The sequence below is a fragment of the Streptomyces seoulensis genome, from assembly GCF_022846655.1.
Lineage (GTDB): Bacteria > Actinomycetota > Actinomycetes > Streptomycetales > Streptomycetaceae > Streptomyces.
In genome coordinates this window covers 1,701,303-1,757,983 of record NZ_AP025667.1, presented here as the reverse complement: position 1 = coordinate 1,757,983, position 56,681 = coordinate 1,701,303, and the positions used below count along the sequence as shown (strand labels likewise).

51 protein-coding genes (2 of these 51 cut by a window edge) are annotated in these 56,681 nt (G+C 72.4%); 25 read left to right on the top strand and 26 right to left on the bottom strand.

Annotation, left to right across the window (positions count from 1 at the left end; translation table 11 throughout):
• On the bottom strand, positions 1 to 1,112 hold the beginning of the coding sequence (gene uvrA, locus HEK131_RS08070) for an excinuclease ABC subunit UvrA (RefSeq protein ID WP_217463800.1). It extends 1,921 nt beyond the left edge of the window; 1,112 of the gene's 3,033 nt are visible here — the first part of the coding sequence; the start codon lies at positions 1,110 to 1,112; its stop codon lies off the left edge, out of view.
• Between the two features lie 225 nt (positions 1,113 to 1,337).
• On the opposite strand from uvrA, the gene HEK131_RS08065 reads away from it, so the two are divergent.
• On the top strand, positions 1,338 to 2,024 hold the full coding sequence (locus HEK131_RS08065; protein ID WP_244334218.1) for a maleylpyruvate isomerase family mycothiol-dependent enzyme: 687 nt from the start codon (positions 1,338 to 1,340) through the stop codon (positions 2,022 to 2,024).
• Positions 2,025 to 2,070: 46 nt separating this feature from the next.
• On the top strand, positions 2,071 to 2,727 hold the full coding sequence (locus HEK131_RS08060; RefSeq protein ID WP_217463798.1) for an MBL fold metallo-hydrolase: 657 nt from the start codon (positions 2,071 to 2,073) through the stop codon (positions 2,725 to 2,727).
• 25 nt (positions 2,728 to 2,752) lie between these two features.
• On the opposite strand, the gene aroQ is transcribed toward HEK131_RS08060, so the two are convergent.
• From aroQ to HEK131_RS08025, 7 genes are all read right to left on the bottom strand, one after another.
• On the bottom strand, positions 2,753 to 3,226 hold the full coding sequence (gene aroQ / locus HEK131_RS08055; RefSeq protein WP_217463797.1) for a type II 3-dehydroquinate dehydratase: 474 nt from the start codon (positions 3,224 to 3,226) through the stop codon (positions 2,753 to 2,755).
• A gap of 107 nt (positions 3,227 to 3,333) precedes the next feature.
• Positions 3,334 to 4,434 (bottom strand): calcium:proton antiporter, encoded by a 1,101-nt coding sequence (locus HEK131_RS08050; RefSeq protein ID WP_217463796.1) that lies wholly within the window; start codon positions 4,432 to 4,434, stop codon positions 3,334 to 3,336.
• A 166-nt stretch (positions 4,435 to 4,600) separates the two neighbouring features.
• Positions 4,601 to 5,596, bottom strand: a complete 996-nt coding sequence (locus tag HEK131_RS08045; protein WP_244334217.1) for a TerC family protein — start codon at positions 5,594 to 5,596, stop codon at positions 4,601 to 4,603.
• Between the two features lie 221 nt (positions 5,597 to 5,817).
• Positions 5,818 to 7,614 carry a TerD family protein gene (locus HEK131_RS08040; protein WP_244334216.1) on the bottom strand — a complete coding sequence of 599 codons (1,797 nt, stop codon included), beginning with the start codon at positions 7,612 to 7,614 and terminating at the stop codon, positions 5,818 to 5,820.
• A gap of 50 nt (positions 7,615 to 7,664) precedes the next feature.
• The gene (locus HEK131_RS08035; RefSeq protein ID WP_217463793.1) at positions 7,665 to 8,243 is read right to left on the bottom strand and encodes a TerD family protein; all 579 of its coding nucleotides are present in this window, start codon (positions 8,241 to 8,243) and stop codon (positions 7,665 to 7,667) included.
• Positions 8,244 to 8,400: 157 nt separating this feature from the next.
• A complete protein-coding gene (gene uvrB, locus HEK131_RS08030) occupies positions 8,401 to 10,548 on the bottom strand; it encodes an excinuclease ABC subunit UvrB (RefSeq protein ID WP_161150238.1) in 2,148 nt (715 codons plus the stop codon).
• A 41-nt stretch (positions 10,549 to 10,589) separates the two neighbouring features.
• Positions 10,590 to 11,465, bottom strand: coding sequence for an MHYT domain-containing protein (locus tag HEK131_RS08025; protein WP_244334215.1), 876 nt, complete (start codon positions 11,463 to 11,465; stop codon positions 10,590 to 10,592).
• A gap of 278 nt (positions 11,466 to 11,743) precedes the next feature.
• Here HEK131_RS08025 and HEK131_RS08020 point away from each other — a divergent pair, with 278 nt between their 5' ends.
• From HEK131_RS08020 to HEK131_RS08005, 4 genes are all read left to right on the top strand, one after another.
• The gene (locus tag HEK131_RS08020) at positions 11,744 to 12,619 is read left to right on the top strand and encodes a glycerophosphodiester phosphodiesterase (protein ID WP_217463791.1); all 876 of its coding nucleotides are present in this window, start codon (positions 11,744 to 11,746) and stop codon (positions 12,617 to 12,619) included.
• 48 nt (positions 12,620 to 12,667) lie between these two features.
• Positions 12,668 to 13,222: a methylated-DNA--[protein]-cysteine S-methyltransferase gene (locus HEK131_RS08015; RefSeq protein ID WP_217463790.1), complete on the top strand. Its 555-nt coding sequence runs from the start codon at positions 12,668 to 12,670 to the stop codon at positions 13,220 to 13,222.
• Between the two features lie 102 nt (positions 13,223 to 13,324).
• The gene (locus tag HEK131_RS08010; RefSeq protein WP_244334214.1) at positions 13,325 to 14,230 is read left to right on the top strand and encodes a pseudouridine-5'-phosphate glycosidase; all 906 of its coding nucleotides are present in this window, start codon (positions 13,325 to 13,327) and stop codon (positions 14,228 to 14,230) included.
• Positions 14,215 to 15,168: a carbohydrate kinase family protein gene (locus tag HEK131_RS08005; RefSeq protein ID WP_244334213.1), complete on the top strand. Its 954-nt coding sequence runs from the start codon at positions 14,215 to 14,217 to the stop codon at positions 15,166 to 15,168. The genes HEK131_RS08010 and HEK131_RS08005 overlap by 16 nt, the downstream gene beginning before the upstream one ends.
• A 12-nt stretch (positions 15,169 to 15,180) precedes the next feature.
• On the opposite strand, the gene HEK131_RS08000 is transcribed toward HEK131_RS08005, so the two are convergent.
• Positions 15,181 to 15,975 (bottom strand): methyltransferase domain-containing protein, encoded by a 795-nt coding sequence (locus tag HEK131_RS08000; protein WP_244334212.1) that lies wholly within the window; start codon positions 15,973 to 15,975, stop codon positions 15,181 to 15,183.
• A gap of 178 nt (positions 15,976 to 16,153) precedes the next feature.
• Between HEK131_RS08000 and HEK131_RS07995 the strand changes: the two genes are divergently transcribed.
• Positions 16,154 to 17,281, top strand: coding sequence for a magnesium and cobalt transport protein CorA (locus HEK131_RS07995; protein ID WP_217463786.1), 1,128 nt, complete (start codon positions 16,154 to 16,156; stop codon positions 17,279 to 17,281).
• A 33-nt stretch (positions 17,282 to 17,314) separates the two neighbouring features.
• On the opposite strand, the gene HEK131_RS07990 is transcribed toward HEK131_RS07995, so the two are convergent.
• On the bottom strand, positions 17,315 to 17,947 hold the full coding sequence (locus HEK131_RS07990; RefSeq protein WP_244334211.1) for a uridine kinase: 633 nt from the start codon (positions 17,945 to 17,947) through the stop codon (positions 17,315 to 17,317).
• 127 nt (positions 17,948 to 18,074) lie between these two features.
• Between HEK131_RS07990 and HEK131_RS07985 the strand changes: the two genes are divergently transcribed.
• Together HEK131_RS07985 and HEK131_RS07980 are read left to right on the top strand one after the other, a co-directional pair.
• Complete coding sequence (locus HEK131_RS07985) at positions 18,075 to 18,872, top strand: DUF2293 domain-containing protein (protein ID WP_244334210.1); 798 nt, start codon at positions 18,075 to 18,077, stop codon at positions 18,870 to 18,872.
• Between the two features lie 240 nt (positions 18,873 to 19,112).
• Positions 19,113 to 20,600 (top strand): glutamate synthase subunit beta, encoded by a 1,488-nt coding sequence (locus HEK131_RS07980; protein ID WP_244334209.1) that lies wholly within the window; start codon positions 19,113 to 19,115, stop codon positions 20,598 to 20,600.
• A 110-nt stretch (positions 20,601 to 20,710) separates the two neighbouring features.
• Here the strand turns inward: HEK131_RS07980 and HEK131_RS07975 are convergent, their stop codons facing one another.
• Both HEK131_RS07975 and HEK131_RS07970 read right to left on the bottom strand, forming a co-directional pair.
• Complete coding sequence (locus tag HEK131_RS07975) at positions 20,711 to 20,965, bottom strand: DUF397 domain-containing protein (RefSeq protein ID WP_217463782.1); 255 nt, start codon at positions 20,963 to 20,965, stop codon at positions 20,711 to 20,713.
• Positions 20,966 to 21,826 (bottom strand): helix-turn-helix domain-containing protein, encoded by an 861-nt coding sequence (locus tag HEK131_RS07970; RefSeq protein WP_161148632.1) that lies wholly within the window; start codon positions 21,824 to 21,826, stop codon positions 20,966 to 20,968.
• A gap of 239 nt (positions 21,827 to 22,065) precedes the next feature.
• Between HEK131_RS07970 and HEK131_RS07965 the strand changes: the two genes are divergently transcribed.
• From HEK131_RS07965 to HEK131_RS07955, 3 genes are all read left to right on the top strand, one after another.
• The gene (locus HEK131_RS07965) at positions 22,066 to 22,743 is read left to right on the top strand and encodes an ATP-binding protein (RefSeq protein WP_244334208.1); all 678 of its coding nucleotides are present in this window, start codon (positions 22,066 to 22,068) and stop codon (positions 22,741 to 22,743) included.
• A complete protein-coding gene (locus HEK131_RS07960) occupies positions 22,740 to 23,162 on the top strand; it encodes a hypothetical protein (RefSeq protein ID WP_217463779.1) in 423 nt (140 codons plus the stop codon). Before HEK131_RS07965 ends, HEK131_RS07960 begins: the two co-directional genes overlap by 4 nt.
• A 262-nt stretch (positions 23,163 to 23,424) precedes the next feature.
• Positions 23,425 to 25,287, top strand: coding sequence for an ABC transporter ATP-binding protein (locus HEK131_RS07955; protein WP_244451966.1), 1,863 nt, complete (start codon positions 23,425 to 23,427; stop codon positions 25,285 to 25,287).
• Here the strand turns inward: HEK131_RS07955 and HEK131_RS07950 are convergent.
• From HEK131_RS07950 to HEK131_RS07935, 4 genes are all read right to left on the bottom strand, one after another.
• Positions 25,253 to 25,471: a hypothetical protein gene (locus HEK131_RS07950; RefSeq protein ID WP_254641661.1), complete on the bottom strand. Its 219-nt coding sequence runs from the start codon at positions 25,469 to 25,471 to the stop codon at positions 25,253 to 25,255. The two genes, HEK131_RS07955 and HEK131_RS07950, sit on opposite strands and share 35 nt — an antisense overlap.
• Positions 25,472 to 25,657: 186 nt before the next feature.
• On the bottom strand, positions 25,658 to 26,302 hold the full coding sequence (locus HEK131_RS07945) for a DUF899 domain-containing protein (protein WP_244334207.1): 645 nt from the start codon (positions 26,300 to 26,302) through the stop codon (positions 25,658 to 25,660).
• Between the two features lie 105 nt (positions 26,303 to 26,407).
• A complete protein-coding gene (locus tag HEK131_RS07940; protein WP_244334206.1) occupies positions 26,408 to 28,258 on the bottom strand; it encodes an FUSC family protein in 1,851 nt (616 codons plus the stop codon).
• A gap of 127 nt (positions 28,259 to 28,385) precedes the next feature.
• Positions 28,386 to 29,147 (bottom strand): nucleotidyltransferase domain-containing protein, encoded by a 762-nt coding sequence (locus tag HEK131_RS07935; RefSeq protein WP_244334205.1) that lies wholly within the window; start codon positions 29,145 to 29,147, stop codon positions 28,386 to 28,388.
• A 179-nt stretch (positions 29,148 to 29,326) separates the two neighbouring features.
• On the opposite strand from HEK131_RS07935, the gene HEK131_RS07930 reads away from it, so the two are divergent.
• Both HEK131_RS07930 and HEK131_RS07925 read left to right on the top strand, forming a co-directional pair.
• Complete coding sequence (locus HEK131_RS07930; protein ID WP_217462635.1) at positions 29,327 to 29,737, top strand: RidA family protein; 411 nt, start codon at positions 29,327 to 29,329, stop codon at positions 29,735 to 29,737.
• Entirely contained in the window at positions 29,734 to 30,183 is a 450-nt protein-coding gene (locus HEK131_RS07925) for a GNAT family N-acetyltransferase (protein ID WP_244334204.1), read from the top strand. The genes HEK131_RS07930 and HEK131_RS07925 overlap by 4 nt, the downstream gene beginning before the upstream one ends.
• 1 nt (position 30,184) lies before the next feature.
• Here HEK131_RS07925 and HEK131_RS07920 read toward each other — a convergent pair whose 3' ends face one another.
• Positions 30,185 to 30,886 carry a uracil-DNA glycosylase gene (locus HEK131_RS07920; protein WP_244334203.1) on the bottom strand — a complete coding sequence of 234 codons (702 nt, stop codon included), beginning with the start codon at positions 30,884 to 30,886 and terminating at the stop codon, positions 30,185 to 30,187.
• A gap of 25 nt (positions 30,887 to 30,911) precedes the next feature.
• Complete coding sequence (locus HEK131_RS07915; protein WP_244334202.1) at positions 30,912 to 32,432, bottom strand: YfcC family protein; 1,521 nt, start codon at positions 32,430 to 32,432, stop codon at positions 30,912 to 30,914.
• A 133-nt stretch (positions 32,433 to 32,565) separates the two neighbouring features.
• On the opposite strand from HEK131_RS07915, the gene HEK131_RS07910 reads away from it, so the two are divergent.
• Positions 32,566 to 33,135, top strand: a complete 570-nt coding sequence (locus HEK131_RS07910; RefSeq protein WP_244334201.1) for an RNA-binding S4 domain-containing protein — start codon at positions 32,566 to 32,568, stop codon at positions 33,133 to 33,135.
• A 60-nt stretch (positions 33,136 to 33,195) separates the two neighbouring features.
• Here HEK131_RS07910 and HEK131_RS07905 read toward each other — a convergent pair whose 3' ends face one another.
• On the bottom strand, positions 33,196 to 33,879 hold the full coding sequence (locus HEK131_RS07905) for a class I SAM-dependent methyltransferase (protein ID WP_244334200.1): 684 nt from the start codon (positions 33,877 to 33,879) through the stop codon (positions 33,196 to 33,198).
• Positions 33,880 to 34,009: 130 nt separating this feature from the next.
• On the opposite strand from HEK131_RS07905, the gene HEK131_RS07900 reads away from it, so the two are divergent.
• Complete coding sequence (locus tag HEK131_RS07900; RefSeq protein WP_217462639.1) at positions 34,010 to 34,336, top strand: DUF6343 family protein; 327 nt, start codon at positions 34,010 to 34,012, stop codon at positions 34,334 to 34,336.
• A 9-nt stretch (positions 34,337 to 34,345) separates the two neighbouring features.
• On the opposite strand, the gene HEK131_RS07895 is transcribed toward HEK131_RS07900, so the two are convergent.
• From HEK131_RS07895 to rpsA, 4 genes are all read right to left on the bottom strand, one after another.
• The gene (locus HEK131_RS07895; RefSeq protein ID WP_244334199.1) at positions 34,346 to 34,726 is read right to left on the bottom strand and encodes a tetratricopeptide repeat protein; all 381 of its coding nucleotides are present in this window, start codon (positions 34,724 to 34,726) and stop codon (positions 34,346 to 34,348) included.
• Positions 34,727 to 34,818: 92 nt separating this feature from the next.
• A complete protein-coding gene (coaE, locus tag HEK131_RS07890; protein WP_244334198.1) occupies positions 34,819 to 35,424 on the bottom strand; it encodes a dephospho-CoA kinase in 606 nt (201 codons plus the stop codon).
• Between the two features lie 32 nt (positions 35,425 to 35,456).
• On the bottom strand, positions 35,457 to 36,395 hold the full coding sequence (locus HEK131_RS07885; RefSeq protein ID WP_244334197.1) for a PAC2 family protein: 939 nt from the start codon (positions 36,393 to 36,395) through the stop codon (positions 35,457 to 35,459).
• Between the two features lie 252 nt (positions 36,396 to 36,647).
• Positions 36,648 to 38,150, bottom strand: coding sequence for a 30S ribosomal protein S1 (gene rpsA / locus HEK131_RS07880; protein ID WP_031182863.1), 1,503 nt, complete (start codon positions 38,148 to 38,150; stop codon positions 36,648 to 36,650).
• A 375-nt stretch (positions 38,151 to 38,525) separates the two neighbouring features.
• On the opposite strand from rpsA, the gene HEK131_RS07875 reads away from it, so the two are divergent.
• Together HEK131_RS07875 and hrpB are read left to right on the top strand one after the other, a co-directional pair.
• Positions 38,526 to 39,350 (top strand): class I SAM-dependent methyltransferase, encoded by an 825-nt coding sequence (locus tag HEK131_RS07875; protein WP_217462725.1) that lies wholly within the window; start codon positions 38,526 to 38,528, stop codon positions 39,348 to 39,350.
• A gap of 35 nt (positions 39,351 to 39,385) precedes the next feature.
• A complete protein-coding gene (gene hrpB, locus HEK131_RS07870) occupies positions 39,386 to 41,914 on the top strand; it encodes an ATP-dependent helicase HrpB (RefSeq protein ID WP_244334196.1) in 2,529 nt (842 codons plus the stop codon).
• Between the two features lie 6 nt (positions 41,915 to 41,920).
• On the opposite strand, the gene HEK131_RS07865 is transcribed toward hrpB, so the two are convergent.
• A complete protein-coding gene (locus tag HEK131_RS07865; protein ID WP_244334195.1) occupies positions 41,921 to 43,678 on the bottom strand; it encodes a lytic transglycosylase domain-containing protein in 1,758 nt (585 codons plus the stop codon).
• A gap of 309 nt (positions 43,679 to 43,987) precedes the next feature.
• Here HEK131_RS07865 and HEK131_RS07860 point away from each other — a divergent pair, with 309 nt between their 5' ends.
• Positions 43,988 to 44,887, top strand: a complete 900-nt coding sequence (locus HEK131_RS07860) for a DUF4184 family protein (protein WP_244334194.1) — start codon at positions 43,988 to 43,990, stop codon at positions 44,885 to 44,887.
• Here HEK131_RS07860 and HEK131_RS07855 read toward each other — a convergent pair.
• Entirely contained in the window at positions 44,796 to 45,203 is a 408-nt protein-coding gene (locus tag HEK131_RS07855; RefSeq protein WP_217462645.1) for a hypothetical protein, read from the bottom strand. The two genes, HEK131_RS07860 and HEK131_RS07855, sit on opposite strands and share 92 nt — an antisense overlap.
• Positions 45,204 to 45,306: 103 nt before the next feature.
• Entirely contained in the window at positions 45,307 to 48,030 is a 2,724-nt protein-coding gene (gene polA / locus HEK131_RS07850; RefSeq protein ID WP_244334193.1) for a DNA polymerase I, read from the bottom strand.
• Between the two features lie 162 nt (positions 48,031 to 48,192).
• On the opposite strand from polA, the gene HEK131_RS07845 reads away from it, so the two are divergent.
• From HEK131_RS07845 to HEK131_RS07815, 6 genes are all read left to right on the top strand, one after another.
• Positions 48,193 to 50,493, top strand: coding sequence for an FdhF/YdeP family oxidoreductase (locus tag HEK131_RS07845; protein WP_244334192.1), 2,301 nt, complete (start codon positions 48,193 to 48,195; stop codon positions 50,491 to 50,493).
• 57 nt (positions 50,494 to 50,550) lie between these two features.
• A complete protein-coding gene (locus HEK131_RS07840) occupies positions 50,551 to 51,030 on the top strand; it encodes a PaaI family thioesterase (RefSeq protein ID WP_244334191.1) in 480 nt (159 codons plus the stop codon).
• Positions 51,031 to 51,993: 963 nt separating this feature from the next.
• Entirely contained in the window at positions 51,994 to 53,226 is a 1,233-nt protein-coding gene (locus HEK131_RS07830) for a branched-chain amino acid ABC transporter substrate-binding protein (protein ID WP_217462649.1), read from the top strand.
• A 115-nt stretch (positions 53,227 to 53,341) separates the two neighbouring features.
• Positions 53,342 to 54,274, top strand: a complete 933-nt coding sequence (locus HEK131_RS07825; protein WP_244334190.1) for a branched-chain amino acid ABC transporter permease — start codon at positions 53,342 to 53,344, stop codon at positions 54,272 to 54,274.
• 5 nt (positions 54,275 to 54,279) lie between these two features.
• Positions 54,280 to 56,121, top strand: a complete 1,842-nt coding sequence (locus HEK131_RS07820; protein ID WP_244334189.1) for a branched-chain amino acid ABC transporter permease — start codon at positions 54,280 to 54,282, stop codon at positions 56,119 to 56,121.
• A 5-nt stretch (positions 56,122 to 56,126) separates the two neighbouring features.
• A protein-coding gene (locus tag HEK131_RS07815; RefSeq protein WP_161147930.1) for an ABC transporter ATP-binding protein crosses the window boundary here: on the top strand, positions 56,127 to 56,681 show its 5' portion. It continues 336 nt past the right edge of the window; 555 of the gene's 891 nt are visible here — the first part of the coding sequence; its start codon is at positions 56,127 to 56,129; its stop codon lies off the right edge, out of view.

Genomic DNA, 56,681 nt, shown 5'->3' with positions numbered 1-56,681 from the left:
CGCCCGTACCGGTTGCGGTACCGGACCTCGATCTGTGTCTTGTGGCCGTACAGCAGGGCCTTCTTCGCCCGCTGGGGCAGACCGGCGAAGGGGATGTCGGTGCGGAAGCCGAGCGCGTCCGCGAGGGCGTTGATCAGACGGCCGAAGTAGTCCTTGGTGTGGCCGTGCGACCAGGGGTGGATCGCGCCCTCGTCGAGGGACTTGTCCTCGTCCGGGACGATCAGCTCGGGGTCGACCTCCATGCGCGTGCCGATGCCGGTGCACTCGGGGCAGGCGCCGAAGGGCGAGTTGAAGGAGAAGGAGCGGGGCTCCAGCTCCTCGAAGGACAGGTCGTCGTACGTGCAGTACAGGTGCTCCGAGAACATGCGCTCGCGCTCGGGGTCGTCCTCGGGGAGGTCGACGAAGTCGAGCACGACCATGCCGCCGGACAGGCCGAGGGCGGTCTCGACGGAGTCGGTGAGGCGGCGCTTGGCGGAGTCCTTCACCGTGAGGCGGTCGACGACCACCTCGATGGTGTGCTTCTCCTGCTTCTTCAGCGTCGGCGGCTCGGACAACTGGATGGTCTGGCCGTCGACCCGGGCGCGCGAGTAGCCCTTGGTCTGGAGGTCGGCGAAGAGGTCGACGAACTCACCCTTGCGCTCGCGCACGAGCGGGGAGAGGACCTGGAAGCGGCTGCCCTCGGGCAGCTCCAGAACCCTGTCCACGATGGCCTGCGGCGACTGGCGCGCGATCGGGCGGCCGCACTCGGGGCAGTGCGGCTTGCCGATGCGGGCGAAGAGCAGGCGCAGGTAGTCGTAGACCTCGGTGATGGTGCCGACCGTGGAGCGCGGGTTGCGCGAGGTCGACTTCTGGTCGATCGAGACCGCCGGGGAGAGGCCCTCGATGAAGTCGACGTCGGGCTTGTCCATCTGCCCGAGGAACTGGCGGGCGTACGAGGAGAGCGACTCCACGTAGCGGCGCTGGCCCTCGGCGAAGATGGTGTCGAAGGCCAGGGAGGACTTGCCCGACCCGGACAGGCCCGTGAAGACGATGAGCGCGTCACGCGGCAGGTCGAGCGAGACATTCTTCAGGTTGTGCTCGCGCGCGCCACGGACGATGAGACGGTCGGCCACGCCGGTCCGCACCTTTCTTCAGAGAAGTGACAGGGGCCGAGGCCCCGTGCTTCTTCGAGCCTAGGGGGAGCCACTGACAACGCCGGTCGGTTCCCGGAACGCATAACAATCCCCCGCTGTCCAGCATGCCCGACGCCGCCTTCGACGATATAGCACGTGCTTTCGAATTACGGAGGATGTTCGTCACCTTCACCCGAAGGTGTGGTCCGGCTAGGGTCTGGCCCCATGACCGATCACGCTCATGACCTGGCCCGTGTACGGCAAGCGACGGACCGGCTGCTCAGCGCTGCCGCCGCACTGGACAACGCGGCACTGGCCGAGCCGTCACGGCTTCCGGGCTGGACACGCGGACATGTCCTCGCCCACGTCGCCCGTAACGCAGACGCGCTCGTGAACGTCCTCGGCGGCCGCCCGATGTACGTGAGCGCCGAGGGCCGCGACGGCGACATCGAGCGCGACGCCCCGCGCCCGCTGGACGTCCAGCTCAGCGACGTACGCGACAGCGCGGCCCGGTTCGACGCGGCGGGTTCGACTCCGGGTGACTGGACCCGCGTCGTGGAGCTGCGCAACGGTGTCACCGACGTCGCGGCCCGGCTGCCCTTCCGGCGCTGGGCCGAGGTCGAGCTGCACCACGTCGACCTCGGCATCGGCTACGAGCTGGAGGATCTCCCGGTCGAGTTCACCGAGCGCGAGACGGAGTTCCTGGCGCGGCGCTTCCTCGGCCACCCCGACGTGCCCGCGACGCTGCTCACCGACGGCACGCGCGCGTGGAGCACGGGACAGGAGGCTCCCGACCCCGAGGTCACCGTCACCGGCACGCCGGCCGATCTGCTGGGCTGGCTCGCCGGGCGCCGCGCCGGGATCGCCCTGGAGGTGAAGGGCGGCGAGCTGCCCGCCCTCCCGCCGCTGTGACACCGCGCCGGGCCGCCAACCCCCGTACCGCTATAGGCTGATCGACATGACGTACAGCGGCGAGGTCAGGGTCGGCGGACCGGCGGACGTGCACGAGCTCAAGGACCTGATGATCACGAAGGTCGCGGTCGGCCCGATGAACAACAACGCCTATCTGCTGCGTTGCCGGGCCACCGACGAGCAGCTCCTGATCGACGCGGCCGCCGAGGCGGACACGCTCCTCACCATGATCGGCCGGGACGGCATCGCGTCCGTCGTCACCACGCACCAGCACGGCGACCACTGGCAGGCACTGGGTGAGGTCGTCGGCGCCACGGGCGCCCGTACGTACGCCGGGCGGGAGGACGCCTCCGGCATCCCGGTCGCCACCGACGTGCCGGTCGACGACGGGGACGTCATCAGGGTGGGCCAGGTCGAGCTGACCGCGCGCCACCTGGTCGGGCACACGCCCGGCTCCATCGCGCTGATCTACGACGACCCGCACGGCCACCCGCACGTCTTCACCGGCGACTGCCTCTTCCCCGGCGGCGTCGGCAACACGCACCAGGACCCCGAGGCGTTCGCCAGCCTGATCCGCGACGTGGAGACGAAGATCTTCGACGCGCTGCCGGACGAGACCTGGGTCTACCCCGGCCACGGCGACGACACCAGCCTCGGCGCCGAGCGCCCGCACCTGCCGGAGTGGCACGCGCGCGGCTGGTGAGCCGGTCTCCGGCCGCGGGCGGCGCTCAGGCGTCCGCCCGCGCCGACCCCAGCAGCGTGGCGATCCGCTCGACCGCGAAGACGTACCCCTGCACCCCGCATCCCGCGATCACCCCGTCGGCGCGCAGCGAGACGTACGAGTGGTGCCGGAAGGTCTCGCGCTGGTGGATGTTGGAGATGTGCACCTCCAGCACCGGCAGGCCGTCGCAGGCGTTGAGCGCGTCCAGGATCGCCACCGACGTGTGGGAGTAGGCGCCGGGGTTGATGACGATCCCGGCGTGGTCGAGCCGCGCCTCGTGGATCCAGTCGACCAGCCGGCCCTCGTGGTTGGACTGCCGGCAGTCCACCGTGCCGCCGTACGCGGCCGCCGCCTCGGCGCACATCGCCTCCACGTCGGCCAGCGTGTCCTTGCCGTAGATCTCGGGCTGCCGCTGGCCGAGGAGGTTCAGGTTGGGCCCGTTGAGGATCATGATCGGGGCGCTGGCCAGGGTGCGGGGCACGGTCGTTTCCTCCGGTGCGTCAAGGCGGCCGGTCGCCGGCCGCTGCTCGCACCCGGTCTATCACGGGCCGCCGGAGCGCCTCACGGAGTCGGTCGGACGTCTTCGGGTCAGGGGTTGAGGGCGAGCTCCAGGTAGGCGGCGAAGAGGACCAGGTGGACGCCGCCCTGGAGCGGGGTGGCGCGGCCGGGCACGACGGTCAGCGAGGCGACGACCACGGTGAGCGCGAGCAGCAGCATGTGCGTGGAGCCGAGGCCCAGCACGAGCGGCCCGGACAGCCAGACGGACGCCAGGGCGACGGCCGGGATGGTCAGGCCGATGCTGGCCATGGCGGAGCCCAGCGCGAGGTTGAGACTGGTCTGCACCCGGTCGCGGCGGGCGGCGCGCAGTGCGGCGATGGTCTCGGGCAGCAGGACGAGCAGCGCGATGACCACACCGACGACCGCTTGGGGCAGGCCCGCGCCCTCCACACCGGATTCGATCGTGGGCGACACGCCCTTGGCGAGGCCGACCACGCCGACGAGGGCGAGGCCGAGCAGACCGACGCTGACCCAGGCGCTCCTGCTGGACGGGGGCGCCGCGTGGTCGGCGGCGGTGATGACGTCGCCCTCTTTGGTGACCGGCAGGAAGTAGTCGCGGTGCCGCAGGGTCTGGGTGGCGACGAAGAGGCCGTAGAGGACCAGGGACGACAGGGCCGCGAACGTCAGTTGCACGGTGGAGAACTCGGGGCCGGGCTTGCTGGTCGTGAACGTGGGCAGCACCAGGCTGAGGGTGGCCAGGGTGGCGACCGTGGCCAGGGCGGCTCCGGTGCCCTCGGGGTTGAAGACGGCGGTGCCGTGGCGCAGGGAGCCGACCAGGAGGCAGATGCCGAGGATGCCGTTGCAGGTGATCATCACGGCGGCGAAGACCGTGTCGCGGGCCAGGGTGGAGCTCTTGTCCCCGCCGTCGACCATGAGGGTGACGATCAGCGCCACCTCGATGACGGTGACGGCGACGGCGAGCACCAGGGAGCCGAAGGGTTCGCCCACCCGGTGGGCGATGACCTCGGCATGGTGCACGGCGGCCAGGACGGACCCGGCGAGTACGAGGGTGACCAGGGCGACGACCGCGCCGGGCAGGTCACGGCCCCAGGTGAGGACGAGCAGGACGATCGCGAGCACCGGCACGAGGAACGTCCACCGCGTGGCGAGCGACCTGAGCCGAGTGATCATGCAGTGATGGTGGCAGAGGCGTACAGGGTTCGCATTCCGTTCGTTTCGCGGTCCGTGCCGGCCGGGTCGGCGTGACGGGGGCGGATGGCGCGGGGCCTTTGCGTGCGGAAGGCGCCGGGCTGCGGCACCTTCCGCACGGATCGGCTTCGTCCCGCGGGTTCGCGGGTCAGGCGTCGATGCTGTCCTTGGCGGCGCCGTCGCCCTTGCCCGCCTCGGCGGCCGCCTGCTTCCGGGAGGCGATGAGGCTGGTGATCGTGGTGATGACCAGGACACCGCAGATCACGGCCAAGGAGACCGGGATGCTGATCTCGGGGACATGCACCCCGAGCTCGTGCAGGGCGTGCAGCACCAGCTTGACGCCGATGAAGCCGAGGATGACCGACAGGCCGTACGACAGGTGGACCAGCCTCTTCAGCAGGCCGCCGATGAGGAAGTAGAGCTGGCGCAGACCCATCAGGGCGAACGCGTTCGCGGTGAAGACGATGTACGGGTCCTGCGTCAGGCCGAAGATCGCGGGGATGGAGTCCAGCGCGAACAGCACGTCGGTGGTGCCGATGGCGAGCATCACGACCAGCATCGGGGTCATGACCCGCTTGCCGTTCTCCTCGATCCACAGCTTGGTGCCGTGGTACCGGTCGGCGACACCGAACCGGCGCTCGGCGGCCTTCAGGAGCTTGTTCTCCTCGTACTCCTCGTCCTCGTGGTCGGCGCGGGCCTCCTGGATGAGCTTCCAGGCGGTCCAGATGAGGAAGGCGCCGAAGATGAAGAACACCCACGAGAAGCTGGCGATGATCGCCGCGCCGGCCGCGATGAAGGCGGCCCGCAGGACCAGCGCTATGAGCACGCCGAAGAGCAGGACCCGCTGCTGATACTGCGCGGGCACCGCGAACTTCGTCATGATCAGCACGAAGACGAAGAGGTTGTCGACGCTCAGGGACTTCTCGGTGATGAAACCGGCGAAGAACTCCCCGGCGGGCTGGGCACCGCCGAAAAAGAACAGTCCGAGGCCGAAGAGTCCGGCCAGGGCGATCCAGACGGCGGTCCAGACGCCCGCTTCCTTGATGGACACCTCATGCGGCTTGCGGCCGATGAAGAAGTCCACGGCGATCAGGGCGGCAAGCCCCACGATGGTCAGGACCCACAGGGTCACAGAGACGTCCACTGCACCTCCGGCATTACGTCACGGCAAACATCAGCGTTGTCGCTGCCGGAGGTCTCTTCCACCCGGAGAACGGGCCGGCGCCCCGGGATCCACATCGATCCGTATTGACGGGTGCGCCGCATCAGGGAGTACTCCCCTCCGCACGAAGACAGTACCGCAATCACCAAGGAACAGTAAAGAGAAAGGTAAAATAAAGACCAAGTCAGCAGCTCAGAGGTTCTTTACTTCCCCTTGATCCGGGCCGCGGAAACCCCGCTGAGCACCTGCTGGACGACCGCGCTCCCGTGCGGCGGGAGGGCAGGTTCGAAGGTCCAGGCGTGTCCGACCCAGGGATCGGCGAAATGGTCGTCGGGCGAGGGGGTGAGTCGCATCAGTGAACGCCACAGGGGGTCGAGCAACGGCCCGTACGCCCCGGCGTCCGCGCGGTCCGCGACCAGCAGCAGATGGACTCCGGCCGCCGGGCCCTCGTCCGCGAGGAAGCGGAGCCGGGTGAGGGCGCGGTCGTCGAATCCGTGTGGGAAGTCGTTGACGATCAGCAGCCGCCGGGCGCTGTCGAACCCGTCCGGCAGCGCCTCGGCCGCGCCGCCGCTGATCGCCATGCGCACCAGGTCGACCCTCCGGGTGAGCGATTCCAGCGTCTGCGCCACACCGGCCGCGCCGTGCGCGGGCGGTCCGGTCGGCGTGCCCGTCCGGGTCAGCGTCCCGAGCGGTCCCGCTCCCGCGCCGGCCGGGTCGACGACCTGTACGGCGAACTCACCCACCGGATGGACGGCGAGCAGCCGGGCAGCGAGGGCCACCGCCACCTCCAAGGCCCGGCGGCGCCGCTCCGCGGAGCCCCCGAAGTCGCCGGGCGTGGCGCCGCTGTCGACCCACAGGCCCCGTTCCAGCGGCAGCCTGACCAGCATCGGAATGCGCAGGGGCGCGCTCTCGGGGAGGTGGAGGTCGCCCAGCCGTACGGCCTGGGGCGGGTCGGCCGGCATCCGGTGGGCGTGCCAGACCGGGTTGTCCCAGCGGGCGTAGGCGGGAGGCAGAGCGGGCTCCACGACCTCCGACTCAGCGGTGAGCTGGGCGAGGTCGCATTCGTAGGCCGCCTGTGCCCGGCCGACCAGCTCGTCGTGTCTGGCCCGGGCCGCCTCGCGCGCCGCGTCCGCGGCCCCGCCGATCCTGGCGCGCGGGTCGGTGAGGGCCGCGTCGAGTTCCCGGTCCAGCCGGGCGGCGGCGAAGTCGGCCGCACTCCGGAGGGCGGCGGTGGCACGGGCCAGGTCCTCGAACATGCCCCAGACCTGGTTGTACAGCCGCTCCTCCATCGACCAGCCCGCCGCGTCACCCGCGACGGGGCGCGGTGGTTCCCCGGCCGGGCCGGTCGTGGCGGCCGGGGCGGCCGGGGCGGGGGATTCATGCCGCCGTGGGTGGGAGTAGTCGACCGGTCCGCCGGTCGGGCGGGTCTCGGGCGGCGGAGGCTGCGGCGCAGCAGGGTGCCCCGCCTCCCCCATGGCTTCGGCGACCTCGCGGGCCCGGGGCAGTCCCAGGTCGGCGAGGAGGGCGGCGAGGCCGTCCGCGTAGCCCTGGCCGACCGCACGGACCTTCCAGTCGTCCTGTCGGCGGTAGAGCTCCAGCGCGACGACTGCCGACTCGGCGTCCAGTCCGGTGAGGGTGAAGCGGACGATCTCGGTGCCGTCGGCGTCGGTGACCGTCGCTCGCGGGGATGCGGTCGCGCCGAACCGGCCTCCCGTTCCCGCGCGTTCCGGCATCGCCAGCAGCACGGTGACCCGGTGCACGGTTCCGGGCAGGGCGTTCAGGTCGGCGATGACGCGATGCTCGGTGGCCGCCGCGCGTGGCGCCTCGATGCCGGGGAGGACAGGGGCGCCGGCATGGGCGATCCGGCGGGCGTCGTGGACGAGGCCGCGCTCGTCGCCGAGGGCCGCGGCGGCGAGGACTGGGACCTCGGCCGAGATCAGGATCTCCAGCCGGGTCCGGGGCAGCGGGTGGTTCTGTCCCCGCAGCAGTTCGGTCCCCATCGCCGTCGCCCCCTGTGTTGTCTCGTCGTGCGCGCCGGGTGGGTGCGGTCCTACAGGTGCGGGAGGATCGCGGGCATCAGGTCCTGGAAGGTGCGCCCGTTGGCGGGCTCGCCCAGCGCGGTCATCGTCCAGCCGGAGCCCGCGCGGTGCACCTTGGCCATGATCTGCGCGGTGTACTCGCCGCCGCCCGCCAGCGTGTAGCGCGCCAGTTCCTGGCCGTTGGTCTCGTCCACGAGGCGGCAGAACGCGTTCTGCACCTCCTGGAAGGTCTGCCCGGTGAAGGAGTTCACGGTGAAGACGATCTGGTCGATGTGGGGCGGGACCCGCTGCAGGTCCACGAGGACGGCCTCGTCGTCGCCGCCCTGTCCGACACCGCCGACGAGGTTGTCGCCCGTGTGGCGGACGGAACCGTCGTCGCTCACCAGATGACGGAAGAAGACGACGTCGACCGGCTGCTGCTCCGCGAACAGGACCGCCGAGGCGTCCAGGTCGATCTCGCGGGTGCGCGAGCCGAACAGTCCACGTCGCTTCGCCGCCTGCCAGCCGAGACCCATACGGACCGCGGTAAGGGTGGCCCCGTCCTTCTTCTCCAGGCTGATGGCCTGGCCCTTGGTCATGTTGACGGTCACGGCTTGAATCCCCTCTCGGTGTTCCCCTGTTGCCGCGCATCGCACGGTTGCCCAGAACCCTACGCAGGGTCGCCGACCGTGCCGAACCCCGGCCCGCGCTTTGTGTCGGTGTTGCAACACTGCGCGTCCATGCCGAGGTCCGGGCGGGTCAGGAGGGTCAGGCGATGCCCGCCTCCCGCATCTGGCGCAGTTCCTTCTTCATCTCCGACACCTCGTCGCGCAGGCGGGCGGCGATCTCGAACTGGAGCTCGGCGGCGGCCGCGCGCATGCGCTCCGTCATCTCCTCGATCTGCCCGGCGAGTTCGGCGGCCGGCTGGTCCGTGGGCGTCGCGCCGCCCTTCGCCTTGGTCCTGGCCGCCTTCGCCTTCGCGTCCTTGGTCGCCTTGCCCCCGAGGGAGGGCACGGGCGCCTTGGGCGCCTTGCCGTCCTTCTGCTGCCGGTAGCCGGTGCCGAGGAGCTGCTCGGTGTCGACGCCCTCGCGGGCGATCTGCGCGACGATGTCGTTGATCTTCTTGCGCAGCGGCTGCGGGTCGACGCCGTTGGCCTTGTTGTACGCGACCTGCTTCTCGCGGCGCCGGTTGGTCTCGTCGATGGCCTTCTCCATCGCCGGAGTGATCTTGTCGGCGTACATGTGGACCTGGCCGGAGACGTTGCGCGCCGCGCGGCCGATGGTCTGGATCAGCGAGGTGCCGGAGCGCAGGAAGCCCTCCTTGTCGGCGTCGAGGATGGCCACCAGGGACACCTCGGGCAGGTCGAGGCCCTCGCGGAGCAGGTTGATGCCGACCAGGACGTCGAACTCACCGGCCCGCAGCTCACGCAGCAGTTCCACGCGGCGCAGGGTGTCGACGTCGCTGTGCAGATAGCGGACCTGGATGCCGAGTTCCACGAAGTAGTCGGTGAGGTCCTCGGCCATCTTCTTGGTGAGCGTGGTGACCAGGACGCGCTCGTCCTTCTCGGTACGCGTCCGGATCTCGTGCACCAGGTCGTCGATCTGGCCCTCGGTGGGCTTGACCACGACCTCGGGGTCGACCAGGCCGGTGGGGCGGATGATCTGCTCCACCACGCCGTCGCCCCGGGACAGTTCGTAGGCGCCCGGAGTCGCCGACAGGTAGACGGTCTGCCCGATGCGCTCCTGGAACTCCTCCCACTTCAGCGGGCGGTTGTCCAGCGCGGAGGGCAGCCGGAAGCCGTGGTCGACCAGGGTGCGCTTGCGGGAGGCGTCACCCTCGTACATGGCGCCGATCTGCGGCACGGTGACGTGCGACTCGTCGATGACGAGCAGGAAGTCGTCCGGGAAGTAGTCGAGCAGGGTGTTCGGCGGGGAGCCGGGCAGGCGGCCGTCGAAGTGCATCGAGTAGTTCTCCACGCCGGAGCAGGTGCCGATCTGGCGGAGCATCTCGATGTCGTAGGTGGTGCGCATCCGCAGGCGCTGGGCCTCCAGGAGCTTGCCCTGCTTCTCCAGCTCGGCCAGGCGCTCCCCCAGCTCCTTCTCGATGCCGTTGACCGCGCGCTCCATGCGCTCGGGGCCGGCGACGTAGTGGGAGGCGGGGAAGACGTACAGGCTCTGGTCGTCGCTGATGATCTCGCCGGTGAGCGGGTGCAGCGTGGACAGCGCCTCGATCTCGTCGCCGAACATCTCGATGCGGACGGCCAGCTCCTCGTAGACCGGGAAGATCTCGATGGTGTCGCCGCGCACGCGGAAGGTGCCCCGGGTGAAGGCCGTGTCGTTGCGCGTGTACTGGATGTCGACGAAGCGGCGCAACAGCTCGTCCCGGTCGATCTCCTCGCCGACCTTGAGGGGGACCATGCGGTCCACGTACTCCTGCGGGGTGCCCAGGCCGTAGATGCAGGAGACGGAGGCGACCACGACCACGTCACGACGGGTGAGCAGGGAGTTCGTCGCCGAGTGGCGCAGGCGCTCGACCTCCTCGTTGATCGAGGAGTCCTTCTCGATGTAGGTGTCCGACTGCGGGACGTACGCCTCGGGCTGGTAGTAGTCGTAGTACGAGACGAAGTATTCGACCGCGTTGTTCGGGAGCAGCTCGCGGAACTCGTTGGCCAACTGGGCGGCCAGCGTCTTGTTGGGCGCCATCACCAGGGTGGGGCGCTGGAGCTTCTCGATCATCCACGCGGTGGTGGCGGACTTGCCGGTACCGGTCGCGCCGAGCAGTACGACGTCCTTCTCGCCGCCCCCCACACGCTTGGCCAGGTCGGCGATGGCCGCCGGCTGGTCGCCGCTGGGCTGGTAGGGGCTGACGACCTCGAAGGGCGCCACCGTGCGTTCGATCTTTGAAACGGGCCGCATGGAATCAACCGTACGACCCCGCACTGACAACGGGCCGGGAGTCAGTGACGCTGGGGGGTGCGGGAGCCGTGGGCGTCGGCGTGGACCGGCCGGCGGCTCGGCCCCTGCGGCGCGCGAAGCCGCTGGTGGGAGGCGATGGCGGCGGCCGGGACGCCCGGCTTGGGCTTCTCGGGGATGTGCCGCGGCACGCCCTTGACCATCAGCGGATCGAACAGCACGACGGCGGCCGCGAGGACCAGGAAGGCGAGCGGTCCGATGAGGATCGGGGCGAGCACGGTGGCCGGCGAGCCGCTGGTCGCGGTGCCGGGGGTGCCGTGGAGGTGGACGGTGAGTCCGGCCATGCCGGTGTAGTGCATGCCGCTGACGGCGAGTCCCATGACGAGGCTGGCGCCGATGCTGCCCACGAGGCCCCTGACGCGTCCGGCGGCCCAGAGGGCGACGCTGGCCGCCACGACGGCGATGACGACGGACGCGACGACGCTCGGGATGTCGTAGGTGAACCGTCCGTCGAAGCGCATCCCGGCCATGCCGAGGTAGTGCATGGAGGCGACGCCGAGACCGGTGATCGTGCCGCCGGTGACGAGCGAGGTGCCGGTGGCGCCCCGGTAGCCGATGATGAAGATCCCGACGCCCACCATGACGATGGCCAGGCCCAGGCTGGCGTAGGTCATCGGTTTGTCGAAGCGGATCGGTGTCTCGTCGATGGAGAAACCCATCATGGCGATGAAGTGCATGGTCCAGACGCCGGATCCGATCGCCGTCGATCCGAGGGCCAGCCACGCGGGCCGCCAGGAGTGGGTGACCAGCAGGGAGCGGGTGGTGCAGCGCAGGCCGAGGGCGCCGCCGAGGCAGGCCATCACATAACCCACGAGGGGGGTGACGACCCCGTAGCTGAATCCGTCGATCGTGCCTCGCATGCGCGGCCGTCCCTCGCCTTCTCGCGTCGTGGAACACACGCGATGTTCCCCCTGCCCAGGGCCGCTGCGGCGGTCCGGGCTGACGCTGAGAGTATGGCTGCCACCGGAATGGTCGAATGATTTTCCGGCAAAGAAACACGGCCTTCACCCACTTGTGCGCCACCGGTGTGCGGAGTTGGGCTCGGCCGTTCATCGTGTGGCCGTTCTGCACCTGTGTGCCGTCGGCCCTCTGCCATCACACTTGTGCTGTTGATGTCCGCCGGACAAGAGGAGTACGCATGCACGCGCACGCAGTCACCGCCGCAGCCGTCGCTGCCCTGGGGGCGGCGGTCCTGCTGAGCCCCGACTCCAGCTCCGACGCCCGGTTCGTCCGGACGGCCCAGCCCACGGTGATCGCCCACCGAGGGGCCTCCGCGTACGCGCCCGAGAACACGCTGGCCGCCATCGACAAGGCGGCGAAGCTCGGCTTCTCCTGGGTGGAGAACGACGTGCAGCGCACCAAGGACGGCAGGCTGGTCGTCATCCATGACGACAACCTGGCGCGCACCACGAACGTCGAGGACGTCTTCCCCGGCCGGGCTCCCTGGAAGGTGAAGGACTTCACGTCGGCCGAGATCGCCAAGCTCGACGCGGGCAGTTGGTTCTCCCCCGACTACGCGGGCGCGCGCGTGCCGACGCTGGAGCGGTACATGCGCCAGGTCGAGCGCAACCACGAGAAACTGCTCCTGGAGGTCAAGAACCCCGAGCTGTATCCCGGCATCGAGGCGCAGATCCTGAAGACCCTGAGCAACGAGGGCTGGCTGAACGGGGCGCACCGGAACCGGCTGATCGTGCAGAGCTTCAGCGCGGACAGCCTCCGCACCGTGCACCAGCTCAAGCCCGCGCTGACCACCGGCTACCTGGGCCGCCCGGCGGAGGACGAGCTGAGCGGGTACGCCCGGTTCACGGACCTCATCAACCCGTCGTACGCGGACATCTCCACGAGCTACGTCTCGACCGTGCACGCGCTGAAGGGGCCGCACGGCAAACCCCTCCGGGTGTTCACCTGGACGGTGAACGACGCGGCCACGGCCCGGAAGGTCAAGGGCTACGGCGTCGACGGGATCATCACCAACAAGCCGGACGTGGTGCGGACGGCGCTGAGCGCCCCCTGAACCCGGCGGCGGGGCCCGTTGTCGGTGGCGGGTCGTAACGTGGTCGGCATGGACAGCCAGGGGCAGGGCGAGCAGCGGGTCGTGTGGGCGGTCATGGACAGCCGCATCGGCCCGCTGATGCTGGCGGCGAGCCGCCAGGGACTGGTCAACGTCGTCTTCCACGCCACCGGCCCGGTGCGCGGGCGCGCGCTGGAGCGGCTGGCGGCGCGGTACGGCACCGAGCCGGTCGAGGAGCCGGAGGCGCCCCTGCTGGCCGAGGCGATACGCCAGGTCGAGGCGTATCTGGCGGGCGAGCGCCGGGACTTCGACTTGCCGCTGGACTGGTCGCTGATCTCCGGCTTCAACCGGGCCGTGCTGCGCGAACTGGCCGACGGCGTCCCGTACGGCGCGGTGGTCGGCTACGGCGATCTTGCCCGGCGGGTCGGGCAGCCGGGCGGGGCGCAGGCGGTGGGCACGGCGATGGGCGCCAATCCGCTGCCGGTCGTCGTACCGTGCCACCGGGTCGTGGAGAGCGACGGCGGGATCGGGGGGTTCGGGGGCGGCCTGGAGACGAAGCGGCAGTTGCTGGCGCTGGAAGGCGTGCTGCCCGAGCCGTTGTTCTGACGCCGCCACGCGAGCTTGTGCCACCCGGTGTGGGGGCCGCGCGTTTAGCCGGGGGTCGCGCCCGCCAGGGATGAGGGGAGGCGACTGACGGGAGGCGGGCTCGTGGTGCTGGTGTTGTCGGAGGAGGTCCGGGAGGCGACAGACGCCGGACGGCCGGTGGTGGCCCTGGAGTCGACGATCATCGCGCACGGGCTGCCACGCCCGCGCAACCTGCGGGTGGCGCTGGAGCTGGAGGGTGTGGTCCGGCGCGAGGGAGCCGTGCCCGCGACGATCGCCGTGCTCGATGGGCGACCTCATGTCGGTCTGGACAAGGACCAGTTGGAGCGGGTCGCCAACGAGGACGGCATCCGCAAACTGGGGCACCGGGACCTGCCCCTGGCCATGGCGGCGGGGGCGAGCGGGGCGACCACGGTGTCGGCGACGGCCCGACTGGCGGCTCTGGCGGGCATCCGGGTGTTCGCAACCGGCGGGCTGGGCGGTGTGCACCGGCGGTGGACGGAGACCCAGGACGAGTCGGCCGACCTGGGCCTGCTGGCGCGGACCCGGATCACCGTGGTCTGCGCGGGCGTGAAGTCGATCCTGGACGTTCCGGCCACCCTGCAGCGGCTGGAGACGCTGGGCGTGGCCGTCGCCGGGTACCGCACCGAGCGGTTCCCCGGCTTCTATCTGTCCGACTCGGGCCATCCGGTGGACTGGACGCTGCGGGAACCGGAGCAGGTCGCCGAGGTCATGCGGGCGCAGGACGCGCTCGGCGCGCCGGAGGCGCTGATCGTGGCCAACCCGGTCCCCCGGGAGCAGCAGCTCGATCCCGAGACGCACGCGCGCGTGCTCACCGAGGCGCTGTCGGCCTGCGAGGAGGAGGGCATCACCGGCCAGGCCGTCACACCGTTCCTGCTGGATCATCTGGTCCGGCACACGGACGGCGCCTCGCTGCGCGCCAACCTGGCTGCTGTGCGCGGCAATGTCGAGCTGGCGGCGCGGATCGCCACGGCGTGGGCGATGAGGTGAGCGACGGCCCGGCGGGAGGGCTGCTGGTGGTCGGGGACGTGATCACCGACGTGGTGGCCCGGCACCGGGGCCCGCTCGCCGCGAGCACCGACACCGCGGCCGTGATCCGGACGCTGCCGGGCGGCGCGGGCGCCAATGTGGCGTGCTGGGCCGCCGACGCGGGCTGCGCGGACGTACGGCTGCTGGCCCGGGTGGGCGCCGACGCGGCGCGGTGGCACGAGCGGGAACTGCTGGCGGCCGGGGTGCGGCCACGGCTGGTGGTGGACCCGGTCGCGCCGACCGGCACGGTGATCTGCCTCGTCGACGGCGAGGCGGCGGCCGAGCGCACCTTCCTGACCTCCAGCGGGGCTTCGCTGCGGCTCGAACCGGCCGACTGGTCCGAGGCGTTGCTCGACGGGGTGGCCAGGCTGCATCTGTCGGGGTACCTGCTGTTCACCGAGTCCAGCCGGGCGCTGGCCGAGGCCGCGCTGGCGGCGGCGCGTGCGCGTGGGGTGCCGGTCAGTCTGGACCCGGCGTCCGCGGGGTTCCTCGCCCGGTTCGGCACGGACCGGTTCCTCCGGTTCGCCGAGCGGCTCGATGTGCTGCTGCCCAGCCGGGACGAGGCGTGCCTGCTCACGGGTATGGCCGACTGGGCCGGGGCGGCGGCGGAGTTGAGCGGGCTCGGGCCGGTGGTGGTGGCCAAGTCGGGAGCCGAGGGGGCGTTGGTGGCCCGGTCGGGGGCCGTGTGCGCCCGGGTTCCGGCGGTGCCGGCCCAGGCGCGGGACAGCACGGGTGCCGGAGACGCGTTCACCGGGGCGTTCCTCGCGGCTCTGGTCGCGGGCGTGAGTGTGGAGGAGGCGGTGGTACGGGGCTGCCGGGCCGGGGCGCGGGCGGTGGAGCGGGTGGGCGGCCGGCCGCCGCGCCCGGACGACGAGGGGTGGGCGCCGGACGCCTCGTGAGTTCGGCGCTGTTCAGGCCTTGCGCCCCCACGCCGAGATCATCGGGGCGGTGGCCAAGTCCATGCCGCCGGCCGCGACGTTGGCCAGGTGGCGGTCGATGTCCTCGTCGGTGGCGAGCCCGGCTTCGACGAGCCGGCCCCGGATCTGACGGACCGTGGCCAGTTCGAGCGCGGTGCACGCCGGTGAGGTGAGCGGGAAGTACGCGTCGGCCTCGACCTGCCGCAGCCCCGCCTCGCGCAGCAGGCGCGGCAGGCGGCGGCCGTAGGAGAGGTCGGCGCCGCGTTCGGCGAGGAGCCGGCGGAAGCCTTGGCGGAGCCGGTTGGCGAGCCGCTCCTCGGGCCCGTGCTCGTCGGGGCAGGTCAGGGGCTGCAGGGCGGGGTCGGCGTCCTCGATCAGCAGGCGGCCGCCGGGCCGCAGCGCGTCGATCATGGACCGCAACGCCCGCTCCCGGTCCGGGACATGGACGAGCACGAGCCGGGCGTGCACGAGGTCGAAGCCTCGGCCGGGCGGCTCCTCGGCGCCCACGTCGTGGGTGCGGACCTCCACCGGCGGCCGGGCCACGGTGCCGAGGCGGGAGACGTCGATGTCGGTGGCGACGACCGTGCCGGTGGGACCGACCTTCCTGGCGAGCCAGGAGACGACCGAGGTGCCTCCGGCACCGACCTCCCAACAGCGCCAGCCGGGGCCGATGCCGAGGCCGTCGAGGTGGCGGAACGTGGTGGGGTCGAAGAGCGAGGCGAAGGCGTCGAAGCGTTCGCCCGCCTCGCTCTGCCGGTTGTCCAGGAGGTATCCGTCGGATCGCGTCATGCTCCGCATCGTCCCAGCCTGTCCCCGCGATCGACGCGGGCGACCCTCCATCCACAGGCGGGAACAAAGCGGAATCTGCTGTTCCCACAGGCTTTCCCGGCCTTCTCGACGGACTGGCACACTGACCGGGCGGGACACGAAGGGTGTCAGGTGCGGAGATCCAGGCAAGGAGATCCAGATGTCGATGGCGGGGAATCTGCGGAAAGTCACGAAGCTGAGCAAGGTCGGCGGCCTGCGCAAGGTGGCCGGTCTGGCCCGGCGCCGGCCGCGTGTGGACCTGAGCCACCCGGCCAGGTCGCCGCTGGGTTCCTCGGTCGTGAACTGCGTGACGTATCAGGACGGAATACGCGTGCCCGGCTCCGCCGATCTGGCGGACGCGGTGAAGACGGTCCGCAACACCGGCGACGGCTTCGTGTGGCTGGGTCTGCACGAGCCGACGACGCAGGAGTTCGCCGGGGTGGCCGAGCTGTTCGATCTGCATCCGCTGGCGGTGGAGGACGCGGTGGAGGCCCACCAGCGCCCGAAGCTGGAGCGGTACGGCGACACGCTCTTCGCGGTGCTGAAGACGGTCTGTTACGTGGAGCACGAGCAGTTGACGGCGACGAGCGAGGTGGTGGACACCGGCGAGATCATGGTGTTCGTCGGCGAGGACTTCGTCATCACCGTGCGGCACGGCCGCCATGGCTCGCTGGGCCCGCTGCGCGAGGAGTTGGAGTCGCGTCCGCGTCAGCTCGCCAAGGGACCGTCGGCGGTGCTGCACGCCATCGCGGACCATGTGGTGGACGAGTATCTGAACGTCACGGACGCGGTGCAGGGCGATGTCGAACAGGTCGAGACGGACGTCTTCTCGGAGGCGGGCGCCCGCGCCGATCCGGGGCGGATCTACCAACTGAAGCGCGAACTGCTCGAACTGAAGCGGGCCGCGGTGCCGCTGGTGCGCCCGGTGGAGGACCTGGCCACCCGGCCGATGAAGGTGGTCGACCCGGAGATACAGGCGTACTTCCGCGATGTGATGGACCATCTGATACGAGCCAAGGACCAGATCGCCGCGTTCGACGAACTGCTCAACTCCATCCTGCAGGCGCATCTCGCGCAGGTGACGGTCGCGCAGAACGAGGACATGCGGAAGATCACGGCCTGGGCCGCGATCGTCGCGGTGCCGACGATGGTCTGCGGGGTCTACGGCATGAACTTCTCGTACATGCCGGAGGCGCGCTGGCACTACGGCTACCCGGTCATCATGGGCGTCACCGCGCTGGCCTGTGCCGCGCTCTGGCGGGGCTTCCGGCGCAACGGCTGGTTCTGAGACGCCGGTCGGCAGGTGCCCGGTCGTCCGGGCTCAGCCGTTCCAGGCGGGGTGCCGCGGGTCGTCGGCGCGTACGAGGACGTCGGCCGTCGCGGCCGGGTCGGTCTCCGTCTCGTAGCGGGCGAAGGCGGGGAGGGTCCAGTGGTCGGTGTCGGGGGTGCGGCGGCGCAGGGCGCCGGGTGACAGGAGGACGTGGACGGTCAGGTCGAGGGGGAACCAGTGCCGTAGGAGAAGGGGGCCGTGCAGCAGAAGCACCCCGCCGGGCGGGAGCTGGACGTAGGGGCTGCGGGTGGCGCGGTCGGTGACCGGGTCCCACAGGTCGGGCAGCACCCGCCCGTCGCCTCCGGCGTCCAGCGGCCCGAGGACCTCGCGCCACAGCGCGCCGGTGTCGAACCAGTCGCTGTAGTACGACTCCGCGTCCCGGCGCCCGTGCTCCAGGCGGAGGGAGGCGGGGCGCAGGAAGTCCTCGGCGCCGACGACCAGTGAGGGCCGCCCGCGCACACGGAGCGCCTCGGCGATCAGGGCGGCGAGGTCTCCCAGCCGGGAAGCCGGTGCCCCGTCGAGGCCCACGCGCGGCCAGGAGCTGCCGTCGGCGGGTTCCAGCGTCAGGATCCGCTCGGCGAGCCGGTCGGCCAGACGCTCCCAGGTGATCGCTTCGAGTCGCACACGCACATGATGCCGGGAAGCCGGACGAGGAAGAAAAGGAGAAGAGGGGCAAGAAAAGGAGAAAGGGAAGGAGGAGCGGCGCGGCCCCGTACGGGAAAGCGGGCCGGTGGCGGGGAATGAACCGCGTATGGCACGTCCCCCAGGCGCACGCCGTCCCACAGATGCACGCTCCCCCGCCCTGCCCGACACCGGAGGCGGCCCGGTGGTGGTCCAGCCGGTGCGGCGAAAGCATTGCGCGGCCTGCCGGCAGGGTCCGCTGACGCTGCTGGTGCTGGAGGACGGGGTGCCGCGCTGCCTGGAGTGCGCGGATCTGGGACACCTGGTGTTCCTGCCGCGCGGGGATGCCGCACTGACCCGCAGGGCGCGGGAGGAGAGCACGCTGTCGGCGGTGGTCGTGCGGTTCGCGCGGCGTCGCGGGCGGTACGAGCGACAGGGTCTGCTGGTGGAGGAGGCCGCGCTGGCTCGGGCCGAGGAGCGGTGTCTGGCCGACGCCAAGGTCCGGCAGCGGCGCCGGGCGCGGGACGAGCGGCGCAGGGTGGAGGCGGACGAGCGCTTCGTCGCGGAGTTCGCGGCGGAGATCGGGCGGCTGTTCCCCGGCTGCCCGGCCGGGCGGGCGCGGGCGGTCGCCGAGCACGCCGCCCTGCGGGGCAGCGGGCGGGTCGGGCGGAGTGCCGCGGGACGCGCGCTGTCGGAGGCGGCGGTGACCTCGGCGGTGGTGGCGTCCGTACGGCATCTGGACACGCCCTACGACCGGCTGCTGATGAGCGGGGTGCCCAGGCGCGAGGCACGCGCCCGGATCGACGAGGCCCTGGAAAGGGTGCTGCGGGACTGGCGGGGAACGCCCCCGCGCCCGGAGGAGGCGGGGGAAGCGGAAGACGAAGTCAGCCAGGTGGCGGAGCCGGTGCGGGCACGGGGAGAGGAGTGACGGGAGTGGAGCGAGGGAGCAGAGGTTCACCGGCGCGGGTCGGCGGCCCGGGCGGTACGGAAAGGTGCCGTCCGCCGCCCTGCGCGGGGGTCGGTGGCGACGTATCGTGGCCGGAAGAACACCGGGACGGGGTCGCGCCCGTGCCGGGTGACCGCGTGGTGACCCCGCCCGATGCCGCATGGCCCGCTGTACCCCCCGGTGCCCTCCGTACCCCGGTACACGTCCGCGAGGAAGACGCCCATGGCCGATCCCAAGGGGTTCATGAGCACACCGCGCCAGGAGTGGCCGCGGCGGCCCGTGGTGGAGCGGGTCCGGGACTGGGACGAGGTCTACGTGCCGGGGGCGTTGCTGCCGATCGTCAGCGCGCAGGCGAACCGGTGCATGGACTGCGGGGTCCCCTTCTGCCACGAAGCGTGCCCGCTGGGGAACCTGATCCCCGAGTGGAACGACCTGGTGGCGCGGTCGGACTGGCGGGCGGCGAGCGAGCGGCTGCACGCGACGAACAACTTCCCCGAGTTCACCGGCAGGCTGTGCCCGGCGCCGTGCGAGGCGGGGTGTGTGCTGGCCATCAACCAGCCCGCCGTCACGATCAAGAACGTCGAGTGGGCGATCGCCGAGCGGGCCTGGGAGGAGGGCTTCGTGCCGCCCCGCCCGCCGGACCGGCTGTCCGGGAAGACGGTCGCGGTGATCGGATCGGGGCCGACCGGGCTCGCCGCCGCGCAGCAGTTGACGCGAGCCGGGCACACCGTGGCGGTGTACGAGAAGGACGACCGGATCGGGGGGCTGATGCGGTACGGCATCCCCGAGTTCAAGATGGAGAAGCGCTTCCTGGACCGGCGGCTGGAGCAGATGCGGGCGGAGGGGACCCGGTTCCGTACCTCGACGGCGGTCGGGCGGGACGTGCCGGCGCCGGATCTGCGTTCGCGGTACGACGCGGTGGTGATCGCCACGGGGGCCACGGCGTGGCGGGAACTGGCGGTGCCCGGACGGGAGTTGACCGGGGTGCATCAGGCGATGGAGTATCTGCCGCCGGCCAACCGGGTGTGCGCGGGCGAGCTGGAGGTCAACCCGTTGTCGGCGGCGGGGCGGCACGTGGTGATCGTGGGCGGCGGCGACACCGGGGCCGACTGCCTGGGGACGGCGGTGCGCGAGGGTGCCGCATCCGTGACCCAGCTGGACATCTACGCCCGGCCGGGCGAGGCGCGGGACGAGGACGCGGAGCCGTGGCCGACGTACCCGAAGCTCTACCGTCTCTCGGGCGCGCACGAGGAGGCGGGTGAGCTGCGTACGGCTCCGGCGGCGGACGCGGACGCCCGGCTGTTCGCGGCGTCCACGCTCCGGTTCACCGGGGACGAGCGGGGGCGGGTGAAGGAGCTGCACGTGGTGGAGGTGGACGAGCGGCGGCAGCCGGTCGCGGACACCGGGCGTGCGCTGCCCGCCGATCTGGTCCTGCTGGCGCTCGGGTTCTCCGGCCCGGACCGCGCGGACGGGCTCATCGACCAGTTGGGGCTGGAGACGGAGCCGCGCGGCACGATCGCGCGGGACGGGCAGTTCGCCACGAACGTGCCGGGGGTGTTCGCCGCCGGGGACGCGGCCCGCGGGCAGTCGCTGATCGTGTGGGCCATCGCGGAGGGCCGGGCGGTGGGGGCGGCCGTGGACCGCTATCTGATGGGCCAGTCGTGGCTGCAGGCGCCGATCTCGCCGTACGACCGGCCGATGGCGGTGTAGCCATCGGCCGGGGAGAAGGGTGACGCGGGGTCAGTGGGGGTCGGGTCCGTCCGGTCTCGTGGATCTGGGCGCAAGGGTGGTGAGCATGAGTCAAAAACAGGGAGAGCGGTTCAGGAGAGCAGGAAGTCCGCCTCTCCCGCCTTCGCGCCCTCGATAAAGGCGGTCATCTCGTCGGTGGTGTATATCAGCGCGGGGCCGTCCGGGTCGGTGGACTGGCGTACGGCGATGCGGCCGTCGGCCAGTTTCATGGCCTCCAGGCAGTTGCCGCCGTTGCCGCCGCTCCAGGGCTTGTGCCAGCCCACGGCGCCCAGCTCCCGCGCGGGCATGCCGTTGTAGACGCGGCGGCGCGGATTGATGCGATCCATTCACAGCTCCTTGCGGAGATCCCGGAGGATCTCCTTCGTGCGTTGTGCCGTGGCGGCCTGTGCCGCCATGCGGTCCATGACCTCCAGGTGGGTGGCCACCTCGGAGCGCGCGTCGAGGTAGACGGCGCCGGTCAGGTACTCGCTGTAGACCATGTCCGGGAGTTCGGGCATGGCGAACCGGAACAGTACGAAGGGGCCGTACGTGCCCGGATGCGGCCCGTTGGCGAACGGGGCCACCTGGAGCGTGACGCCGGGCAGCGTCGTCGCCTCCAGGAGTCTGTCGAGCTGGGCGCGCATCACCTCCGGGCCGCCGACCGGGCGGCGCAGGGCGGTCTCGTCCATCACCGCCCAGAAGCGGGGGGCGTCGGGGCGGGTGAGCAGTTCCTGACGGCGCATCCGCAGGTCGACGTGGCGCTCGATGTCGTCGGGGCTGGTCTGGCCGATGGCGCCCGATCTGAGCACCCCGCGCGCGTAGTCCTCGGTCTGGAGCAGTCCGGGGACGAAGTGCGGCTCGTAGGAGCGGATGAGCGCGGCGGCGCCCTCCAGGCTGACGTACATGGAGAACCAGCCCGGCAGGATGTCGTGGAACCGCTGCCACCAGCCCGGCCTGTTGGCCTCCTCGGCCAGTTGGACGAAGAGTTCGGCCTCGTCGTCCGGAACGCCGTAGGACCTCAGCAGCAGTTGCAGGTACGGGATCTTGAGGGAGACCTCGGCCATCTCCATCCGGCGCACGGTGGCGGGGGCGACGCGAAGGACGCGGGCGGCCTCCTCGCGCTTGAGCCCAGCGCGTTCCCGCAGGTCCAGCAGGCGTCGTCCGAGGACCACCTGGCCCACGGTCGGCGCGGACCGTGGTTCGCTCACGTTGCCACCTCCGGCGGAAGAGATATCGGTCCCGGTGAGGGAGTTCCCGGCGGGGGAACCCCGACAGCCCTGCGGCGCCGCTCGAAGACTCATTCGAAGATCCGGCCGGATCGACGACGGTCCCAATTGGCGCCGCGCGACGTGCTGTTGCGAGCAGTGTGCCACGGCCGTTCACCGCGTCATACAGCACTCTGCATTTTTCAGAGTGACACTTGCCAAGTGTTCACGGCGGGGAGATAGTGGCAAGCGTGATTCCGTCCGCGCCCTTAGGAACAGACTCCGCCGCAGACCGTTCCCGTCCCGGCGTCGCAACGGCACCGGCAGCGGCTCCGGCCGGGGCCGGCCGCCGGTTCCGCTTCGAGCTGGCCGCACACCCGGGTTCTCCCGCCCAGGCCAGACGCCTGGCGCGCGCCCGGCTGACCGGCTGGTCGGTGTGCGCGGACACCTGTGACAGCGCGGTCCTGGTCATGTCCGAGCTGGTCACCAACGCCATCGTGCACACCGCGAGCAGTCGTGTGGTGTGCGAACTGCTCGACCACGACGGCCTGGTGCGCATCGCCGTACGCGACGAGGGATGCGCGCCCGGCGAGCCCCACCCGGCACAGCAGCGGCCCGATGAGGAGCACGGGAGGGGATTGCTTCTCGTCGCCGCGCTGTGCCGGGCCTGGGGAGCCCAGGAGCACGGGCCCGGCCTGCTGGTCTGGGCCGAGCTGGAGCGGGGCTCCGCGACGGACGGGGCCGCCGCACCGCTCACCGGCGCCGAGCCGCGTCATGACCTCGGCTGGGGCCCGCGCGGCAAGCCCGATCCGGCGCGCGCTCCCGGCGAGGACGACCGCGCCGACACCGCCCGGCACGCACGGGTACCGGAGCAGTACGCCCACGCCGCCGAGCGGGACCACGTCCGGGGGCGGGCGTGATCGGCGCCGCCGGGCATCCGCTCGGCCTGGACACGCTGGTCCGGCTCGGACGCGACCGCCCCGCTCCGGACCGGGCCCCCGGCCCGCCGGTGCCCGAGGGCATGACCGCGCCGCTCGGCTGCGACGCCGTGGCCATGCCGGACCGGCTGGCGGCGCTGATCGTCCCCCGGCTGCCCCGGGTGGGCTGCGTGTACGCCGACGGCGGGCGCTGGTGGTGGATCGTCCCGGCGGACTCCGACTACGCCCTCCCCTGGCCCGCACCCGCCGAGTACGCCCCCGGCGCCCCGGTCCCCGCGACCGCGCACCTGCTGCGCCGCCCGGCGGGCACCATCCCCTACACCCCGCCGATCCCGCTGTACCTGGCACTGTGCCGGGTCACGGGCACGACCCCGGACTGGTCCCGGCCCCTGTCGGCCTGACGGCACGTCCGCGTCACCCGCCGGCGTCCACCCGGCGAGCACGCGCCGCCGCGGCAGAGCCCCCGCCCCCGCGCACCCCCCGTACGCCCCCGTCAGCCCCGCCCGCGCTCTGCCCGCGCCCGGGCCGCGCGGCGATAGTGGCCGTTTCGGTCACGGCTCGGGGAGGTTCGCGGTGCCAAGGCGGCGAGGGCAGGACGGGGTGGCCGGGCCGGAGGTGTCGGAGTCGGAGCGGCTGCTGTTCGGCGGTCCGCTCCGGTACGACATGGGGTGGAACGAGCACGCCGACGCGTTCCTGGAACTGAGCTTCAGGTCGATGGTGCGGCGGCTGCCGGGCATGCTGGCGTCCAGTCTGCGGCTGGCCCGCCAGGCGGACCCGCGGGCCGCGAGGACCGTGCTGGCCGCCGAGGTCGGCCGGGGAGTGGCCCAGGCGGTGAGCCTGCTGGCGGTGAACAGCGCGCTCGGCAGCCTGCTCACCGGCCCGGACATCGAGCGCCGGCTGCGCGCCGCCGTGCCCGCCCTCGCGGTGATGGCGTCGATGGCGCTGATCGCGGCGGTGCTGCGGGCCGCCTCGACGTATGCCACCGGGCGCCTCGAACCCAAGGTGGAGCGGGTCGCGACCGAGCTGTATCTGGAGCGGGCGGCCGATGTGGAGCTGGCCGCGATCGAGGACCACGCCTTCCACAAGCTGCTGGACACCGCGCAGTACGGCGCCCGGTCGGCGCGCAACATGATCTCCTACAGCGCGCGGGTGATCAACGCGCTGATCTCGCTGATCGCGGCGGCCGGTGTGCTGACCGTGCTGCATCCCGCGCTGCTGCCGTTGCTGGTCACCATGACGCTGCCGAGCGCCTGGAGCGCCCTGACCAACGCGCGGCGGCGCTACGAGTCGTTCCACACCTGGGTGCAGCACGTCCGGGCCGGTCATCTGATCGGAAGTCTGCTCACCGAGCCGGGGGCGGCACCGGAGATCCGGGTCCACGGGGTGGGTCCGTTCCTGCTGCGGCACTTCCGGGCGATGTCGGAGACGGCGGAGGCGGAGCAGGCCCGGCTGTCCCGGCTGGCGGCGCGCACGGGGCTGGCCGCGGCCGCGTGGACGGGCCTGGCGACGCTGGCCACGTACGCCACGCTCGGCGCGCTGCTGCTGGCCGGGGCGATGGCGCTGTCGGTGGCGGGTACGGCGGTGATCGCCATCCGTACCGGGTCGGGCAGCCTGGACACGCTGGTGCTGGAGATCAACCAACTGCACGAGGAGGCGCTGTTCGTCGGCGATCTGCAGCGGCTGTACGTGGAGGCGGCCGAGCGGGCGATCCCCGTGGGCGGCGAGGAACTGCCCGAGGAGCCGAAGGAGATCAGGTTCGAGGACGTCACCTTCAGCTATCCGGGCGAGTCGGCCCGGCCCGCGCTGGACGGGGTGAGCCTGAGCCTGCCCATGGGCCGGATCATCGCGCTGGTCGGGGAGAACGGTTCGGGCAAGACGACCCTGGTCAAGCTGCTCGCGGGCCTGTACGCGCCGGACCGGGGGCGGGTGCTGTGGGACGGGGTCGACGCGGCGCGGGCGGACCGGCGGCGGCTGGCCGAGCGGGTGGCGATGGTGGCGCAGGACTTCAAGCGGTGGCCGTTCACCGCGCGGGTGAACGTGGCGGTGGGCCGTTCCTCCGTACCGCTGACCGAGGAGCGGCTGGCGTCGGCGGTCGGGGAGGCCGGTGCCGAGGAGGTGGTCGCGGGTCTGCCGCGCGGTCTGGACACCCTGCTGGCCCGCAATTTCACCGGCGGCCATGAGCTGTCCGGGGGCCAGTGGCAGCGGCTCGGGATCGCGCGTGCCGCCTACCGGCGCGGCGACATCCTGATCGTGGACGAGCCGACGGCGGCCCTGGACGCGCGGGCCGAGCTGGCGGTGTTCGAGAAGATCCGGGCGCTGGCGGGGACCGGGCAGACGGTCGTACTGATCACGCACCGGCTCGCCTCGGTCCGGCACGCCGATCTGGTGCACGTCCTGGAGCGGGGCCGGCTGGTGGAGTCCGGCACCCCGGAGGAGCTGCTCGCGCGGGGCGGGGTCTACGCGGAGCTGTACGCGCTCCAGGCGGGGCAGTTCACGGCCGCCGTCCCGGCGCAGAAGCGCGGCTGAGCCGCCTTGGGTCCACGCCGTCGGCGCCGCGCGTGATCACGAGGAAGGTGTCCGTCGCGAGGTCCATCACGACCTCCGCGGGCACACCTTCCAGTCGTCGCGCGTGCGCGAACTCCTCCGCGGGCCATGAGCCGCGCGGGCCGCCTGCGGGAAAGCGTTCGAGCACGGTACGCCCCATCACCATCTCGCACCTCCAGTCGTGCGTCGTACTTACCGAAGTCAACGCGCTGGAGGGGGTGATCGCCTCGCCCGGTGACGGGACTGAGACACAGCCGACACCGGTTCACAGCCGAACGTGGACGTCCGCTCGACCGAAGGACAGCGGCGGACGCTTCCGGTGCCCGGACGGGCACGGAAGGACACCGGCGGCTCAGTGCTCGTACTCGTCGTGCAGGCGGAGCCGGTCGCTGCCGTGCGGGTGGCGGCCGAGGGCGGTGAGGTCGAGCAGTCCGGAGAGGGCGCCGACGCCGTCCAAGGCGTCGTCGTACACCGAGTAGGTGTGGAAGACCCGGTCGCCGTCGCGCAGGAAGCAGCTCAGGCCGGGGCGCTCCGTGGGGGCGCCGTCGCGGTCCACGGTCGCCTCGAAGTCGCGGTTGAAGTCGCTGTGGCAGGAGGAGTACCAGGGCACGGTCCAGCCCATCCGCGCCTTGAAGGGGAGCAGGCGGGTGAAGGGCGCGAGGGAGACGGCCGCGAAGGCGGTGTCGCGGGCCCGGAGGTGGGCGAGGTGGCCGAGCTGGTCGAGGAAGGCAGCGCAGCAGGGGCAGCCCGCTTCCTGTCCGGGCGCGAACATGAAGTGGTGGACGACGAGTTGGGTGCGGTCCCCGAAGAGGTCGAGGAGGGTGGCCTTGCCGTCGCCGCCCTCGAGGACGTACTCCGTGGAGACCTCCACCATGGGCAGCCGCCGACGTTCGGCGCCGAGCGCGGCCCGCGCCCGCTCGACGGCCTCCTCCTTGCGCCGTAACTCCTCGCGCGCCGCCCGCCACCGCTCGCGCGTGACGATGTCCGGAAGTGACATGAGTCCTCCTGTCCTACGGTCTGTTCGGGGTGCTGACCGTGGACGGATGCACAACTCATCGCCGTACGGCGGATTTTTTTCCGGTGAGCGGTGAGCGGCGAACGGCTACGCGGCCGTGCGGAGCCCGGTCCAGTCCCGGCCGCCGGCCTCCAGTTCCCGCAGGGCGGACTTGAGTTGGCCGGTGTGCCGGGGGGTGAGGCGGCCGGTGTCGTCCAGGTGGACCGCGCAGGCGGTGGTGGTGTCGACGAGCCGTTCCAGTACGGCGGCCACCTGGTCGGTGCCCTTGGTGTGCCGGGCCAGGGTGGGCAGTTCGGCGGCGGAGACGGCGATGGCGGTACGGGCCTCGGCGAGCGTGCGGTACGCCTCGCGGCGCAGCGCCCAGCGTTCGGTGTGGTCGCCCGTCTCGGCGAGGACGTGGACGAGGTAGGCGTGCGCGGCGCCCCCGGCGACGGCGAGCCGGGCCCGGACCCCCGCGCCGTGCCGGCCCGGCATCGGCAGGTGCCCGACGATCAGGACGAGCGCGCAGGCGACCATGGTCTCGGCGATCCGCCCCACGCACGCCTGCGGTTCCCCGCCGACCATGATCAGGGCGAGCACGAGCACGGTGACGACGGCGGTCAGCGCGGCGAAGTGCCGGGTGGAGACGGGCAGCAGCGCGCCGCACACCGTGACCAGCACGATCAGCCCAGCCGGGTCGGGCAGCAGCGCGGCCAGGGCGGCGAACGCCAGCGCGCCGAGCACGGTCCCGGCGGCCCGGCACAGCACACGGGAGACCAGCGGGCCGAGGTCGGGCTTGACGAGGAAGACGGCGGTGAGCGGCAGCCAGTACCAGTGCGGGTGGCTGCCGTACCAGCCGGTGTGGTGCAGGGCCTGGGCGATACCGGCGCCGGCGCCGAAGCAGAGGGCGACGCGCAGCCCGTACTCGCGGCCCGCCGTGCCGAACATCGCCCGCAGCGCGCCGCGTACGCCGCCGCGCCGGCCGAGGGTGAGGTGGCGGGCGCTTCCTGCGCGGTCGAAGGCTTCGGCGGCGCGCAGCAGGGCGTCGTCGAGGGCGCGCAGGGCGGGCGCGGCGCGGGTGGGGGCGGGCAGCGGTCCGGCGGCGGTGTCGTCGCGGACGGCGGCGGCGAGCCGCCGGGGGCCTTCCGAGGCCCGCGCGCAGAGGGGGTCGCCGGCCCAGGCGAGGGCGGTGGCGGCCTCGGCCAGCGGCAGCGCGGCGCGGTACCGGGCGTGCAGGCGCCGTTCGGCCGCGGAGGCGGCGTGGCGGCGCAGCCGGGGCCCGGCGAGAGCGTCCTGCGCGTGGTCGAGGGCGGCGGTGAGCGCGGCCCGGCGGGCGGGCGCGGTGTCGCCGCCGGCCGCTTCGAGCAGGGCGGCGACGGCGTCGTACACGTCGGCCACCGCCTGGCGTTCGCCGTCGAAGCGGAAGTCGCCGGCGAGTACGCCGGGGGTGGGCAGCGCCAGGCGGAGCAGGAGCAGCCAGAGCGCTCCGGCGAGGAAGGCGAGGGCCCCCTGCCAGCCGGGCGGTCCGCCGGGGGTGCCCGCGCCGACGGCGGCGGTGACGAGGAGCTGGGTGCCGGCCGCCGAGGCGACGGGCCCGATGGCGCTGATCGACCCGGCGGCCAGGCCGAGCACGGTCAGGACGAGGGTGAGGGGTACGGCGGACAGGTGCTGTCCGCCGTAGGTGCCCGCGAGCAGGCCGAGCGCGCCTGCCAGGGCGGGCGTGCCGAGCCGTCCGACGGAGGCCCGCCTGCCGCCGGGGCGGTCGTTGATCCCGGCGAGCATCGCTCCGATCGCGGCGAGGACGCCCTCGGCGGTGAGTCCGGCGAGCACCCCGGCGAGGAGCAGCGGTCCGGCGGCGAGGGCGCCCCGGACCACCGCGCTCCAGGGCACGGGGCCGCGCTGGGCGCGGAAGGCGTGGGCGAGCCATGGCGGCAGTGACCGGACGGCGGGGCGCGACACGGGGCTCCTGTTCGTACGAGGGCGGGGGCCTTCGGACGACGGTGGCCGAGTGGGGGTCACTCCAGGGTAGGGCGTGGCGTGGCGGTGGACTCGACGTCCAGGTTTCGGGGAGGTGAAAGATGCCCGGTCAGGGCCCCGGCGGAGTGAGCAGGATCTCCTCGGCCCTGGTGACCGCGCGCACGAGGGTGCCGGGGGTGAGGGACCCGGTCACCTCGTCGATCCGGCGCAGCCCGGCGCGCTCCAGCAGCCGCTTCTCGTTGGTGATCCACTCCCCGCGCTCCGCCAGCACCGCGTGGGCGGCCTGGGCGGCGGCGGTGGCGAGGGCTCCGGCGACCTCGGTGAGGCGGCCTTGCGGGGCGTGGGCCGCCTTGGCGTAGCCGAGGGTGGCGCGGGCGGTGCCCCGCCAGCGCTCGGGGGCGGTGCGGCGCAGCGCGTCGGGGTAGGCGGCGGGGCGGGGCAGGGTGCCGCGCAGCACCTGGTTGGCGGCCAGTTCGGCGACGACCAGATAGGTGGGGATGCCGGCGAGGTGGAACAGCAGGGGCTCCACCCGGAAGCGGCCCGCTTCCGCCTCGGCCAGTTCGTGCTCCACCACGTCGAGATCCCGGTAGTGGACGTCGGCCCGGCGGCCGTCGATGGTGAGCCAGGCCCCGCCGTTGAACACCCCGCCGCCCCAGCCGCCGATCTCGGACACCTCGCCCTGCCAGCCGAGGGCGCGCAGGTCGTCGGGGTCGAAGCCGCCCCGGTAGTAGACGGCGAGGTCCCAGTCGCTGTGCTCGGTGTGCGTGCCCTGGGCCCGCGACCCGCCGAGCGCGACGGCCAGCACGGTGGGCAGCCCGGCGAGGCGGTCGGCGGTGGCGGAGAGGAAGTCGGCGTCGGAGAGGGCGGGCACGGCGGGCTCCTTCGGAGGGCTGTCGCCGGGAGCGTACGGCTGGGACGGGTGCCGGTGCGAGCGAAGAGCCTGGGCCTGCACGGTAAAGAGCGTGGGCCTGCCCGTTAATTGGGATGCGCGGGCGGGCGCGGGCGCCGAATGATGGGCAGGTTGTCCGCCCGCGCTTCGAGGGAGCCGCCATGATCCGTCGTGTCACCGTGCCCGGTCTCTTCCCGCCGCCGACCTACGCGCACGCCTCGGTCGTGGAGGCGGGCACCCGGCTCGTCTTCCTCGCGGGCGCGGTCCCGCTGGACGAGCGGGGCGAACTGGTCGGGCCGGGTGATCCGGTGCGCCAGGCCGGACAGGTGATCGCCAACCTGCGGGAGCAACTGCGGGCCGTGGGCAGCGATCTGGAGCATGTGCTGGTGACCGAGGTGTACGTGGTGAGCGACCGGCCCTCGGTGCTCTCGTCCGTGTGGGAGGTGGTGGAGGCGTCCGGCCTGAGCAGGGGCCCGCACTCCTCGACCCTGCTCGGCGTCGCCTGCCTCGGCTACACCGGCCAACTGGTGGAGATCACGGCCACGGCAGCGGTACCGGAGGCGGGAGAGTGACGGTGCTGCTGCGCCGGGCGGTCCCTGCGGACGCCCGCGACACGGCCGACGTCTGGCTGCGCTCCTTCGCCGCCGCCCTGCCCACGGTCGTCCGGCCGCGCTCGGACGACGAGGTCCGCGCCTACATCCGAGACGTGGTGATCCCGCTGCGGGAGACATGGGTGGCCGAGGCGGAGGACGGCCGGATCGTCGGCATGATGGTGCTGGACGGGCCGCTGCTGTCCCAGCTCTACCTGGACCCCGCCCGGCGGGGCCGCGGCCTGGGCGACCGGTTCGTCGCGCTGGCCAAGGAGCGCGTGCCGGCGGGGCTCACGCTGTGGACGTTCCAGGTGAACGAGCCTGCCCACCGCTTCTACGAACGCCACGGCTTCGTCGCCGTCGAGCGCACCGACGGCAGCGGCAACGAGGAACGCGAGCCGGACGTGCGCTACGTGTGGCGCCCCTGAGTCACCGGCGCAGGCCCGCCGTCCGGGCCGCCGTGCCCAGGGTCTCGCGGAGCATCTCGGGGGTGAGGCGGCCGGTGAAGGTGTTGCGCTGGCTGACGTGGAAGCAGCCGTAGAGGTCCAGGCCGCCTTGGAGCGGGACGTGGGCTCCGTGGGAGAAGGCGGGGCGCGGCCGGGGGATGGTCCAGCCCGCCTCGCTCAGCGCGGGCAGGGCGGCCTGCCAGCCGAAGGCGCCGAGCACGACGACGGCCCGGAGCGTCGGCCGCAGCAGCGTCAGTTCCGACACCAGCCAGGCCCGGCAGGTGTCGCGTTCGCCGGGGGTGGGCTTGTTGGCGGGCGGTGCGCAGTGCACGGGCGCGGTGACGCGGACGCCGTACAGTTCGAGACCGTCGTCGACGGCGACCGAGGTCGGCTGGGAGGCGAGGCCGAGGTCGTGGAGGGCCTGGTAGAGCACGTCCCCGGAGCGGTCGCCGGTGAACATGCGGCCCGTGCGGTTGCCGCCGTGCGCGGCGGGGGCCAGCCCGATGATCGCCAGCCGGGCGTCGGCGGGGCCGAAGCCGGGTACCGGGCGCCCCCAGTAGGTCTGGTCGGCGAACGCGGCCCGCTTGGTACGGGCCACCTCCTCGCGCCACTCGACCAGGCGCGGGCAGGCCCGGCACTCGGTAAGGCGCCGGTCCAGCCGGGCCAGGGCACCGCTGTCGTCCATGCCCTTCACGGTAGGCCAGGGCCCGTCAGGTGAAGGCCGCGCCCAGCGCGACGAACCCGCAGATCAGCGCGAACAGCACGGCCAGCAGCGGCCACGCGAACCGCAGGTACTTGTCGTACCCCACCTTGGCGAGCGCGACGCCGCCCATGACGACGGCGGTGGTCGGCACCCACAGGTTCATCCAGCCGCTGGACGCCTGCCAGGCGGTGACGGCGACCGCGCGGGACACCCCGGCGAAGTCGGCGAGCGGGGCGAGGATCGGCATGGCCAGCGTGGCGTGGCCGGAGGTGGAGGGGATCAGGAAGGCCAGCGGCAGGTTCACCACGAACACGATGACCGCGAAGACACCGGACGAGGTGCCTCTCACCACGCCCTCGATGGAGTGCAGCACGGTGTCGGTGATCTTCGAGTTGTTCATGATCACGGTGACACCGCGGGCCAGCACGATCACCAGCGCGGGCGAGATGAAGTCGGCCGCGCCCTGCACGATCGTGGAGCTGAGCCGCTGCTCCCCCATCCGCGCCACCAGCCCGACCAGCACGGACGCGCAGATGAAGAGCGCGGCGAGCTCGGGGAAGGACCAGCCCAGCTCGAACCCGTACGGAGTGGCGTCCGCCTTCCCGGTGAGCGCGCCGGCCCAGGGCACCACCGAGAAGATCATGAACGCGAAGACCAGGATCATCGTGACGAGCACCGCCCGGTGCAGCCCGGTCAGCTCCGGCTCCGCGTCCGGCGCCTCGTCGGCGTGCTCCCGGTCGCCTGGCAGGAAGCCGGTGAGGGAGCGGGCCGGGTCCCGCCGCACCCGCCGGGCGTACCGGATGACGTAGGCGACCGTCACGGCCGTCAGCACCACCCACATCACGAACCGCAGCGCGATGCCGTCACCCAGCGAGATGTCGGCCGCCGAGGAGGCCACCCCGGTGGCGAACGGGTTCACCGTCGAGCACATCACCCCGACGCCCGCGCCCAGGATGATCGCGCCGACGGCCACCATCCGGTCGTAGCCGAGGGCGAGCATCAGCGGCACGATCAGGCCGTAGAAGCCGAGGGTCTCCTCGGCGAAGCCCTCCACGGTGCCGAGGACCGAGAACACCACCATGATCCCGGCGATCAGCAGCGCCCCGCGCTCCCGCAGCCGGTGGGCGAGCCGGGCGATACCCCGGTCCAGCGCGCCGGTGGCGAACACGACGGTGATGAAGGCGCCGATGGCCAGCACGAACAGGAACACCCCCGCCGCGCCGTACAGATCCCCCGCGAGATCCGGCCCCACCAGACCGGTTTTCGGGTCCCGGAGGCCGTACAGCCCGTTGACCGGGGAGAGGAAGAGGTCGGTCAGCCGGTCGGCGAAGGACTCCCCCGAGGAGACACGGTGGTACGTCCCCTGCACCGGCGCACCGGACGCGTCCCGTACGTACTGCCCCGGCGGGACGAGGAAGGCCAGCAGCCAGACCGCGATCGTGACGACGACGAGCACGGTCAGGGCGCTGGGGAAGGTGAACGTCCGCCGACGCCGGGGCGGCTCCTCGACCTCCGCCTCCGTCGTCATGTTCTCTCCTCGCTCCCGGCCGACCTCGGCAACAGCCTCCGGCGCGAGGGACCGGCCCGCATCCGGGGCGGGGCGTGGGAGTGGTGGGAAAACGCGTCCCGGCCGGGCGCGGCGGAGCGTTAGGGTCGGCGGCATGGCACTCGCTTCACAGGACGCGGACGGCGACGGCACCCACGGGACCGGCGCCCCCGAGGGACCGGCACCCGTCCCGGCCACCGCACAGGAGACCGACTCGGCCACCGCTGCCGCGGTGGCCGCCGCCGAGGCCGCTGGGCTCGGCGCCGGCGAGACGGTGCGGATCGACAGCTGGGTCTGGGCCGTGCGTCTGGTCAAGACGCGTTCGCTGGGTGCCACCGCGTGCCGGGGCGGCCATGTCCATGTGAACGGCGAGCGGGTGAAGCCCGCCTACTCCGTGCGGGTCGGCGACGAGGTGCGGCTGCGCCACGAGGGCCGGGAACGCGTCGTGATCGTCAAGCGGCTGATCCGCAAGCGGGTCGGCGCGCCAGTGGCCGCGCAGTGCTACATCGACAACTCACCCCCTCCGCCGCCTCGCGAGGCGATCGCCCCGGTAGGTGTCCGCGACCGCGGCACCGGCCGCCCCACCAAGCGGGACCGCCGGGAACTGGAACGCCTGCGCGGCCTGGGCGCACCGGACGCCCCCGGTGCGCCTGAGACCCCCGGCAGGCAGCGACCGGCCCGGTAGAGCCGCCTGTGTCCGGGCACCCGGACACAGGCCGCACCTCCTCGCCGCCCTCCTCCCCCTTCAGTCCATCGGCACCGCCCGCACCCACGTACCGTCCTCGGTCAGCTCGGCATCCACCCTCAGCCCCGCCTGTCCCAGCGCCGCTTCGAACTGTTCCTTCGTCAGGGGCCTGCTGCGGAAGGTCTGGGTCCAGGTGGCGTCCGGGAAGGTGTACTCGGCCCGGACCGAGTTGACCCCGTCGCCGACCGGTTCCACCGAGGCGATCCGGACGGTGAAGCCCCGGGGGTCGACGCGTTCCCTCGGGACGTTGTCGTGATAGTCCGCCCCCTCTCGCTGGATGAGCACGCAGCCGTCCGTGGCGACGTGCCGGGCGCAGGTGTCGAGCAGGGCGTGGCGCAGTCGCGGGTCGGCGGTGTGGACCAGGAACGAGCCGAGCAGGACCACGTCGAACCGCTCGCCCAGGTCCAGGTCCTCGATCGGCGTGCGTATCGTGCGCTCCGCCCCACGCACCCGCTCCAGCATCTCGGCGGACTCGTCCACCGCCGTCACCCTGAAGCCGCGCTCCAGCAGCGGGTGGGTCACCCGGCCCGCGCCGCTGCCCAGCTCCAGGACGTGTGCCCCGGCGGGCACCGCGGCGGCGATGACGTCCGGTTCGTCATCCGGTGGGAAGCGGGCGTACAGCTCGACCGCGCAGCCGTCCGGGGTGATCGCTCCGGGGCCCGTGCCCTGATGTCCTTCACGCATCTCGACTGTCATGCCGGGAGAACGGACGATCTTCGCTCATCCGTTCCCTTGCCCGCCGCGAACCACTCGTTCGAGTCAATTCCCGCCGTCTCGGGAACGGGAGTACGTTGCAGGAAGGAGTGGTGATCGGATGCGTACCGGCAGTGAACCGACGACCGCGCGCAGTGCCCTGCGAGCGCGGCTGTGGCTGAGCCTGTGGGGGTTCGCTTGGACCGTCTTCGGCACGGTGGCCTTCTCCCTCACCGGACGCACCGGCTGGGCGGTCGCGTGTGCGGTGCTGTGGCTGGTGGTCACGGTCGACCTGGTCCTGGTCCTCCGCCATCTGCGGCAGGGCCCGCACTACCAGCCCGGCCGTGACGTACCCCCGTACGAGCCGGCGCACGACGAGCCGGCGGTACGGCCGAGGCGGCGGCGAGGATTCCCCCGCCTGCCCGCGCCCCGGCACCCCCAGCCCTGAAAGAGAGGCTCAGGAGTCGAAGCGCGCCGCGCGCAGATAGTCCGGATTGGGGTCGAGCGCGGCGGCCAGCCGGAAGTGGCGTCTGGCCTGGCCGGGCCTGCCCTGGCGCTCGTAGGTGCGGCCCAGCGCGAAGTGAGCGAAGGCGTTGTCCGGCTCGCGCTCCAGCACGATGGTGAACTCGAGCTCGGCGGGCCGCAGTTGAGCGGCGGCGAAGAACGCGCGCGCCCGCAGCAGGCGGGCGGCGGTGTTCTCGGGGTGGGCGGCGATCACTTCGTCGAGCAGTTTCACCGCGCCCCTGGGGTCCCGCGCGTCGAGCAGGTGCTCGGCGGCGCGGAAGTCGATGACATCCGTCTCCGGAGTACGTCCGGCGGAACCACTGATCTCGGGCACGGCGAAGTCCTTCCCTCACTTCGCCGTTCCAACGCCTCGGAGCGGAGCGGCTATTCCGGGCCGCCCCTCAGCAACGCGCGGCCAGAGGGCCGCTACGCCTGCTCACGCGCCCGGCGCGTCAACTCGGCCCAGACCTCCGAGACCCGCTTCCGCAGCGCGTCCAGCGGCACGTCGTTGTCGATCACGATGTCGGCGATCTCGCGGCGCTGCTCACGGCTCGCCTGGGCGGCCATACGGGCGCGGGCGTCGTCCTCCGTCATCCCGCGCAGCCGGACCAGCCGGTCGAGCTGGGTCTCGGTACTCGCGTCCACGACGACGACGAGGTCGTACAGCGGCGCAAGGCCGTTCTCGGTGAGGAGCGGGACGTCGTGCAGGACCACGGAGCCGGGGCTCGCGGCACTCTCCAGCTCGCGGGACCGGGCGCCCACCAGGGGGTGCACGATCGAGTTGAGGAGGGCCAGCTTCTCGGGGTCGGCGAAGACCACGGAACCGAGCCGGGGCCGGTCCAGCGAGCCGTCCCCGGTCAGGATCTCCGGCCCGAACGCCTCCACCACGGCCGCGAGCCCCGGTGTCCCGGGCGCCACGACCTCCCGCGCGATCCGGTCCGCGTCGATGAGCACGGCCCCGTGCTCCACGAACAGCCGCGACACCTCGCTCTTGCCGGCCCCGATGCCGCCGGTCAGCCCCACTTTCAACATGCCGGGCAGCCTAGACCCTGCCGCCGGGCGCTCTACGCCTCGCCCTCCCGCTCCGCGAGGAACCGCTCGAACTCGCGGCCGATCTCGTCGGCGGACGGGATGTCGACCGGCTCGGCCAGCATGTTGCCCCGCGTCTCCGCTCCGGCGGCCGCGTCGTACTGGTGCTCCAGGCCCTGGATGAGCGAGGTCAGCTCCTCGTCGCCCTCCCGGATCTGCCGGTCGATCTCGGTCTGCGTGCGGTGGGCCTCGGTGCGCAGGCCGTGGGCGACGCCGGGCAGCACCAGGCCGGTGGCGGCGGTGATCGCCTCCAGCACGGTCAGCGCCGCGTCCGGGTAGGCGGAGCGGGCGAGGTAGTGCGGGACGTGCGCGGCGACGCCGAGGACGTCGTGCCCGGCCTCGCTGAGCCGGTACTCCAGCAGCGCCGCGGCGCTGCCCGGCACCTGGGCCTCCTCGAAGGGGCTGCGGTGGCCGGGGACGAGGTCGGTGCGGTTGCCGTGCGGGGTGAGACCGACGGGACGGGTGTGCGGCACGCCCATCGGGATGCCGTGGAAGTTGACGGACAGCCGGACGCCGAGCCGCTCGACGATCTGCTGCACGGCGCGCGCGAACCGCTCCCACTCCACGTCCGGTTCGGGACCGGACAGCACCAGGAACGGCGCACCGGTGGCGTCCTGGACGAGGCGGACCTCGATGGCCGGCACCTCGTAGGCGGTCCAACTGTCCCGCTGGAAGGTCAGCAGCGGCCGGCGGGCCCTGTAGTCGACCAGCCGGTCGTGGTCGAAGCGGGCCACGACCTGGTGCGGCAGCGTGTCGAGGACGCGCTCGACGATCTGGTCGCCCGTCTCGCCCGCGTCGATGTACCCGTCGAAGTGGTAGAGCATGACCAGCCCGGCCGACTCTTGGGCCAACGCCATGTCGACCACGGCGAGCCCCTTCGGCTCCCAAGCGAACAAACCCTGCGGATCAACCACGATGACCGCCCCTCCTAGTGTCCGTTCATCCCAACACCGGAGAACCGGAAGCCATTCCCAAGATCACTTGGAAGAGGCGTCCACCGCAACTCCCTCAAGGGGCGCGGGGAACTGCGCGCTCACCCCCCACAGGCCCGCACCTGACAACGCACCGGAGAACGCCTGAGGGACCCGCACCCCGAAAGGTACGAGTCCCTCAGCCTTAATACCGGCTAAACCTCAGCGGTTGGGGGTCCCCCCCGCTGGGGGAGTTCAGCTCTGGCCGCCGGCCAGCTTCTCGCGCAGCGCGGCAAGCGCCTCGTCCGAAGCAAGGGCACCGGAGGTGTCCGCACCCTCGGAGGAGTACGAGCCGCCGCCACCGGAAGCGGCCGGAGCCGCACCCGCGACGTCGACACCCTCGGCAGCGGCCTTCTCGTCCGCCTCGCGGGACTTGATGACCTGGGCCTGGTGCTGCTCGAAGCGCTGCTGCGCCTCGGCGTACTGGCCCTCCCACGCCTCGCGCTGGGTCTCGTAGCCCTCGAGCCAGTCGTTGGTCTCGGGGTCGAAGCCCTCGGGGTAGATGTAGTTGCCCTGGTCGTCGTAGGACGCGGCCATGCCGTACAGGGTCGGGTCGAACTCGACCGAGGCCGGGTCGGCACCGAAGGCCTCGTTGGCCTGCTTCAGCGAGAGGCTGATGCGGCGACGCTCGAGGTCGATGTCGATGACCTTGACGAAGATCTCGTCGTTGACCTGGACGACCTGCTCCGGGATCTCCACGTGGCGCTCGGCCAGCTCGGAGATGTGGACCAGACCCTCGATGCCCTCGTCCACGCGGACGAACGCACCGAACGGAACCAGCTTCGTGACCTTGCCGGGCACGACCTGGCCGATCTGGTGGGTGCGGGCGAACTGCTGCCACGGGTCTTCCTGGGTCGCCTTCAGCGACAGGGAGACGCGCTCGCGGTCCATGTCCACGTCGAGAACCTCGACGGTGACTTCCTGGCCGACCTCGACAACCTCGGACGGGTGGTCGATGTGCTTCCAGGAGAGCTCGGAGACGTGCACCAGACCGTCGACGCCACCCAGGTCCACGAAGGCACCGAAGTTGACGATCGAGGAGACGACGCCGGAGCGGACCTGACCCTTCTGGAGGGTGGTGAGGAACGTCTGGCGAACCTCGGACTGGGTCTGCTCCAGCCAGGCGCGGCGGGACAGGACCACGTTGTTGCGGTTCTTGTCCAGCTCGATGATCTTGGCCTCGAGCTCCTTGCCCACGTAGGGCTGGAGGTCGCGGACGCGGCGCATCTCGACGAGGGAAGCCGGCAGGAAGCCACGGAGGCCGATGTCGAGGATGAGACCACCCTTGACGACCTCGATGACGGTACCGGTGACGATGCCGTCCTCTTCCTTGATCTTCTCGATGGTGCCCCAGGCGCGCTCGTACTGGGCGCGCTTCTTCGAGAGGATCAGGCGGCCTTCCTTGTCCTCCTTCTGGAGAACCAGGGCCTCGATCTCGTCGCCGACCTTGACGACCTCGTTCGGGTCGACGTCGTGCTTGATCGAGAGCTCGCGGCTCGGGATGACACCTTCGGTCTTGTAACCGATGTCGAGCAGGACCTCGTCCCGGTCGACCTTCACGATGACGCCGTCGACGATGTCGCCGTCGTTGAAGTACTTGATCGTCTCGTCGATCGCGGCGAGGAAGGCTTCCTCGTTACCGATGTCGTTGACCGCAACCTGCGGGGTGGTGGCGGTGGTCTCGGTGCTGCTCGTCATGTGGGAAAGGGCTCCGGTACGGACATTGAAGTCGTAGGTACTGCTTACGCCGGGAGCCCGTTTCGCTCTGCAGAAGCCGGACAGCCAAGTAAGCGCCACTTGAGCACCGGGTGCCCGGTGGCGCCTCGAGAACCGAGGGATACATACAGATGCGAGCGCGACCTGCTACGTCTGAGGTGCGCAGGCCCGCAGCGCAACTTGTAGCATACGGGGGCAGCCGGGCAGGGTCAATGCGCGAAGGCGCACAGCGCGGACGGATCGCCGCATACCCGGCGCAAGAATGGCCCCAACTGGGCACGCACGACCGGGCGATCCCTTCCGTGACACTCGTCCGGGAAGCCGGTTGGACGGAAGAGTACGACGAGGGAGCCGATCATCCAAGAGCCGGAAGGGCACGACCCGGAGGGGTCCGAGCCGGAAGCCACCCGACGTGACGCCGGGGTCGCGGAGAGCAGCAGCGCCAACCGGGGCTGGTGGGACCGCAACGCGGACGAGTACCAGGTCGAGCACGGCACCTTCCTCGGTGACGACCGCTTCGTGTGGGGCCCCGAGGGCCTGGACGAGGTGGAGGCCGAGCTCCTCGGCCCGGCCGAGGAGCTGAAGGGCCGGGACGTGCTGGAGATCGGCGCGGGCGCGGCGCAGTGCGCGCGCTGGCTGGCCGCCCAGGGGGCCCGTCCGGTCGCGCTCGACCTCTCCCACCGCCAGCTCCAGCACGCGCTGCGCATCGGCGCCGCGTTCCCGCTGGTGTGCGCGGACGCGGGCGCGCTGCCCTTCGCGGACGCCTCCTTCGACGTGGTGTGCTCGGCCTACGGCGCGCTGCCGTTCGTGGCCGATCCCCGGCTGGTGCTGCGTGAGGCGCGCCGGGTGCTGCGGCCGGGCGGCCGGCTGGTGTTCTCGGTGACGCATCCGATCCGCTGGGCGTTCCCGGACGAGCCGGGCCCGGAGGGTCTCTCGGTGGCGGCGTCCTACTTCGACCGCACTCCCTATGTGGAGCAGGACGAGGACGGGCGCGCCGTCTATGTGGAGCACCACCGCACGATCGGCGACCGGGTGCGGGACATCGCCGCCTCCGGGTTCCGGCTGGTGGACCTGGTGGAGCCGGAGTGGCCGGCCTGGAACACCTCCGAGTGGGGCGGCTGGTCCCCGCTGCGCGGCAACCTGATCCCCGGTACCGCGATCTTCGTCTGCGAACGGGACTGAAGCCCCCCGCGCGCACGGCGTACGACACTGGGGGCGTGATCCGTGACGACGCCCTCGCCGCGCTGCCCGTGCGCTCCGCCCTGCCCGACCTGACCGCCGCGCTGGACGGTCCGGGTGCCGCCGTGCTGGTGGCGCCGCCCGGTACCGGCAAGACGACGCTGGTGCCGCTGGTGCTGGCCGGGCTGGTCGGCGGGGGTCCCGCGCGGCGGGTGGTGGTGGCCGAGCCCCGCCGGATCGCGGCGCGGGCGGCGGCCCGGCGGATGGCGTGGCTGCTGGGCGAGCAGCCGGGCGTCAGCGTCGGCCACACCGTGCGCGGCGAACGTGTGGTGGGGCCCCACACCCGCGTGGAGGTCGTGACCACCGGTGTCCTCCTTCAGCGGCTCCAGCGGGACCAGGAGCTGGCGGGCACGGACGTGGTGGTGCTCGACGAGTGCCACGAACGGCATCTGGACGCCGACACGGCGGCCGCCTTCCTCTGGGACGTACGGCAGACCCTGCGGCCCGAGCTGCGGCTGGTGGCGGCGTCGGCGACCACGGACGCGCAGGGCTGGGCCCGGCTGCTGGGCGGGGCGCCGGTGGTGGAGGCGGCGGGCGTGTCGCATCCCGTGGACGTGGTGTGGGCGCCTCCGACGCGTCCCGTACGGCCGCCGCACGGGATGCGGGTGGACCCGGAGCTGCTCGCGCACGTGGCCTCGGTGGTACGGCGGGCGCTGGCCGAGCGGACCGGTGACGTGCTGTGCTTCCTGCCCGGCGTGGGCGAGATCGCCCGTGTGGCCGGGCAGTTGGGGTCGCTGCCCGGCATCGACGTGCTCCAGGTGCACGGCCGGGCCCCGGCCGCGGTGCAGGACGCGGTGCTGTCGCCGGGCGAACGGCGCCGGGTGGTGCTGGCGACCTCGGTCGCCGAGTCCTCCCTGACGGTGCCGGGCGTCCGTGTGGTGGTCGACTCCGGGCTCGCGCGGGAGCCTCGCGTGGACCACGCGCGGGGCCTGAGCGGCCTGGCCACGGTACGGGCGTCCCGTGCGGCCGGCGCCCAGCGGGCGGGCCGGGCCGGGCGTGAGGCACCCGGTGCGGTGTACCGGTGCTGGGCCCAGGCCGAGGACACCCGGCTGCCCGCCTTCCCGGCCCCGGAGATCAAGGTCGCCGACCTGACGGCCTTCGCCCTCCAGGCCGCCTGCTGGGGCGATCCGGACGCCTCCGGCCTGGCCCTGCTGGACCCGCCGCCCGCCGGGGCGATGGCGGCGGCGCGCGAGGTACTGACGGCGGTCGGCGCGGTCGAGGCGACCGGCCGCGCCACGCGGCGGGGCACCCGCCTGGCCCGTCTGGGCGTCCATCCCCGACTGGGCCGCGCCCTCCTGGACTCCCCCGACGGCGGCGCGGAGACGGTCGCCCTCCTGTCGGAGGAGGTGCCGCGCGAGTACGGGGACGACCTGGCGGCGGCCCTGCGCCGGGCCCGCCGTGGCGGCGACGCGTACGCGGGCCGGTGGGCGGCGGAGGTGCGGCGGCTGCGCGGGGTGTCGGGCGGCGGCTCCCGCCCGGCCGCGTCCGGAAAACGCGCCCAGGCCGGGGCGAGCCCGGCACTCGATCACGGCGGCGAGGAACGCGCCGTGGGCGAGGTCGCCGCCCTCGCGTTCCCCGAGCGGGTGGCCCGGCTGGACGGGGGCTCCTACCTGATGGCGTCCGGGACACGGGTCGAGCTGGCCGAGGGGTCGGCGCTGCGAGGCGTGCCGTGGATCGTCGTGGCGGTGGCCGACCGGCCCGCGGGGAAGGGGCACGGGCGGGTGCGGCTCGGGGCCGCCGTGCGGGAGGACGTGGCGCGGGCGGCCGCCGCTTCGCTGCTGACCGAGCGGGACGAGGTGCGCTGGGCGGACGGCGACGTGGTGGCGCGGCGGGTCGAGCGGCTGGGCGCGGTGGAGCTGGCGGTGCGGCCGCCGGCGGACGCCGACCCGGAGCTGGTGCGCTCCGCCCTGCTCGACGGGCTGTCGCGGGAGGGGCTCGGTCTGCTGCGCTGGACGGAGCAGGCTCGACTGCTGCGGCAGCGGCTGGCGTTCCTGCGGGCGCGGCTCGGAAAGCCGTGGCCTGACGTGTCGGACGAGGCACTGCTCGCCTCCGTGGACGCGTGGCTGGAGCCGGAGTTGAGCCGGGCCCGGCGCCGGGCGGACCTGGGGCGGATCGACGCAGGGCAGGCGCTCGCGCGGCTGCTGCCGTGGGCGGGCGGGGAGGCGGCCCGGCTGGACGAGCTGGCGCCGGAGCGGATCGCCGTACCGAGCGGGTCACGGGTGCGGGTCGACTACACGGACCCCGAACGGCCGGTGCTGGCGGTGAAGTTGCAGGAGATGTTCGGCCTGCGGCAGAGCCCGGAGGTGGCCGGGACGCCGCTGCTGGTGCATCTGCTGTCGCCCGCCGGGCGGCCCGCCGCGGTGACGGCGGACCTCGCCTCGTTCTGGCGGGACGGCTACCGGGCGGTCCGGTCCGAGCTGCGCGGGCGGTACCCGAAGCACCCCTGGCCCGAGGACCCGGCCACCGCCGAGCCGACCCGTCACACGACGGCCCGGCTCAAGCGGTGAAACCTCTCAGGAACTGGCCGACGGGCTGGGCGACGGGCTCGCCGAGGCGGTCTCACCGACCGCGACCTTCAGCTCGAAGGTGACGCTCCCGCCGCCCGGCGTGGTGACGCGGAGCAGATACGTGCCGCTGAAGAGGTCCGCGTACAGCTTGGGCAGCGTCAGCAGGCCGTTCGCGTCCGTGGTGAGCCCGGTGAGGGTGCGTACGGGCTGGCCGTTCGCGTCCTTGAAGTAGGGCCCGGCGATGTTCTCGGCGGGGCTGTCCGCGGACTTGACCAGGGTGGCGGTGGCACCGACCTTGGCCGCGGGGGCGCCCTTGTACGTGGCCTTGACCTTGATCTGTCCGGCGAACTCGCCGCCCGGCACGCAGGTCTGCGGGGTGTCGGCGGTGCGGACCAGCTTGTCGGCGGGGCGCGGGGTGACCGTCGCCGTGTAGTCGACGCCCTTGATCTGGCGCCCGACGACCGTGCCGGCGACCTTGAAGGTTCCGGCCTTCTCCCCCGCCCGGAGTCCCGGCGCGAGGGCGACGCCCGTGGCGTCGGTGCGGACGACGGCCACCTTCTCGCCGCCCGCGAAGGTGGCGTCGGTGTCGCCGGTGATGGTGAACCGCACCCGCACCGTGGCCACGGACGCGCCGTCCTTGGTCACCGCGCGGGCGCCGATCCGCCGTTCGAAGGTGTCCCCGGCGGTCGCGGTCAGCTCGGTGCCGTCCTGGTCGGGGGAGGTGAGGTGGTGCACCGTGTCGGACGGGGTGGGCGCGGGCGAGGTGGGCGGGCTGGTCGGGTCGGACGGCTGACCGGGCGTGCTCGGATCACCGCCGCCCGGCTTGCCCGGCTTGCCCGGCTTGGAAGGCTTGCCGGGCTTAGGCGACTCGGGCGTCGGCCGGGACGTGTGTGGCGCCGTCGGCCCGCTCGTCCGGGGGAGGCCGTCGTCGCTGCGGTGCGCGGGCACGCCGCCGGCGCCGTCCGGGACGGAGTGGGTGCCCCGGCGGTAGTAGTCCACCCAGTTCAGCACCAGGCTGAGGTAGTCGCTGGAGTTGTTGTAGCTGAGGATCGCGCTGTGCAGGTCGCGGTCCTGCGAGAGGTCCCAGCCGTTGCGGCACAGGTAGTGGCCCGCGGCGAGCGCGGCGTCGTAGACGTTGTTCGGGTCGGCCTTGCCGTCGTCGTTGCCGTCGCGGCCCGCCCAGGCCCAGGTCGACGGGATGAACTGCATCGGGCCGATGGCCTGGTCGTAGGAGCTGTTGCCGTCGTAGGCCCCGTGGTCGGTGTCCTTGATCAGGGCGAAGCCGTTGCCGTCGAGCTGGGGGCCGATGATGGGGCTGACCGTGGTGCCGTCGGCGTACACCCGGCCGCCGCGGGCCTGGCCGGACTCCACCTTGCCGATGGCGGCGAGGAGTTGCCAGGGCAGGTTGCAGCCGGGCTTGGAGGCGCGGAGTTCGGCTTCGGCCTTCTTGTACGCGGCGAGGACGGTCGCGGGGATGCCCGCCTCGCCCTCACCTCGGGAGACGGGCGTGCCGATGACCGCCGACGGGCTCGGGGCGGGGCTGTCCAGCGGCGGAAGGTCCGTGTAGTACGGCGAGTTGCCGGTGGCGTTGCCGTCGGCGGACGCCTCCGGGACGGGAGTGCTCAGGCCGGCGCTGGTCTGGAGGGGTTCGGGGGCGCCGGTCGCTCCCGGAGCCTCGGACGCGGAGAGTGCCGCGACCGCCAAAGCGGCCACCGCGGTCGTCGCCGCCCCCTTGCGCAGTCGCCTGCCGAAGTGCGCCGCCATGTGGTGAACCCCTCCCCCGGACGCCTCGGGCGTCCGCCTCCGCCTGTCTCGTTGTGATGTGACGGTCGACCTGGTGCTGTGGTTGCCCCGCGTGCCGCACCTCGGCCTGTGTGCTGGATCACCTGGCCGTGTGCACGACAGATGGGCCCCGGCCGACCCTACGTCAACTCCCCTGCCCCAGGGCACCCGTCGTCCCCTCGCATTCCCCGACTTGGCCGACTCCCGCCGCCCGCAAGGCCGATGACGGTGCATCACGCATACTGGGCGCGATCACGGCCCGGCCCGTGCCGGCCCTTCCGGGAGGACCTGTTGCCGTTCACACTCAGCCATGCCGCGGCCGTACTGCCCGCCGTCCGCCGCGACGGGAGCGGGCGGGGGCCGCTGGTGCCCGCGGTGCTCGTCGCGGGCTCCTTCGCCCCCGACCTGACCTACTACGCGGCCAGCGTCCGCCCGGAGGCGATGGAGTTCGGGACGGTCACCCACTCCCTCGCCGGGGTGCTCGGCGTGGACGTGCTGATCTCCTGGGCGCTGGTCGGAGTGTGGCTGGTGGTCCGGGAGCCGCTGGTGGCACTGCTGCCCCGGTCGTGGCAGGGCCGGCCCGCCGCACTCCTGCGCTGCGGGGCGCCCCGCGCGCGGGTACGGGCGGCCCTGGTGCTGTGGTGGTACGTCTCCGCCGTGGCCGGTGGCCTCACCCATGTGGTGTGGGACGCCTTCACCCACCACGACCGCTGGGGCACGGAGCTCGTCCCGGTGCTCGCCCGGACCGCGGCCGGGGTGCCGCTCTTCCAGTGGCTCCAGTACGGCACCTCGGCGCTGGCCGCCGTGGCGATCACCGGTTTCCTGCTGCGCGCCCTGCGGTCGGCCCCGGCCGGGGCGCCGCTGGGGGTGCCCCCGCTCTCGGTACGGGACCGCTGCTGGGCAGCGGCCCTGCTCGGCGGCTGCGCGCTGGGCGCGGCGGTGCCGCGGGCGGTGCGCTGGTGGGCGTACTGGGGCCCGGTCGCCCGGCCCTGGGAACTGGTGCCCACGGTGTGCTTCGGCGCGGGCGCCGGCCTGCTGCTGGGGGTGGTGCTGTACGCGGGTGCGGTACGGCTGTGGCGGCCCGCCGGGGTGTCCGGCGCTACGCCCGCTTCCGGCGCCCGGTCCGGCGGGGAGCCGGTGTCGCGGGGTGCGGCGGTCGGCGCGGGCCGGCGGGAGCGGGACGGTCGGTGAGGGAGGCCACGAACACGGTGAGCGTGTGCCGGGGGCGCGCCTTCGGCAGGTGGGCCAGGAGCAGCGCGAGATAGCCGCGCGCGAGGTCGGCCCACACCCGTCGGTCGGGGGTGCGGCGGGCCAGGGCCCGCCCGGCGTCCGTGCCCGCCCGCCGGAGCCGGGCCCGGGGGTCCGAGGGGTGGCGGGCGGCGCTCGCACCGGCCGCGACGACGGGCACCGCCGTGCCTGACGCGCCGGACGCCCGGCCGGTGTCCGCCGGCTCCGTACTGCCGTGCCACGGGTCGGGCCTCAGGCGGTGAAGCATGCGTATACCCATGCCCGCAGTCTTGCGGGTGGCGGGCCGGGCCTGCGTTCTGGCGGGGGCCACGTGAGTGAAACCCCGCGGGAAGGGCGTCCTTCCCGCGGGGTTCGCCGGTGGCTCAGTGCGCCGCGGACTCCCAGTCCGGGCCCACGCCCACCGAGACGTCCAGCGGGGCGCGCAGGCTCACGGCGTCCGCCATCTCGCGGCGGACCAGCTCCTCCACGGCCGCGCGCTCGCCGGGGGCGATCTCCAGCACGATTTCGTCGTGGACCTGGAGCAGCATGCGGGACCTGAGGTCCGCCTCGCGCAGCGCCCGGTCGACGTGGAGCATGGCGATCTTGACGATGTCGGCCGCCGTGCCCTGGATCGGGGCGTTCAGCGCCATCCGCTCGGCGGCCTCGCGGCGCTGGCGGTTGTCGCTGTTCAGGTCGGGCAGGTAGCGGCGGCGGCCGAAGAGGGTCGCCGTGTAGCCGGTCGCCCGCGCCTCGTCGACCGCGCGGCGCAGGTAGTCCCGTACGCCGCCGAACCGCTCGAAGTAGGTGTCCATCAGCGCGCGGGCCTCACCGGCGTCGATGTTGAGCTGCTGGGAGAGGCCGAAGGCGGACAGGCCGTAGGCGAGGCCGTACGACATGGCCTTGATCTTGCGGCGCATCTCCGCGTCGACGGCGTCCCGGCCGACGCCGAACACCTGGGAGGCGACCGTGGTGTGCAGGTCCTCGCCGGAGGTGAACGCCTCGATCAGGCCGGCGTCCTCGGAGAGGTGGGCCATGACGCGCAGCTCGATCTGGCTGTAGTCGGCGGTCATCAGGGACTCGAAGCCCTCGCCGACCACGAAGCCCCGGCGGATCGCGCGGCCCTCGTCGGTGCGGACCGGGATGTTCTGCAGGTTGGGGTCCGTGGAGGACAGCCGGCCGGTCGCGGCCACCGTCTGGTTGAAGGTGGTGTGGATACGGCCGTCGGCGGCGATGGTCTTGATCAGGCCCTCGACCGTGACGCGCAGCTTGGCCTGCTCACGGTGGCGCAGCATGATGACCGGCAGTTCGTTGTCGGTCTGCGCGGCGAGCCAGGCCAGGGCGTCGGCGTCCGTGGTGTAGCCGGTCTTGGTCTTCTTGGTCTTCGGCAGTGCCAGCTCCCCGAAGAGGACCTCCTGGAGCTGCTTGGGCGAGCCGAGGTTGAACTCGTGCCCGGCGGCGGCGTGCGCCTCCTTCACGGCCTGCTGCACGGCGCCCGCGAAGGTCTGCTCCATCGTCTCCAGGTGCGTGCGGTCGGCCGCGATGCCGTGCCGCTCCAGGCGGGCCAGCAGCGCGGAGGTGGGCAGCTCCACGTCCCGCAGCAGTTCGGCGGCGCCGACCTCGGCGAGCCGGGTCCCGAACGCCTCGCCCAGGTCGAGGATGGCGCGGGCCTTGATCATCAGGGCCTCGGCCTCGGCGCCGTCGTCCGCGCCGAACGCCAACTGGCCGTCGGCCGCGGCGGCCGGGGCCAGCTCGCGGTGCAGGTACTCCAGGGACAGCGCGTCCAGGTCGAAGGAGCGGCGGCCGGGCTTGACCAGGTAGGCCGCGAGCGCGGTGTCCATGGACACGCCCTCGACCACCCAGCCGTGCTCGGCCAGCACGCGCATGGCGGCCTTGGCGTTGTGCAGCACCTTGGGCCGCTCGGCGTCGGCCAGCCAGCCGGCGAACGCCCGCTCGTCGGCCTCGTCCAGCTCGGCGGGGTCGAACCAGGCGGCCGCTCCGCCGGCGGCGGCGAGGGCGACCTCGGCGACCGAGCCGGTGCCCAGCGCCCAGGTGTCGACGGTGGTCATGCCCAGGGTCTCGCCGGCGTGCTCGGCCAGCCAGGCGGCCAGCTCGCCGGTGCCCAGGATCGTGCCGTCGACCTCGACGCCGTCCGCCGTGACCGGGGTGGCCTCGGCCTCCTCGGCACCGGGGTCGACGGCGAAGAGCCGCTCGCGCAGCGAGGGGTTGCGGATCTCCAGGGTGTCCAGGAACGCCGCCACGGTCTTGCGGTCGTACGGCTCACGGGCCAGGTCGGTGACCGTCCTCGGCAGCTCGACGTCCCGCTCCAGCTCGGTCAGGACGCGGTTGAGCTTGACCGACTCCAGGTGGTCGCGGAGGTTCTGCCCGGCCTTGCCCTTGACCTCCTCGACGCGCTCGACCAGCTCGGCGAACGAGCCGAACTGGTTGATCCACTTCGCGGCGGTCTTCTCGCCGACGCCGGGGATGCCGGGCAGGTTGTCGGACGGGTCGCCGCGCAGGGCGGCGAAGTCGGGGTACTGCGCGGGCGTCAACCCGTACTTCTCGACGACCTTCTCCGGGGTGAACCGGGTCAGCTCCGAGACACCCTTGGTCGGGTAGAGCACCGTGGTGTGCTCGCTGACGAGCTGGAAGGAGTCCCGGTCGCCGGTGACGATCAGCACGTCGAAGCCCGCGGCCTCGGCCTGGGTGGCGAGGGTGGCGATGACGTCGTCCGCCTCGAAGCCGTCCACGGCGAAGCGGGGCGCGTGCATCGCGTCCAGCAGCTCGCCGATCAGCTCGACCTGGCCCTTGAACTCGTCCGGGGTCTTGGACCGGTTCGCCTTGTACTCGGTGAACCGCTCGGAGCGCCAGGTCTTGCGGGACACGTCGAAGGCGACCGCGAAGTGCGTGGGCGCCTCGTCACGCAGGGTGTTGGCCAGCATCGAGGCGAAGCCGTAGATCGCGTTCGTCGGCTGGCCCGTCGCGGTGGTGAAGTTCTCCGCGGGCAGCGCGAAGAACGCGCGGTACGCCAGTGAGTGCCCGTCCATGAGCATCAGGCGGGGACGGCCGCCGGGAGGGGTGTCGGTCTTCTTCGATGCTGTCTCTGCCACGCCCCCGATCCTGCCACGCCCCACCGACAGCCGAGTCCGCGAAGCGTTCCGCCGGAAGATCGCGCACTGTCCACAGGGCTCCCCCCGCGGCCGCTCGCGGGGCATGCTTGTCCGCGGGGCGGGGGACCCGATGTGAGAAAGACGATGGAAGGGGAGCGGGCGATGGCGACGAAGCCGCCCAAGGGCGATCCGGTGCAGGACGCGCCGCGGACAGGGGAGCCGAAGCACGCGGCGGCGGGACTGCCCGCCGTGGGGCACTCCTTGAAGATCGCGCAGCAGCAGATGGGGGTGCGGCGCACCGCGCTGACCCTGCTGCGGGTGAACCAGAAGGACGGCTTCGACTGCCCCGGCTGCGCGTGGCCCGAGCCGGAGCACCGGCACAGGGCGGAGTTCTGCGAGAACGGCGCCAAGGCGGTGGCCGAGGAGGCCACACTGCGCCGGGTCACCCCCGAGTTCTTCGCCGCGCACCCGGTGGCGGACCTCGCCGGGCGCAGCGGCTACTGGCTGGGCCAGCAGGGCCGCCTCACCCACCCCATGTACCTGCCCGAGGGCGCCGACCGCTACGAACCGGTCACCTGGGAGCGGGCCTTCGACATCGTCGCCGAGGAGATCGCGGCCCTCGGCTCGCCCGACGAGGCCGTCTTCTACACCTCGGGGCGCACCAGCAACGAAGCGGCTTTCCTGTACCAGTTGTTCGCCCGTGAGCTGGGCACGAACAACCTGCCCGACTGCTCCAACATGTGCCACGAGTCGTCGGGTTCGGCGCTCTCGGAGACGATCGGCATCGGCAAGGGCAGCGTCCTGCTGGAGGATCTGTACCGGGCCGACCTGATCATCGTCGCGGGGCAGAACCCGGGCACCAACCATCCGCGCATGCTCTCCGCGCTGGAGAAGGCCAAGGCGGCCGGCGCGAAGATCATCAGTGTCAATCCGCTGCCCGAGGCGGGCCTGGAGCGGTTCAAGAACCCGCAGACTCCGCAGGGCATGCTGAAGGGCGCCGCGCTCACCGACCTGTTCCTCCAGATCCGTCTCGGCGGCGACCAGGCCCTCTTCCGCCTCCTCAACAAGCTGATCCTGGAGACGGACGGCGCGGTCGACGAGGAGTTCGTCCGCGAACACACCCACGGCTACGAGGAGTTCGCGGAGGCGGCCGCCAAGGCCGACTGGGACGAGACCCTGACGGCGACCGGCCTCACCCGCGCGGAGATCGAGCGGGCCCTGAAGATGGTGCTGGCCTCGAAGCGGACCATCGTCTGCTGGGCCATGGGCCTCACCCAGCACAAGCACTCCGTGCCGACCATCCGCGAAGTGGTCAACTTCCTTCTCCTGCGCGGCGACATCGGCCGTCCCGGCGCGGGCGTGTGCCCGGTGCGCGGCCACTCCAACGTGCAGGGCGACCGCACGATGGGCATCTTCGAACGCCCCGCCCCGGCGTTCCTGGACGCGCTGGAGCGGGAGTTCGGCTTCGCGCCGCCCCGCGAGCACGGCTTCGACGTCGTCCGGGCGATACGGGCGCTGCGCGACGGCGAGGCCAAGGTGTTCTTCGCCATGGGCGGCAACTTCGTCTCCGCCTCCCCCGACACCGAGGTGACCGAGGCGGCCATGCGGCGGGCCCGGCTGACCGTGCACGTGTCGACCAAGCTCAACCGCTCGCACGTGGTCACGGGCGCCCGCGCCCTGATCCTGCCCACGCTCGGCCGCACCGAGCGCGACGTCCAGCGCGGGGGCGAGCAGTTCGTCACCGTCGAGGACTCCATGGGCATGGTGCACGCCTCGCGCGGACGGCTGGCGCCCGCGAGTGCCCACCTGCTGTCCGAGCCCGCGATCGTGGCCCGGCTGGCCCGGCGGGTGCTGCCGGACAGCACGGTGCCGTGGGAGGAGTTCGAGCACGACTACGCGGCGATCCGCGACCGCATCGCCCGGGTGGTCCCCGGCTTCGAGGACTTCAACGCGCGCGTCGCCGACCCCGGCGGCTTCACCCTGCCGCACGCCCCGCGCGACGAGCGCCGCTTCCCCACCGCCACCGGCAAGGCCAACTTCACCGCCGCGCCGGTGGAACACCCCGAGCTGCCCGAGGGCCGGCTGCTGCTCCAGACGCTGCGCTCGCACGACCAGTACAACACCACGATCTACGGCCTGGACGACCGCTACCGGGGCATCACCGACGGCCGCCGCGTGGTGCTGGTCCACCCCGAGGACGCCCGCGAACTGGGCGTGGCGGACGGCAGTTACGTGGACCTGGTGGGCGAGTGGAGCGACGGGGTGGAGCGGCGGGCGCCCGGCTTCCGCGTGGTGCACTACCCGACCGCGCGGGGCTGCGCGGCCTCGTACTACCCGGAGACCAACGTGCTGGTGCCGCTGGACGCCACCGCCGACACCAGCAACACCCCGGCCAGCAAGTCCGTGGTGGTCCGGCTGGAGGCGCGCCCGGAAGGCCGTCTGGAACAATCGGCGACCGACTGAGCGTTCGCTCAGTGACATGGCACGCCGCCGGACAGGCGCACGAGAACGGAGCCGGGCATGGGTGAGCAACAGCAGACGCAGTTCCCGCAGGAGATCATCGACGAGTACGCGGCGCTCGGCGTCGACCTGCCCGCGCTGTTCTCCGCCGGCCACCTGGGAACGCGGATGGGCGTGCAGATCCTCCAGGCGTCGCCGGAGCGGGTCGTCGGCACGATGCCGGTGGAGGGCAACACCCAGCCCTACGGCCTGCTGCACGGCGGCGCCTCGGCGGTGCTCGCCGAGACCCTCGGCTCGGTCGGCTCGATGCTGCACGGCGGCAGCTCCAAGGTCGCCGTCGGCGTCGACCTGAACTGCACGCACCACCGGGGCGTCCGCTCCGGCCTGGTCACCGGCGTCGCCACCCCCGTCCACCGGGGCCGCTCGACGGCGACCTACGAGATCGTCATCACCGACGAGCAGGACCGCCGCGTCTGCACGGCCCGCCTGACCTGCCTGCTGCGCGACGCGGGCGCGGGCGAGGCCGTCGCGCGGGGCTGACCGCCCGGGCCGTTGCCCCGCGCCGCACCACGCCGTAGCTTCGGCGCACGGGACGGCGCGGGGCACCCCCGACCCCCCCGGCTCCCCTGGCCGGATCGCGGCGATGAGCCGCACAGGCCCGCTGGAGCCCGGCGAGGGCACCTCCGCACGCGAACCCGTCACCCCGCACCCGCCGCCCTGCCGCCACCGGTCCACCCGCACCCGGCTGATTCTGGCCACCGCCCGCGCCGCACCGGCGGTCGGCGGCACACTTCCGGCGACCCGCCCGCGCCCCGCGCCGGCTCCCGAACTCCCCTTTCCCGCACAGACGGTGACCGTGACCTTCCTGGGCGGCCGCTCGGTCGCGCCGCACCGGCTCGCCTCCGACGTGCCGCTCGCCGTCGACGCCGGACCACCGGTCACCGTGACGCGGGTGAGCCAGCCCCGCACCGGGATGCGGGCCGAATCCGCTCCCCGCGCACCCTTACGGACCGACCCCGGTTCCCCGCGCGTGATCACCGTGACCATGCGTGTCACGGAATGCGGAAGGGTGCCCAAAAACGCCGGACTGCCTTTCCTGGAAGTAACACTGCGTAATACACGCGCAATACAAACCCAGAGTTTCCTCCTCGGCCCGCGCTACGCCCGACACCTCTCCGGAGCGCTCGGGGAAGCATGCGGCGAGAGATCACCCGTCATCACCAAAACCCCCGAGACGCCTGAACAGTTGAGGGTGGGTCCTGCGGGTTCTCAGCATGTGGACAGGGCGAATCGGCCGGAATTCCGGCGTTCCCCCCAGGGGGTACCGCTCTGCATTACCTCGTGTCATAACAAGAGCGTCACAGCCTTGGTCAGACTCTCCTCCACGTTCCCCACACACGCTTAGAGTCACGGCCAGTCACCGCGCCCCGGATTCACTTTTCGGCCAGGCGCGCGGCTCGACCGTTTCCATGGGGATGCGGTCGTCCAGGGAAAGGACTGATCGTGCGTCAACGTTCGCTCATCGCCATCACCGCCGCGCTGTCCGCGGGAGCACTCACCCTGACCGCCTGCGGATCGCGAGACAGCGGCGACAAGGGTTCCGAGGCCAACGGCGGCACCACCGTCGTCATCGGCGTCGACGCCCCGCTGACCGGCGACCTGTCCGCGCTGGGCCTGGGCATCAAGAACTCGGTGGACCTCGCGGTCAAGACCGCGAACAAGAAGGAGTACGTCAAGGGCGTCACCTTCAAGATCGAGGCCAAGGACGACCAGGGCCAGCCCTCCTCCGGTCAGCAGAACTCCACCGCCTTCGTCACCGACAAGAGCGTCCTCGGCGTCGTCGGCCCGCTGAACTCCTCCGTCGCCGAGTCGATGCAGAAGGTCCTCGACGACGCCAAGCTGGCCCAGGTCTCCCCCGCCAACACCAACCCGGCCCTCACCCAGGGCGTCAACTGGCAGAAGACCAAGGCCCGCCCGTACAAGGCGTACTTCCGCACCGCGACCACGGACGCCATCCAGGGCCCGTTCGCCGCCCAGTACGTCTACAACAAGGCCAAGAAGACCAAGGTCTTCGTCATCGACGACAAGAAGACCTACGGCGCCGGCCTCGCCGCCACCTTCTCCGCGGAGTTCAAGAAGCTCGGCGGCAAGGTCGTCGGGACCGAGCACATCAACCCCGACACCAAGGACTTCTCCGCGGTCGCCACCAAGGTGAAGAACTCCGGCGCCCAGGTGGTCTACTACGGCGGCGAGTACCCGCAGGCCGGCCCGCTCAGCAAGCAGATCAAGGCGGCCGGCGCCAAGGTCCCGCTGGTCGGCGGCGACGGCATCTACGCGGCCGACTTCATCAAGCTCGGCGGCGCCGCCGCCACCGGCGACTTCGCCACCTCCGTCGGCGCCCCGGTGGAGACCCTGCCCTCCGCCAAGCAGTTCGTGGCGGACTACAAGACCGAGGGCTACAAGGAGGAGTACGCGGCGTACGGCGGCTACTCCTACGACTCCGCCTGGTCGATCATCGAGGCCGTCAAGAAGGTCGTCGACGACAACGGCGGCAAGCTGCCCTCCGACGGCCGCGCCAAGGTCACCGCCGCCCTGCAGAACGTCTCCTTCGACGGCGTGACCGGCAAGGTCTCCTTCGACGAGTTCGGCGACGCCACCAACAAGCAGCTCACCGTGTACTCCGTCAAGGACGGTGCCTGGAAGGCCGTGGAGTCCGGCACCTACAACGGCTCCTGACCCACACCCGCACCAGCCGAGCCGCGCGGGGCGCTCAAGAGGCGCCCCGCGCGGACTCGCATCCGGCCACATCCGGCCACATCCGTCGCTTATCCGAACGCTCGGAGGACATGCGGTGAACGAACTGCCGCAGCAGCTCGTCAACGGCCTGCTACTTGGTTCCATGTACGGGCTGGTCGCCATCGGCTACACCATGGTCTATGGCATCGTCCAGCTCATCAACTTCGCCCACGGCGAGATATTCATGACCGGCGCCTTCGGCGCACTCACGGTCTACGTGTACGTCCTCCCCGACGGCACCTCCATGTGGATCGCCCTGCCCCTGATGCTGGTGGGCGCCATCGTGGTCGCCGTCACCGTCGCCGTCGGAGCGGAACGATTCGCCTACCGGCCGCTGCGCACCGCACCCCGGCTCGCCCCGCTCATCACCGCCATCGGCCTCTCCCTCGCCCTCCAGCAGGCCGTGTGGGCCTGGTACCCCGAGGCCAAGTCGGCGCGCACCTTCCCGAGCATCCCCGGCGGCCCCTTCGAGCTCGGCGACGTCACCATCCAGACCGGAGACGTCTTCCTCGTCGCCGCCGCCCCGCTCAGCATGGCCGTCCTCGCCTACTTCGTGATGCGCACCCGCACCGGACGCGGCATGCAGGCCACCGCCCAGGACCCGGACACCGCCAAGCTGATGGGCGTCAACACCGACCGCATCATCGTGATCGCGTTCGCCCTCGGCGCCGCCTTCGCCGCGGTCGGCTCCGTCGCCTACGGCTTCAAGTACGGCCAGATCGACTTCCGCATGGGCTTCATCCTCGGACTCAAGGCGTTCACCGCGGCCGTCCTCGGCGGCATCGGCAACATCTACGGCGCCATGCTCGGCGGCCTCGTCCTCGGCGTCGCCGAAGCCCTGTCCACCGCCTACATCGCCGACATCCCCGGCATGGACAAGTTCGGCAGCCAGTCCTGGGCAGACGTCTGGGCGTTCGTACTCCTCATCCTCGTGCTCCTGCTGAGGCCACAGGGCCTGCTCGGCGAGCGCGTCGCGGACAGGGCGTGACACCGATGACCACACAGACCACCGCACCCGGCACCCCGGAGACCCCCGAGACCCCGGCCGCCGGCGCCCCCGCCGCCACCGGACTGATCGGCCTGCCGGCCGGCCTCGGCCGGGCCCTCGCCACCGGCGGCGGCGCCCTGGCCGTCGTCTCCGCCTTCCTCGCCTGGACCTGGACCGCCGCCTTCCCCGGCGACCTCACCGTCTACGGCTACCCCGGCGGACTCCAGGTCCTCGTCCTCATCGGCGGCCTCCTCACCACCCTGTTCGGCCTCGCCTCCTACGGCGTCAAGGGCCTGAAACTCCTCACCCCCGGCAACGCCGACAGCGCCCTCAAGCTCGCCGCGCTCGGCACCTTCGCCACCGCCTGGTACACCGTCATCGCCATCAGCGCCACGCTCGGCGGCGTCGTCAATCTCGAACCCGGCGGCTACGTCGCCGCGCTGGCCACCCTGGCCGCCCTGCTCGGCGCCCTCTCGCTGCCCTACCAGCGGCCCGAGCCCGACCCGGTGGACCCCGACGACACCGGCTGGGAAGCCTTCCGGCACCGCACCCGGCAGAACTGGACCGACTTCAAGGCCGCCTTCGCCGCCGAACCCCCCGCCCCCGGCCGCACCCTGCCCGCCTGGGCGGAGATCCTCGTCATCACCGGCGTCATGGCCCTCGGCCTGCTGGTCTTCACCTACGGCATCGGCACCGAGTACGACGAACTCTTCATCGGCTTCCTCATCACCGCCGGATTCGGCTTCGCCGCCGTCGCCAAGGCCGGACTCGTGGCCCGGATCTCGGCGATCACCACGCGACACCGCACCGTCACCATGACCGGCGCCTTCGTCGCCGCCGCCGCCTTCCCCTTCACCCAGTCCGACGACCAGTACGCCACCATCGGCGTCTACATCCTCATCTTCGCCACCGTCGCCCTCGGCCTGAACATCGTCGTCGGCCTCGCCGGCCTGCTCGACCTCGGCTACGTCGCGTTCCTCGGCGTCGGCGCCTACACCGCCGCCCTCGTCTCCGGCTCGCCCTCCTCGCCGCTGCACGTGCACTGGCCCTTCTGGGCCTCCGCCCTGCTCGGCGCGGCCGTCGCCATGATCTTCGGCGTCCTCATCGGCGCCCCCACCCTCCGCCTGCGCGGCGACTACCTCGCCATCGTCACCCTCGGCTTCGGCGAGATCTTCCGCATCACCGTCCTCAACATGGACGGCACCTCCGGACCCGACGTCACCAACGGCTCCAACGGCATCTCCTCGGTCCCCAACCTCGACATCCTCGGCTTCGACTTCGGCCAGGAACACCAGTTGTTCGGCGCCACCGTCGGCCGCTTCGCCAACTACTTCCTGCTGATGCTCCTGATCACCCTCATCGTGGTCATCGTCTTCCGGCGCAGCAGCGACTCCCGCATCGGCCGCGCCTGGATCGCCATCCGCGAGGACGAGACCGCCGCGCTCGCCATGGGCATCAACGGCTTCCGGGTCAAGCTCATCGCCTTCGCGCTCGGCGCCGCCCTCGCCGGACTCGCCGGCTCCGTCCAGGCCCACGTCACCTACACCGTGACCCCGGAGCAGTACCAGTTCGCCCACGTCGTCCCGCCCAACTCGGCCTTCCTGCTGGCCGCCGTCGTCCTCGGCGGCATGGGCACCATCTCCGGCCCCCTCGTCGGCGCCTCGCTGCTCTACCTGATCCCGGCCAAGCTCCAGTTCATGGGCGAGTACCAGCTCTTCGCCTTCGGTGTCGCGCTCGTCCTGCTGATGCGCTTCCGCCCCGAGGGCCTCATCCCCAACCGGCGCCGCCAACTCGAGTTCCACGAGGACGCCCCGGCGCCCGCCGTCCTCAGCAAGGCAGGGGCCTGACCACCATGACCACCGACACCACCACCAAGGACACCGCACCCGGCACCACCCCCGGCGAGACGGTCCTCGACGCCCGCGGCGTCACCATGCGCTTCGGCGGCCTCACCGCCGTCCGCGACGTGGACCTCACCGTCAACAGCGGCGAGATCGTCGGCCTCATCGGCCCCAACGGCGCCGGAAAGACCACCTTCTTCAACTGCCTCACCGGCCTCTACGTCCCCACCGAGGGCGAAGTCCGCTACAAGGGCACCGTCCTGCCGCCCAAGTCCTTCAAGGTCACCGCGGCCGGCATCGCCCGCACCTTCCAGAACATCCGGCTCTTCGCCAACATGACCGTCCTGGAGAACGTCCTCGTCGGCCGCCACACCCGCACCAAGGAAGGGCTCTGGTCCGCCCTGCTGCGCGGCCCCGGCTTCCACAAGGCCGAAGCCGCCTCCCGCGCCCGCGCCATGGAACTCCTCGCCTTCGTCGGCCTGGACGCCAAGGCCGAACACCTCGCCCGCAACCTCCCCTACGGCGAACAGCGCAAGCTGGAGATCGCCCGCGCGCTGGCCAGCGAG

What these genes read in the sequence shown, in the direction of transcription:
- HEK131_RS08065 (WP_244334218.1), top strand. Translation starts at nt 1,338, where the DNA reads ATGACCGATCACGCTCATGACCTGGCCCGTGTACGGCAAGCGACGGAC.
- HEK131_RS08060 (WP_217463798.1), top strand. Translation starts at nt 2,071, where the DNA reads ATGACGTACAGCGGCGAGGTCAGGGTCGGCGGACCGGCGGACGTGCAC.
- HEK131_RS08050 (WP_217463796.1), bottom strand. Translation starts at nt 4,434, where the DNA reads ATGATCACTCGGCTCAGGTCGCTCGCCACGCGGTGGACGTTCCTCGTG.
- HEK131_RS08040 (WP_244334216.1), bottom strand. Translation starts at nt 7,614, where the DNA reads ATGGGGACCGAACTGCTGCGGGGACAGAACCACCCGCTGCCCCGGACC.
- uvrB (WP_161150238.1), bottom strand. Translation starts at nt 10,548, where the DNA reads ATGCGGCCCGTTTCAAAGATCGAACGCACGGTGGCGCCCTTCGAGGTC.
- HEK131_RS08025 (WP_244334215.1), bottom strand. Translation starts at nt 11,465, where the DNA reads ATGCGAGGCACGATCGACGGATTCAGCTACGGGGTCGTCACCCCCCTC.
- HEK131_RS08020 (WP_217463791.1), top strand. Translation starts at nt 11,744, where the DNA reads ATGCACGCGCACGCAGTCACCGCCGCAGCCGTCGCTGCCCTGGGGGCG.
- HEK131_RS08015 (WP_217463790.1), top strand. Translation starts at nt 12,668, where the DNA reads ATGGACAGCCAGGGGCAGGGCGAGCAGCGGGTCGTGTGGGCGGTCATG.
- HEK131_RS08000 (WP_244334212.1), bottom strand. Translation starts at nt 15,975, where the DNA reads ATGACGCGATCCGACGGATACCTCCTGGACAACCGGCAGAGCGAGGCG.
- HEK131_RS07995 (WP_217463786.1), top strand. Translation starts at nt 16,154, where the DNA reads ATGTCGATGGCGGGGAATCTGCGGAAAGTCACGAAGCTGAGCAAGGTC.
- HEK131_RS07985 (WP_244334210.1), top strand. Translation starts at nt 18,075, where the DNA reads ATGGCACGTCCCCCAGGCGCACGCCGTCCCACAGATGCACGCTCCCCC.
- HEK131_RS07980 (WP_244334209.1), top strand. Translation starts at nt 19,113, where the DNA reads ATGGCCGATCCCAAGGGGTTCATGAGCACACCGCGCCAGGAGTGGCCG.
- HEK131_RS07975 (WP_217463782.1), bottom strand. Translation starts at nt 20,965, where the DNA reads ATGGATCGCATCAATCCGCGCCGCCGCGTCTACAACGGCATGCCCGCG.
- HEK131_RS07955 (WP_244451966.1), top strand. Translation starts at nt 23,425, where the DNA reads ATGGGGTGGAACGAGCACGCCGACGCGTTCCTGGAACTGAGCTTCAGG.
- HEK131_RS07950 (WP_254641661.1), bottom strand. Translation starts at nt 25,471, where the DNA reads ATGGTGATGGGGCGTACCGTGCTCGAACGCTTTCCCGCAGGCGGCCCG.
- HEK131_RS07945 (WP_244334207.1), bottom strand. Translation starts at nt 26,302, where the DNA reads ATGTCACTTCCGGACATCGTCACGCGCGAGCGGTGGCGGGCGGCGCGC.
- HEK131_RS07930 (WP_217462635.1), top strand. Translation starts at nt 29,327, where the DNA reads ATGATCCGTCGTGTCACCGTGCCCGGTCTCTTCCCGCCGCCGACCTAC.
- HEK131_RS07920 (WP_244334203.1), bottom strand. Translation starts at nt 30,886, where the DNA reads ATGGACGACAGCGGTGCCCTGGCCCGGCTGGACCGGCGCCTTACCGAG.
- HEK131_RS07915 (WP_244334202.1), bottom strand. Translation starts at nt 32,432, where the DNA reads ATGACGACGGAGGCGGAGGTCGAGGAGCCGCCCCGGCGTCGGCGGACG.
- HEK131_RS07910 (WP_244334201.1), top strand. Translation starts at nt 32,566, where the DNA reads ATGGCACTCGCTTCACAGGACGCGGACGGCGACGGCACCCACGGGACC.
- HEK131_RS07905 (WP_244334200.1), bottom strand. Translation starts at nt 33,879, where the DNA reads ATGCGTGAAGGACATCAGGGCACGGGCCCCGGAGCGATCACCCCGGAC.
- HEK131_RS07900 (WP_217462639.1), top strand. Translation starts at nt 34,010, where the DNA reads ATGCGTACCGGCAGTGAACCGACGACCGCGCGCAGTGCCCTGCGAGCG.
- coaE (WP_244334198.1), bottom strand. Translation starts at nt 35,424, where the DNA reads ATGTTGAAAGTGGGGCTGACCGGCGGCATCGGGGCCGGCAAGAGCGAG.
- rpsA (WP_031182863.1), bottom strand. Translation starts at nt 38,150, where the DNA reads ATGACGAGCAGCACCGAGACCACCGCCACCACCCCGCAGGTTGCGGTC.
- HEK131_RS07865 (WP_244334195.1), bottom strand. Translation starts at nt 43,678, where the DNA reads ATGGCGGCGCACTTCGGCAGGCGACTGCGCAAGGGGGCGGCGACGACC.
- HEK131_RS07855 (WP_217462645.1), bottom strand. Translation starts at nt 45,203, where the DNA reads ATGGGTATACGCATGCTTCACCGCCTGAGGCCCGACCCGTGGCACGGC.
- HEK131_RS07845 (WP_244334192.1), top strand. Translation starts at nt 48,193, where the DNA reads ATGGCGACGAAGCCGCCCAAGGGCGATCCGGTGCAGGACGCGCCGCGG.
- HEK131_RS07840 (WP_244334191.1), top strand. Translation starts at nt 50,551, where the DNA reads ATGGGTGAGCAACAGCAGACGCAGTTCCCGCAGGAGATCATCGACGAG.
- HEK131_RS07820 (WP_244334189.1), top strand. Translation starts at nt 54,280, where the DNA reads ATGACCACACAGACCACCGCACCCGGCACCCCGGAGACCCCCGAGACC.